The sequence below is a fragment of the Ruegeria sp. SATB027 genome (genome assembly GCF_059613825.1).
This window is the reverse complement of record NZ_JBXWTH010000093.1, coordinates 110,195-166,745: the sequence shown is the minus strand read 5'-3', so window position 1 is coordinate 166,745 and position 56,551 is coordinate 110,195. Positions and strand designations below refer to the sequence as shown.

At 57.4% G+C, this 56,551-nt stretch carries 55 protein-coding genes and 3 pseudogenes (2 of these 58 cut by a window edge); 31 read left to right on the top strand and 27 right to left on the bottom strand.

Annotated elements, in window-relative coordinates; all coding sequences use genetic code 11:
• From AC2FPW_RS21855 to AC2FPW_RS21840, 4 genes are all read right to left on the bottom strand, one after another.
• On the bottom strand, positions 1-334 hold the start of the coding sequence (locus AC2FPW_RS21855) for a xanthine dehydrogenase family protein molybdopterin-binding subunit (RefSeq protein WP_496815372.1). Its footprint begins 1,922 nt before the window's first position; 334 of the gene's 2,256 nt are visible here — the first part of the coding sequence; its start codon is at positions 332-334; its stop codon lies beyond the left edge, outside the window.
• Positions 334-813, bottom strand: coding sequence for a (2Fe-2S)-binding protein (locus AC2FPW_RS21850; protein WP_209597982.1), 480 nt, complete (start codon positions 811-813; stop codon positions 334-336). Before AC2FPW_RS21850 ends, AC2FPW_RS21855 begins: the two co-directional genes overlap by 1 nt.
• Positions 810-1,676 (bottom strand): FAD binding domain-containing protein, encoded by an 867-nt coding sequence (locus AC2FPW_RS21845; RefSeq protein ID WP_480482127.1) that lies wholly within the window; start codon positions 1,674-1,676, stop codon positions 810-812. Before AC2FPW_RS21845 ends, AC2FPW_RS21850 begins: the two co-directional genes overlap by 4 nt.
• 125 nt (positions 1,677-1,801) lie before the next feature.
• Positions 1,802-5,014: a 2Fe-2S iron-sulfur cluster-binding protein gene (locus AC2FPW_RS21840; RefSeq protein ID WP_496815371.1), complete on the bottom strand. Its 3,213-nt coding sequence runs from the start codon at positions 5,012-5,014 to the stop codon at positions 1,802-1,804.
• A 75-nt stretch (positions 5,015-5,089) separates the two neighbouring features.
• Between AC2FPW_RS21840 and AC2FPW_RS21835 the strand changes: the two genes are divergently transcribed.
• A complete protein-coding gene (locus AC2FPW_RS21835) occupies positions 5,090-5,992 on the top strand; it encodes a LysR family transcriptional regulator (protein WP_496815370.1) in 903 nt (300 codons plus the stop codon).
• Positions 5,993-6,123: 131 nt separating this feature from the next.
• Complete coding sequence (locus AC2FPW_RS21830; protein ID WP_480482134.1) at positions 6,124-6,825, top strand: SDR family oxidoreductase; 702 nt, start codon at positions 6,124-6,126, stop codon at positions 6,823-6,825.
• A gap of 2 nt (positions 6,826-6,827) precedes the next feature.
• Here the strand turns inward: AC2FPW_RS21830 and AC2FPW_RS21825 are convergent, their stop codons facing one another.
• From AC2FPW_RS21825 to AC2FPW_RS21815, 3 genes are all read right to left on the bottom strand, one after another.
• Positions 6,828-8,099, bottom strand: coding sequence for an NAD(P)/FAD-dependent oxidoreductase (locus tag AC2FPW_RS21825; RefSeq protein WP_496815369.1), 1,272 nt, complete (start codon positions 8,097-8,099; stop codon positions 6,828-6,830).
• Between the two features lie 176 nt (positions 8,100-8,275).
• Positions 8,276-9,433, bottom strand: a complete 1,158-nt coding sequence (locus AC2FPW_RS21820) for an acyl-CoA dehydrogenase family protein (RefSeq protein ID WP_496815368.1) — start codon at positions 9,431-9,433, stop codon at positions 8,276-8,278.
• A gap of 142 nt (positions 9,434-9,575) precedes the next feature.
• A complete protein-coding gene (locus tag AC2FPW_RS21815) occupies positions 9,576-10,139 on the bottom strand; it encodes a TetR/AcrR family transcriptional regulator (RefSeq protein ID WP_496815367.1) in 564 nt (187 codons plus the stop codon).
• Positions 10,140-10,442: 303 nt separating this feature from the next.
• Between AC2FPW_RS21815 and AC2FPW_RS21810 the strand changes: the two genes are divergently transcribed.
• Positions 10,443-10,907, top strand: a complete 465-nt coding sequence (locus AC2FPW_RS21810; RefSeq protein ID WP_209504702.1) for a nuclear transport factor 2 family protein — start codon at positions 10,443-10,445, stop codon at positions 10,905-10,907.
• Between the two features lie 11 nt (positions 10,908-10,918).
• Positions 10,919-11,539, top strand: a complete 621-nt coding sequence (locus AC2FPW_RS21805) for a pyridoxamine 5'-phosphate oxidase family protein (RefSeq protein WP_496815365.1) — start codon at positions 10,919-10,921, stop codon at positions 11,537-11,539.
• Positions 11,540-11,759: 220 nt separating this feature from the next.
• On the opposite strand, the gene AC2FPW_RS21800 is transcribed toward AC2FPW_RS21805, so the two are convergent.
• Positions 11,760-12,422, bottom strand: coding sequence for a TetR/AcrR family transcriptional regulator (locus AC2FPW_RS21800; protein ID WP_496815364.1), 663 nt, complete (start codon positions 12,420-12,422; stop codon positions 11,760-11,762).
• A 65-nt stretch (positions 12,423-12,487) separates the two neighbouring features.
• Here AC2FPW_RS21800 and AC2FPW_RS21795 point away from each other — a divergent pair, with 65 nt between their 5' ends.
• The 8 genes and pseudogenes from AC2FPW_RS21795 (at position 12,488) to AC2FPW_RS21760 (ending at position 23,474) form a co-directional block, all read left to right on the top strand.
• Complete coding sequence (locus AC2FPW_RS21795; protein ID WP_496815363.1) at positions 12,488-13,804, top strand: flavin-containing monooxygenase; 1,317 nt, start codon at positions 12,488-12,490, stop codon at positions 13,802-13,804.
• The gene (locus tag AC2FPW_RS21790; protein ID WP_480899430.1) at positions 13,801-14,703 is read left to right on the top strand and encodes a bile acid:sodium symporter family protein; all 903 of its coding nucleotides are present in this window, start codon (positions 13,801-13,803) and stop codon (positions 14,701-14,703) included. Before AC2FPW_RS21795 ends, AC2FPW_RS21790 begins: the two co-directional genes overlap by 4 nt.
• Positions 14,640-15,632, top strand: a complete 993-nt coding sequence (locus AC2FPW_RS21785; RefSeq protein ID WP_496815361.1) for an SDR family oxidoreductase — start codon at positions 14,640-14,642, stop codon at positions 15,630-15,632. The genes AC2FPW_RS21790 and AC2FPW_RS21785 overlap by 64 nt, the downstream gene beginning before the upstream one ends.
• Positions 15,629-16,393: an SDR family NAD(P)-dependent oxidoreductase gene (locus AC2FPW_RS21780; RefSeq protein WP_496815360.1), complete on the top strand. Its 765-nt coding sequence runs from the start codon at positions 15,629-15,631 to the stop codon at positions 16,391-16,393. The genes AC2FPW_RS21785 and AC2FPW_RS21780 overlap by 4 nt, the downstream gene beginning before the upstream one ends.
• 79 nt (positions 16,394-16,472) lie before the next feature.
• Positions 16,473-18,941, top strand: coding sequence for a heavy metal translocating P-type ATPase (locus tag AC2FPW_RS21775; protein WP_496815359.1), 2,469 nt, complete (start codon positions 16,473-16,475; stop codon positions 18,939-18,941).
• A complete protein-coding gene (cueR, locus tag AC2FPW_RS21770; protein WP_480557736.1) occupies positions 18,938-19,327 on the top strand; it encodes a Cu(I)-responsive transcriptional regulator in 390 nt (129 codons plus the stop codon). Before AC2FPW_RS21775 ends, cueR begins: the two co-directional genes overlap by 4 nt.
• Positions 19,328-19,422: 95 nt before the next feature.
• Positions 19,423-20,301, top strand: a pseudogene (locus tag AC2FPW_RS21765) (NAD(P)-dependent oxidoreductase); the annotation flags it as partial.
• A gap of 107 nt (positions 20,302-20,408) precedes the next feature.
• Positions 20,409-23,474: an aminotransferase class III-fold pyridoxal phosphate-dependent enzyme gene (locus tag AC2FPW_RS21760; RefSeq protein ID WP_496815358.1), complete on the top strand. Its 3,066-nt coding sequence runs from the start codon at positions 20,409-20,411 to the stop codon at positions 23,472-23,474.
• A gap of 49 nt (positions 23,475-23,523) precedes the next feature.
• Here AC2FPW_RS21760 and AC2FPW_RS21755 read toward each other — a convergent pair whose 3' ends face one another.
• Both AC2FPW_RS21755 and hemP read right to left on the bottom strand, forming a co-directional pair.
• A complete protein-coding gene (locus AC2FPW_RS21755; protein WP_496815357.1) occupies positions 23,524-24,000 on the bottom strand; it encodes a hypothetical protein in 477 nt (158 codons plus the stop codon).
• Positions 23,997-24,164 (bottom strand): hemin uptake protein HemP, encoded by a 168-nt coding sequence (hemP, locus tag AC2FPW_RS21750; RefSeq protein WP_209504713.1) that lies wholly within the window; start codon positions 24,162-24,164, stop codon positions 23,997-23,999. Before hemP ends, AC2FPW_RS21755 begins: the two co-directional genes overlap by 4 nt.
• Positions 24,165-24,363: 199 nt before the next feature.
• On the opposite strand from hemP, the gene gph reads away from it, so the two are divergent.
• Entirely contained in the window at positions 24,364-25,041 is a 678-nt protein-coding gene (gene gph / locus AC2FPW_RS21745) for a phosphoglycolate phosphatase (protein ID WP_496815355.1), read from the top strand.
• A 327-nt stretch (positions 25,042-25,368) separates the two neighbouring features.
• Positions 25,369-27,072 (top strand): SulP family inorganic anion transporter, encoded by a 1,704-nt coding sequence (locus tag AC2FPW_RS21740; protein WP_496815354.1) that lies wholly within the window; start codon positions 25,369-25,371, stop codon positions 27,070-27,072.
• A 5-nt stretch (positions 27,073-27,077) separates the two neighbouring features.
• On the opposite strand, the pseudogene AC2FPW_RS21735 reads toward AC2FPW_RS21740, so the two are convergent.
• The 4 genes and pseudogenes from AC2FPW_RS21735 to AC2FPW_RS21720 all read right to left on the bottom strand — a co-directional run.
• Positions 27,078-27,248, bottom strand: a pseudogene (locus AC2FPW_RS21735) (hypothetical protein); the annotation flags it as partial.
• A 37-nt stretch (positions 27,249-27,285) separates the two neighbouring features.
• Positions 27,286-27,738 (bottom strand): annotated as a pseudogene (locus AC2FPW_RS21730) (integrase core domain-containing protein); the annotation flags it as partial.
• 113 nt (positions 27,739-27,851) lie between these two features.
• Entirely contained in the window at positions 27,852-28,418 is a 567-nt protein-coding gene (locus AC2FPW_RS21725) for a tetratricopeptide repeat protein (protein ID WP_496815353.1), read from the bottom strand.
• A 30-nt stretch (positions 28,419-28,448) separates the two neighbouring features.
• The gene (locus tag AC2FPW_RS21720; protein WP_480482166.1) at positions 28,449-28,931 is read right to left on the bottom strand and encodes an Lrp/AsnC family transcriptional regulator; all 483 of its coding nucleotides are present in this window, start codon (positions 28,929-28,931) and stop codon (positions 28,449-28,451) included.
• A 108-nt stretch (positions 28,932-29,039) separates the two neighbouring features.
• Here AC2FPW_RS21720 and putA point away from each other — a divergent pair, with 108 nt between their 5' ends.
• Entirely contained in the window at positions 29,040-32,438 is a 3,399-nt protein-coding gene (gene putA, locus AC2FPW_RS21715) for a bifunctional proline dehydrogenase/L-glutamate gamma-semialdehyde dehydrogenase PutA (protein ID WP_496815352.1), read from the top strand.
• Positions 32,439-32,480: 42 nt separating this feature from the next.
• Positions 32,481-33,224: a rhomboid family intramembrane serine protease gene (locus AC2FPW_RS21710; RefSeq protein WP_496815351.1), complete on the top strand. Its 744-nt coding sequence runs from the start codon at positions 32,481-32,483 to the stop codon at positions 33,222-33,224.
• Between the two features lie 410 nt (positions 33,225-33,634).
• On the opposite strand, the gene AC2FPW_RS21705 is transcribed toward AC2FPW_RS21710, so the two are convergent.
• The gene (locus AC2FPW_RS21705) at positions 33,635-34,246 is read right to left on the bottom strand and encodes a cupin domain-containing protein (RefSeq protein WP_496815350.1); all 612 of its coding nucleotides are present in this window, start codon (positions 34,244-34,246) and stop codon (positions 33,635-33,637) included.
• A 111-nt stretch (positions 34,247-34,357) separates the two neighbouring features.
• Between AC2FPW_RS21705 and AC2FPW_RS21700 the strand changes: the two genes are divergently transcribed.
• The 6 genes from AC2FPW_RS21700 (at position 34,358) to AC2FPW_RS21675 (ending at position 38,415) form a co-directional block, all read left to right on the top strand.
• A complete protein-coding gene (locus tag AC2FPW_RS21700) occupies positions 34,358-34,969 on the top strand; it encodes an ABC transporter substrate-binding protein (protein WP_496815349.1) in 612 nt (203 codons plus the stop codon).
• A gap of 349 nt (positions 34,970-35,318) precedes the next feature.
• Positions 35,319-35,975, top strand: a complete 657-nt coding sequence (locus AC2FPW_RS21695) for an amino acid ABC transporter permease (RefSeq protein ID WP_496815348.1) — start codon at positions 35,319-35,321, stop codon at positions 35,973-35,975.
• Entirely contained in the window at positions 35,972-36,709 is a 738-nt protein-coding gene (locus AC2FPW_RS21690) for an amino acid ABC transporter ATP-binding protein (RefSeq protein WP_480557754.1), read from the top strand. The genes AC2FPW_RS21695 and AC2FPW_RS21690 overlap by 4 nt, the downstream gene beginning before the upstream one ends.
• 54 nt (positions 36,710-36,763) lie before the next feature.
• Positions 36,764-37,126 (top strand): cupin domain-containing protein, encoded by a 363-nt coding sequence (locus tag AC2FPW_RS21685; RefSeq protein ID WP_496815347.1) that lies wholly within the window; start codon positions 36,764-36,766, stop codon positions 37,124-37,126.
• A gap of 33 nt (positions 37,127-37,159) precedes the next feature.
• Positions 37,160-38,101 carry an NAD(P)/FAD-dependent oxidoreductase gene (locus AC2FPW_RS21680; protein ID WP_496815345.1) on the top strand — a complete coding sequence of 314 codons (942 nt, stop codon included), beginning with the start codon at positions 37,160-37,162 and terminating at the stop codon, positions 38,099-38,101.
• Entirely contained in the window at positions 38,098-38,415 is a 318-nt protein-coding gene (locus AC2FPW_RS21675) for a hypothetical protein (RefSeq protein ID WP_496815343.1), read from the top strand. The genes AC2FPW_RS21680 and AC2FPW_RS21675 overlap by 4 nt, the downstream gene beginning before the upstream one ends.
• Positions 38,416-39,332: 917 nt before the next feature.
• On the opposite strand, the gene AC2FPW_RS21670 is transcribed toward AC2FPW_RS21675, so the two are convergent.
• Positions 39,333-40,118 (bottom strand): inositol monophosphatase family protein, encoded by a 786-nt coding sequence (locus AC2FPW_RS21670; RefSeq protein ID WP_480773747.1) that lies wholly within the window; start codon positions 40,116-40,118, stop codon positions 39,333-39,335.
• 98 nt (positions 40,119-40,216) lie between these two features.
• Complete coding sequence (locus AC2FPW_RS21665) at positions 40,217-41,122, bottom strand: LysR family transcriptional regulator (RefSeq protein ID WP_480482174.1); 906 nt, start codon at positions 41,120-41,122, stop codon at positions 40,217-40,219.
• Positions 41,123-41,216: 94 nt separating this feature from the next.
• Here AC2FPW_RS21665 and metF point away from each other — a divergent pair, with 94 nt between their 5' ends.
• Both metF and AC2FPW_RS21655 read left to right on the top strand, forming a co-directional pair.
• Positions 41,217-42,083 (top strand): methylenetetrahydrofolate reductase [NAD(P)H], encoded by an 867-nt coding sequence (gene metF / locus AC2FPW_RS21660; protein ID WP_480519088.1) that lies wholly within the window; start codon positions 41,217-41,219, stop codon positions 42,081-42,083.
• A 229-nt stretch (positions 42,084-42,312) separates the two neighbouring features.
• On the top strand, positions 42,313-42,978 hold the full coding sequence (locus tag AC2FPW_RS21655; RefSeq protein WP_267364348.1) for a DnaJ domain-containing protein: 666 nt from the start codon (positions 42,313-42,315) through the stop codon (positions 42,976-42,978).
• Positions 42,979-43,027: 49 nt separating this feature from the next.
• On the opposite strand, the gene AC2FPW_RS21650 is transcribed toward AC2FPW_RS21655, so the two are convergent.
• Complete coding sequence (locus AC2FPW_RS21650; protein WP_496815342.1) at positions 43,028-43,546, bottom strand: YHS domain-containing (seleno)protein; 519 nt, start codon at positions 43,544-43,546, stop codon at positions 43,028-43,030.
• 248 nt (positions 43,547-43,794) lie between these two features.
• On the opposite strand from AC2FPW_RS21650, the gene yghU reads away from it, so the two are divergent.
• Positions 43,795-44,673: a glutathione-dependent disulfide-bond oxidoreductase gene (gene yghU / locus AC2FPW_RS21645; protein WP_480505973.1), complete on the top strand. Its 879-nt coding sequence runs from the start codon at positions 43,795-43,797 to the stop codon at positions 44,671-44,673.
• A 59-nt stretch (positions 44,674-44,732) separates the two neighbouring features.
• Here the strand turns inward: yghU and AC2FPW_RS21640 are convergent, their stop codons facing one another.
• Both AC2FPW_RS21640 and AC2FPW_RS21635 read right to left on the bottom strand, forming a co-directional pair.
• Positions 44,733-45,521, bottom strand: coding sequence for an SseB family protein (locus tag AC2FPW_RS21640; protein WP_496753498.1), 789 nt, complete (start codon positions 45,519-45,521; stop codon positions 44,733-44,735).
• Positions 45,514-46,101, bottom strand: coding sequence for a uracil-DNA glycosylase family protein (locus AC2FPW_RS21635; RefSeq protein ID WP_267364354.1), 588 nt, complete (start codon positions 46,099-46,101; stop codon positions 45,514-45,516). The genes AC2FPW_RS21640 and AC2FPW_RS21635 overlap by 8 nt, the downstream gene beginning before the upstream one ends.
• 249 nt (positions 46,102-46,350) lie before the next feature.
• Between AC2FPW_RS21635 and AC2FPW_RS21630 the strand changes: the two genes are divergently transcribed.
• The 4 genes from AC2FPW_RS21630 to AC2FPW_RS21615 are packed head-to-tail and all read left to right on the top strand — an operon-like array spanning position 46,351 to position 50,922.
• Entirely contained in the window at positions 46,351-47,010 is a 660-nt protein-coding gene (locus AC2FPW_RS21630) for an ABC transporter ATP-binding protein (RefSeq protein ID WP_209504732.1), read from the top strand.
• A complete protein-coding gene (locus AC2FPW_RS21625; protein WP_496815340.1) occupies positions 46,988-48,571 on the top strand; it encodes a KpsE/RkpR family capsule polysaccharide export protein in 1,584 nt (527 codons plus the stop codon). The genes AC2FPW_RS21630 and AC2FPW_RS21625 overlap by 23 nt, the downstream gene beginning before the upstream one ends.
• Before the next feature lie 5 nt (positions 48,572-48,576).
• Positions 48,577-49,410 carry a 3-deoxy-8-phosphooctulonate synthase gene (kdsA, locus tag AC2FPW_RS21620; protein ID WP_267364357.1) on the top strand — a complete coding sequence of 278 codons (834 nt, stop codon included), beginning with the start codon at positions 48,577-48,579 and terminating at the stop codon, positions 49,408-49,410.
• Positions 49,411-49,425: 15 nt separating this feature from the next.
• Positions 49,426-50,922, top strand: a complete 1,497-nt coding sequence (locus tag AC2FPW_RS21615) for a phosphomannomutase/phosphoglucomutase (RefSeq protein WP_267364358.1) — start codon at positions 49,426-49,428, stop codon at positions 50,920-50,922.
• A gap of 47 nt (positions 50,923-50,969) precedes the next feature.
• On the opposite strand, the gene AC2FPW_RS21610 is transcribed toward AC2FPW_RS21615, so the two are convergent.
• Entirely contained in the window at positions 50,970-52,925 is a 1,956-nt protein-coding gene (locus AC2FPW_RS21610) for an AsmA family protein (RefSeq protein ID WP_496815338.1), read from the bottom strand.
• Positions 52,926-53,020: 95 nt separating this feature from the next.
• Here AC2FPW_RS21610 and rimO point away from each other — a divergent pair, with 95 nt between their 5' ends.
• On the top strand, positions 53,021-54,409 hold the full coding sequence (gene rimO / locus AC2FPW_RS21605; protein WP_496815336.1) for a 30S ribosomal protein S12 methylthiotransferase RimO: 1,389 nt from the start codon (positions 53,021-53,023) through the stop codon (positions 54,407-54,409).
• A gap of 137 nt (positions 54,410-54,546) precedes the next feature.
• Here the strand turns inward: rimO and AC2FPW_RS21600 are convergent, their stop codons facing one another.
• Positions 54,547-54,735: a hypothetical protein gene (locus AC2FPW_RS21600; protein WP_209504738.1), complete on the bottom strand. Its 189-nt coding sequence runs from the start codon at positions 54,733-54,735 to the stop codon at positions 54,547-54,549.
• A gap of 227 nt (positions 54,736-54,962) precedes the next feature.
• Between AC2FPW_RS21600 and AC2FPW_RS21595 the strand changes: the two genes are divergently transcribed.
• Complete coding sequence (locus AC2FPW_RS21595; RefSeq protein WP_480773753.1) at positions 54,963-55,205, top strand: CDGSH iron-sulfur domain-containing protein; 243 nt, start codon at positions 54,963-54,965, stop codon at positions 55,203-55,205.
• Here AC2FPW_RS21595 and AC2FPW_RS21590 read toward each other — a convergent pair whose 3' ends face one another.
• From AC2FPW_RS21590 to AC2FPW_RS21570, 5 genes are all read right to left on the bottom strand, one after another.
• Positions 55,206-55,466 carry a DUF6455 family protein gene (locus AC2FPW_RS21590; protein WP_480539282.1) on the bottom strand — a complete coding sequence of 87 codons (261 nt, stop codon included), beginning with the start codon at positions 55,464-55,466 and terminating at the stop codon, positions 55,206-55,208.
• Positions 55,466-55,735 (bottom strand): DUF6455 family protein, encoded by a 270-nt coding sequence (locus AC2FPW_RS21585; protein ID WP_496815333.1) that lies wholly within the window; start codon positions 55,733-55,735, stop codon positions 55,466-55,468. Before AC2FPW_RS21585 ends, AC2FPW_RS21590 begins: the two co-directional genes overlap by 1 nt.
• A 14-nt stretch (positions 55,736-55,749) precedes the next feature.
• Complete coding sequence (locus AC2FPW_RS21580; protein WP_267366457.1) at positions 55,750-56,001, bottom strand: DUF6455 family protein; 252 nt, start codon at positions 55,999-56,001, stop codon at positions 55,750-55,752.
• 68 nt (positions 56,002-56,069) lie between these two features.
• The gene (locus AC2FPW_RS21575; protein ID WP_267366455.1) at positions 56,070-56,438 is read right to left on the bottom strand and encodes a YigZ family protein; all 369 of its coding nucleotides are present in this window, start codon (positions 56,436-56,438) and stop codon (positions 56,070-56,072) included.
• Positions 56,435-56,551, bottom strand: the final stretch of a protein-coding gene (locus AC2FPW_RS21570; protein WP_496815331.1) for a M48 family metallopeptidase. Its footprint extends 591 nt past the window's final position; the window shows 117 of its 708 coding nt (coding positions 592-708); its start codon lies off the right edge, out of view; it ends in the stop codon at positions 56,435-56,437. Before AC2FPW_RS21570 ends, AC2FPW_RS21575 begins: the two co-directional genes overlap by 4 nt.

Sequence of the window (56,551 nt, the reverse complement as noted above, 5' to 3'; positions counted from 1 at the left end):
CCGCGTGCCCGTCATATAGCGCTTTCTCACCGGCCATAACGTTTTCCAGAACGTTGTAGAATTCACCTTCCAGACCGGGCTTGAACGGCACGTCAGCAAAGTCGGCGCGCGTCACAACAGCTTTGACATCCTTGTGCGCCTCGGCTTTCGACGTGTCGATTTTCACGATCCGCGCATGAGCATGAGGTGAGCGCAGGATCGCGCCATGCAGCATTCCCGGGGCGTAGGCATCCGCTCCGAATTTGGCGCGGCCGGTCACCTTGTCCAGACCGTCGGGACGGTTGGGGCGGGTGCCGACAAAAGTGAAGTCTGATTTACGATCGTCCAGAGCCATTACGACGCCTCCCGCATCTCAGCCGCCGTATCCATCACGGCGCGAATGATCTTGTCATACCCAGTACAGCGGCAGAGGTTGCCTGCCAGCCAATACCGCGTCTCTTCCTCGGTCGGGTTCGGGTTTTTCTCCAGCAAAGACTTGGCCGCCACCAGAATGCCCGGCGTGCAGATGCCGCATTGCAGGGCAGCGTATTCGATCATCTTCTTTTGCAGCGGATGCAGAATATCACCGTCGGCAATGCCTTCGACCGTTTCGATCTGCTTACCTTCGGCCTCGACACCCAGCATCAGACATGAACAGACCAGACGGCCATCAACGGTGACCGAGCACGCGCCGCAATCGCCGGTGCCACAGCCCTCTTTCGCGCCTGTCAGGTTCAGCTTGTCGCGCAGACAATCCAGCAGGGTTTCACGCGGATCACACAGGTATTCGACCGCATCGCCATTCACGGTGGTGGTTACGTGGAGCTTTTTCATGCGTTTTCTCCCTTCGCGCGGGCATAGGCAATTTTCGCGGCGCGCTTTGCCAGAACACCTGCGACCTCGGTACGGAACGCGATCGTGCCGCGCTTGTCGTCAATCGGGTTACAGGCGGCAGAGGCGGCGGCGGCCAACGCATCCAGGGCCGCATCATCCAGCGCGCTGCCGATAATGGCCTTGGCACAGTCTTCGACCAGCAGAACGGTCGGGGCCACGGCGCCCAGTGATACACGGGCCTCGGTGATGGTGTCGCCGTCAAGACGCAGGTTCACACCAACGCCAACCACAGCGATGTCCATTTCGGTGCGGGGGATGAACCGCAGATAGGCATCGCCGCCGTTTTCGCCACGTGCCGGGATATTGACCGCCGAGATCAGCTCGCCTTTGGCCAGCGAGGTTTTACCGGGGCCGGTCGGAATATCCTCGACCGCGACTTCGCGAGTGCCGTCCGGGCCGGTCACGGTAACAGTCACACCAGCTGCGACCATGGCGGGCACGGAATCAGCCGCAGGTGAGCCGTTACACAGGTTACCGGTCGGTGTTGCGCGCCCCTGCACCTGGGTTGATCCGATCAGGTCCATCGCCTCGACCACACCGGGCCAGTCACGACCCAACTCGGGGTGCTCGCTCATTTCGGCACCGGTTGCGGCAATTCCCAATGTCCAGCTTCCATCAGCATTACGGGTAATGTCGTGTACACCGTTGATTTTCTTGATGTCGATCAGCGTATCAGGCGTCACCAACTCCGAGCGCAGCTGCACCAAAACGTCGGTGCCGCCCGCCAGAAAGCGCGTGATGCCCGTCGCATTTGCGGCCAGAGCCGAAGCCTCGGCAAAGCTGGCGGGGCTGTGATAATCCATAATGCTACCTCGCACCTGTTGGTCAGGGATATCTGGGTTCGGGGCGACGTTAATTCACCACCCACCTGACGTCCATGGGCCGAGCGACCAAATTTAACCGTCCAAAGGTCGCTTTCTGACCATGCTTACAGATCGAGCTCGATCACACCATCCGGCTCCGCAGCGCGGCTTTGGCACAGAATCATCGCCCCTTGGCGCTGCTTTTTGGACAGTACGAAATCCCGATGCTCGACCTCGCCCGAAAGGACACCGCATTTGCACACACCACAGATACCATCGGCGCATTTCACATCCACGCGAAAACCCGCCTCGTTCAGAACCTGAGCGGCATCCTTGTCTGCGGGCACAGGCAACGTTTCACCTGAACGCGCGAGTTTCAGGGTAAATGGATGATTTTCGTAGTCCGGGGTTTCCGGGACCGAGAAATACTCAAGATGTCGGGCCTCTTCGGGGAAACCCTGATGTTCCGCGGCCTGCATGACCCCTTCCATGTACCGATCAGGCCCGCATGTATAGACGTGCCATCCCTGCTGATACCCCGACAGGATCGCATCCAGATCAGCGCGCGTGCCTTCATCCGAGAAATGGTAGTGGACGCGGTTCGCCCAGGGCATCCCCGCCAGATCATCCAGATACCCCGCCCCACCCCGCGTGCTGGCCGAGTAGTGCAACTCGAAATCCATGCCCAATGAATGCAGGCGATGAGCAAATGCGATCATCGGGGTTATACCGATACCACCCCCCATCAAAAAGGTTTTGGACGCCCCTTCGTTCAGTTCGAAATGGTTGATCGGTTTCGAGATGAAAACCTTGCGCCCTTCGTTGAAAATTCGGTGCAGCAAGGCCGAGCCACCCCGCCCTTCATCCTCGCGCAGAACACCGATCTGATAAGACCCGCGTTCCGACGGGTCGCCAGACATGGAGTATTGGCGCAGGAACTCTGGCGCGACAAGCACATCCAGATGCGCACCTGCGGACCATTCAGGAAGCGGCGCACCGTCAAGGGAGGAAAACTCATACTTGGTTACATCCGAGGTCATCTTGTCGACCTTGGTCACAGCGACCCGCATCACCGGCGCGTCACCTGCGACCTGATAACGATGAATGATCGACATATCCCCCGCAGCTTTACGCGCCTTGTACTCTTCGGCTGTCACCAAGGCCTCATAGGCGGCAATTCCTGCCTCGCGATCCATTGCAAACGGATAGGGCCAGGGGTGCGGGGCCAGATAGGCCGGGTAGACCGCCAATGTCTGATCCTCGTATCTAAGGTCCAGATCCTTTTGCAGATCGCGCCGGTTCAAAGGGTGTGTTGTTGGCCGATACGCCCCGTCGGGCTGCAACTCGATATCCCACCACCATTTCTTGGTGTCGTTCAAACCGCCATTGCCAACCGCGTCATCCAGCTTGGCCAATGCAGGCGCCGCCGAGGGGATGTTCATCGCGGCCCAGCGGAACGGGCGCTCCTTGAAGATACCCTCAAGGTTCCAGGGGCAGGTCTTCATGCACCGCCCGCACATCGCGCCTCCCGGAGTGGTCACGCGGTAGGTCGCGCATTTCTGGCTGTCGGATTTCCAGATTTCATAGCCGTTGAACATCAGCTTTGGCCCAGCCGTGATCGCGCCCGATGGGCATTCGCGCGCGCATTTGTTGCAAGATTCGCAAAAGCTTTGCAGACCGAAATCAATGGGCATGTCATGCGCGATCGGCATATCCGTGGTCACCACGCCTGATTTCAGTCGCGGCCCAAGATAGGGGTTCAGGATCACTTCGCCGATCCGGCTGACTTCGCCCAGACCGGACAGCAACAAAAGCGGAGGTTGCAGAACTTCGCCATCCATCACCGTATGCGCCTTGGCTTTGAAGCCCAGATTGCGGATTTGCTGTGCAATCACGCCACCCAGCAGCGAAAATCGCAGATAGGCGCGCATCGATTGGGCGACGCTGATCCAGTCGTCGCCGCTGGCACCCTCCATCGTTTCATAACCCTGATCGATGATCATGCTGACGGCCTGATCATGGGGCGGCACGATTTCTTCGCCCGTTGCGTCATGGGAATACCAGGCCCATTCCGGGCAGCGGCTGAGACCCACCGCATCGACCCCCAGAAAATAGGTCGCAGCCTTGATGTTTGCTGCGTTGCGTTGTGCGTCAGACGGCTTGGGCGCGTCAGCGCTTTCACCGTCCTGCAACAGTACAAACGCACCCAAAGCACGGCGTTGGGCAAAACTCGGTGCTGCCTTGCGGACGTAATACCCGCCTTTGGCCGCATCCTGTAGCGACTTGCCCATATCTCCGAACTGCGCCCGGGCAAACATATCTGCTCGCTTGGGCACACGAGCGACATTCTCTTCGTCAATAAAGGTCGTTGGTGTCTCGACCCGTTTGAGTTTCTCAAACGGATGCGCCCCGTCCACATAGCGCCGTTTGGCATATGGGTCACGGTTGAAGGCGTTCTTGGCAAAGCCCGTGCCCAACCACCATGCCGGCCCCTGCGTCCGGAACCAGGGCTGATCGGCCATAGGCTTCAGCGGTTTGTCATGGGCGATCGGCATGTCAGTCGTCACAGCGGCCAAACCAAAGCGCTGGCCCAGCCAGGGCACGACAACCTCTCCATCCTCGACCGAAGCCAACCCGGCGGTGACCGCCAGCTTGCCCAAATCAACGTCGGTCGACATCATGCTGTGCGCCCGCGCGTCAAAGCCCAAAAGGCGGATGTAATTGGCGATGACCACCGCATTCTCGGTCGCCAGCAGACAGGCGCGATGGTCCTGCGCGTCGACTATCCAGTCCGCACCGGGTTCGGACGGGTCGGGATCGCGGTTGTGTTCATAAAGAAAGACAATGCTGTGCCGATGGCTGTCGATCGGCTTGGGCGCGGCCTCCATACTGTCTTTCAGATCAGCCATGATGACGTCGATCCCGGATGCCAGCGTTTTGGTCTGACGGGTGCGCAACGCGTGGGCAAGCCGGTCAATATCGGGATTGCGGCGGGCCTCAAGCAACAGGGCGTCAGATGGCAGTGGACCGCACCCCATCATCGACGCATCGTTGAAGTAGCCGAACGCTTTTATGTGGTTGGCCCGTTCCTGCGGGTTAGATGGAATCTCGGACGCAACCGGGTTCACCATTCCGTCGCGGATAGCGTCCATCATCGCCTGAAACTCACCCATCGCATTGACGATGCTGTCAGTGTGTTCCGGTCGTTGGAAACTCAGCTCGGCCAAAGCGGGCACAAGCGACAGATCCGGCATGTCATCTTGCCGGGCCAAACGCTCCAGCGGGTAGCCGCCCATATGAACGGGCCGGTTTCTGTCCGAGAATAAACGGATCCCCATCGAATATCTCCTGTTGATGCCCGTCCCGTACCTCGCCATGGACAGCAAAACCATTCATGATTAATCATAAGTGGTATGAGCAAATTCGATTTCATTGACCTCGACGGCAAGGTTCTACGCACTTTTTTGACGATACTCGAAGAAAACTCGGTCTCGAAAGCCGCAGATCGGCTGGGGGTTACGCAATCTGCGATCAGTCATACTCTGGCCAAACTGCGGCAGGTCCTGGGCGACCCGCTGTTTGTTCGCTCAGGTCAGGGTCTGACACCAACCGAACGGGCCCTGTCCCTGAAAGAGCCTGCGCAAAAGGTACTGGACGGGATGCGCGCGCTGACCGACGGCCGGCCGTTCGATCCATTGTCGGAACAGATCAACATCCGCATCGCCACCAATGACATGCCACGAGAGCTGATCTTTCCACGGTTGCTGCGTGACACACGCGCCGAAGGCGCGCGCCTGCGGTTGGAATTCATCCCATCGGGTGTGCCCGACCCCGAATTGTTGCGCAGCGACCGGTGCCAGTTGATGCTGACCCCGCTGCCGCCCGACGGACCGGATATTTTCCAGAAAAGACTGATCGAAAGCCCGCTGATGGTGTTCTACGACGCCACGCAACGCACGCCCCCGGACAGTTGGGAAGACTATTGCCACAGCGACCATGTCGAGGTGCGATTTGCCGATGGCCGAAACGCCCGTGTCGTCATGCGCGGCGTTGATCAAAGCCAGATCAATCCTGCGGTTGTAACCCTGCCGCATTTCAACGCGATCCCGGCCTTTGTGCAGGGCAGCGACCTGATCTCGACAGATACGGCACTGATGAAACAGGGTCCGTTGGCCGCGCTGGATTGCGCACCTTTACCCTTCGCCTGTCCCCCTGTGTCCATCTACATGGTCTGGCATCAAAGATCGGCCAATGACCCCGCTCACCGCTGGTTACGCGACCGGATAGAAGCCATCGCAGCGTCCCTTCAGACTTGAGACAGCCGTCAGCTGCGCATAACCAAAGCCAGGTTCGGCTACGGGACACGGTCACGAGTACTCAACAAAACTGATTGGTCAAACCGCAAATCATTCGCCATCCTGAAACCAAATCAAAACGGAGATCGCAGATGGAGAAAGTAGCACTTATCACGGCAGGCGGCAGCGGCATGGGCGCGGATTCCGCGAGGCGGCTAGCCGCAGACGGTTTCAAGGTCGGGATTCTGTCATCCTCGGGCAAGGGCGAAGCGCTGGCGCATGAGTTGGGAGGCGTCGGTGTAACCGGCTCGAACCAGTCCACGGAGGACCTGCAAAAGCTTGTTGATGCGGCCATGGCCCATTGGGGGCGTATTGACGTTCTGGTCAATTCTGCTGGTCACGGCCCCCGTGCCCCGATCCTTGAGTTGACGGACGAAGATTGGCACACCGGTATGGATGTCTATTTTATGAATGCCGTCCGCCCCTCGCGGCTTGTGACGCCGATCATGCAAGCGCAGGGCGGTGGGTCGATCATCAATATCTCAACCTTCGCCGCGTTCGAACCTGACCCGGTTTTCCCGACCTCGGGCGTGTTTCGCGCCGGGCTGGCCGCCTTCACCAAGCTGTTCTCGGACAAATACGCTGCCGAAAACATCCGCATGAACAACATCCTGCCCGGTTTCATTGACAGTCTGCCCGAAAAAGAAGAATTCCGCGCACGCATTCCCATGGGGCGCTATGGGCGCAGTTATGACGAGGTCGCTTCGGTCGTGGCCCTGCTGGCATCCGAAGGAGGTGGCTACATCACCGGGCAGAATATCCGGGTTGATGGTGGCATCACCCGCTCGGTCTGAGTTCAGATCCGCGCCTTTATCAGATGTGTCAGTGCCGCGCCGGATTCAAAAAAGGCGCGGCGCACGCGCGTCCAGCTTTCGCGATGCTCACGCACCGCAGGAACGGGCAAAAGCGAGGGGTCACCTGCAAGAAGACTTTCGGCCATCATTCGACCGAACACCGTGCCGGGGCCGATACCACGGCCGGAATATCCGTGCGCGGCCAGAGCGTTGGGGCCAATCTGCGTGATTTTTGGGATATGGTCCGAGGTCATGGCAATCCGACCGTGCCAACCCTGTTCAAACGGCTGATCTGCAAGCTGAGGATAAAGGTTGGCCAGTTTGCGTCGAACCCAGCTGACATGCACACTGCGACCTGCATTCCCCAGATCGCCCATGCCGCCAATGATCATCCGCCCCGCCTGATCCAGCCGGAACGACGTCATGATCAGCCCGGTATCCCAGCACCCTTCTGCCTGCGGCAGGATGCTGGCGCGCAGATTATGTGAAAGCGGGGTTGTTGCGTATTGAAAGTAATAAACAGGAACATAGGCAGGCGCAGTATCTGGCAAGCCAAGGTGATAGGCGTTGGTTGCCTGAATGACGGACCTCGCCCTTACGTTCCCGCCCGGTGTCGTCAAAACCCATTGCCCACCTTCGTGCCGAAGGGTCTGTACCGGGCTTTGTTCATGGATCTGCGCCCCGGCCTGGGACGCGGCACGCGCCAATCCCATGACATAAGCCAAGGGTTGTATGGTTCCTGCGCGAGGATCGAACAACGCCCCATGGAAAGCATCGCTACCGGTCCGGTCACGGGCCTGATCCACCGACAGCAGCGCTACCGGCGCGCCGGACCCGCTTAGCTGCGCATGGCGCGTTTGCAGGTCCTTCAGCCCCGAGGCGGAATGCGCGCAATGCAGGGTTCCATTGCGAATGGGTTCGCATGTGATGCCGTGTTCTTCAATCAGGGAAAATACGTCCGACGGTGCCTTGCCCAGCAGATCGATCAGGCGATCGCCAGCCTCTGCACCGATATGCGCGCGGATGTCATCCGGTGGTAGCCACAGCCCGGCATTGACCAGACCGACATTGCGCCCCGACCCGCCAAACCCGATCTTCTGCGCTTCCAGCAAACAGACCGAAGCGCCGGACCGGGCTGCCGTCAAGGCAGCTGAACACCCGGTATATCCGCCACCTATGATGGCCAGATCAACGGTTGTGTCACTTCTCAGCGGGAGAGCTGTGACTACTTCGGTACATGTAGTCCGCCACAGGGCTTGTTCGGGATCGTTCACGTCAGACCTCTGAGTCTTTTCGGCGGATCATCATACCGCTGCACGTCCTTTGCAAGTGGGCAACTGCGGTCGGGTCAGCAACAAAAAAACCCCGCAAGCACGGGCTTGCAAGGTCCAACAGAAGCGAACATTCCGTCAGGAATGATGACATCTGGCAAGAGGCTGCCCGGATACCTTCAGACGTCGAGCGACCTTGCAATCACCTCTTTCATGACCTCGTTCGTGCCACCGTAAATCATCTGCACGCGCGCGTCTGCGTAGAGACGGGCAATTGGATATTCCATCATAAAACCATAGCCACCGAACAGTTGCAGACATTCGTGCATGATTTCGTTCTGCACCTCTGACCCCCAGTACTTGGCCATCGAGGCGGTTGCCGCGTCCAGTTCACCTGCCTCCAGCTTGCCGATACAGTCATTGACGAAACTGCGCAGAACCTCGGCCTTGGTCTTGCATTCCGCAAGCTTGAAACGTGTGTTCTGGAAATCCATCACCCGCTGACCGAACGCTTTGCGCTCCTGCACGTACTTTACCGTTTCGGCAATGGCAAAATCGATCGAACCCAGCGCCATGATCGCGATGTTCAGCCGTTCCCACGGCAGTTGCTTCATCAGCTGGTAAAACCCCTGCCCTTCCTCGGGGCCCAACAGGTTTGTCATCGGCACTTTGACATCTTCGAAGAACAGCTCGGCCGTGTCGTTGCCCTTCATCCCCAGTTTCTTGAGGTTGCGCCCCCTGCGAAACCCCTCGGCCCCTTCGGTTTCGACCACGATCAATGACACACCCCGCGCGCCCTCGGACTTGTCAGTCTTGGCGGCCACGATGATCAGATCCGCCGTCTGGCCATTCGTGATGAAGATTTTCGAGCCATTCAGCCGGTAGGAGTTTCCGTCCTTCTCAGCCGTTGTGCGCACAGCCTGAACATCCGAGCCGGTGCTGGGTTCCGTCATGGCAAGCGCGCCGACCATCTCACCCGAAGCCAGTTTGGGCAGCCATTTCCGTTTCTGATCTTCGCTGCCATAGGCGGTAAGATAGTGGGTCACGATCGACTGAATACCATAGCCCCAGCCAGCGTCGCCCCGTGCACCCTGTTCGTACGCGGTGATGGCGTCAAAGCCCATACCGCCGCCGACGCCGCCATATTCTTCGGGGATTGCACCAGCCATCAGGCCAGTTTCACCAGCCTTGCGCCAGAAGTCGCGATCAACGGCCCCGTTTTCAATCCAGGCTTCGATATTCGGTGACAGTTCATCATCCATGAATCGGCCAGCCATATCCGCAAACATGCGGTGTTCGTCAGTGATCCATGCCGCGGTCGAAGTGAAAAGTGACATCAAAGGCTCTCCAATCTGTCTTTCGCGAAAGCCTAGCGTTCAGCCCGATTCCCGCCAATCCACGTGACGTGGCGTTCCGACTTCGAACAACGCAACGTTTCTTTGCTAGGTAACTTTAAGAACCTGCTTGTTTAAAAGGAAATTAACTCAGCGCCAATGCCAGCAAATGCTGTGCCGCATCTCTGGCGTCTTCCGCGGGATCACAATTCTTGAGCAAAACCGCAGACACGATTGCCCCTTCCTGCAACAACACGATCTGGCTGGCGAGTTTCTGAGGATCACGCGCACCTGCCTGTTCGGCGACGGACGTGAAATGCTCCAGCAACAGCTGTTTATGTTCGGCTGCCTGCACATGGATCGGATGGTCTGTTTCCTGATATTCTGCCCCGGCCTTGATGAACATGCAGCCCCGGAACCCATCTTCCTCGAACCATTCCTTCAAGGCATCAAAACTGACGATGAGTTGCTCGGCCGGTGTATCCGACATCTCGTCAATGCGCTGAAAGAACCACTCCCGAAAATTCTCATCCCGCAGACGCAGAGCGGCTACAATCAGGTCTTCTTTAGTACGGAAATGTTTGTACATCGACGTTTTCGAAACGCCCGTTTCCGCCACCAGCTTATCCATGCCGGTCGCGTGAAACCCGTCGCGGTAAAAAACCTTCAGGGCTTTGCGGACAAGTTCATCCCGTTTGTTTGGACGCATGATTCGGCTCCATGGTGTACCGTTCTGTACATATTGCCCCGGAACATGAAGTACAACCGGCCCCACCCAAAGCATTGTTTTCATTATAATTCATGGCTCACCTTAAACTGCGAGGAAAATTTTCAGCTTTTCCTCTTGCAAAAGTTAACAGATCGGTACACCTTATTGCTAAGTTTACCGATCAGTACACCAGAGGATTTGACCGATGAAACGTCGCGCCAGCATATTCCCCCCTCAGTACGTTCCATTTCTTCTGACACTGGCCATTCTTGCCGCTTCTCTGACCTGAAAGCCCCCTGCACCATGTCTCGACCCCCTCTTCCCCCGTTCACGTTGGAAACTGCCACGCAAAAAGTGCGCATGGCAGAGAATGCCTGGAACAGCCGCGATCCCGACCGCGTCACCCCCGCATACACAGATGACAGTCAGTGGCGAAACCGGGCGGAATTTCTGTCAGGGCATGACGAAATTCACGCCTTCCTAAGCCGTAAATGGCACAAGGAGCTGGACTATCGGCTGATCAAGGAACTCTGGGCCTTTACCGGTAATCGCATCGCAGTGCGTTACGCTTACGAGTGGCACGACGATAGCGGTCAGTGGTTCCGGTCATATGGCAACGAGAATTGGGAATTTGCCGAAGACGGACGCATGTCGCATCGGCATGCCTCGCTGAATGATCACCCCATAGCCGAAAGCGACCGCTTGTTTCATTGGCCATTGGGTGAACGCCCAGATGACCATCCCGAGTTGTCTGATCTGGGTCTTTGAAAGGACATACTGTGCCGCGTGCGTTTTCAGAACTGACCTTCACCCCAACCGTCCGCGCCCATCAGGAGCGGATGGGATCGGCAAAAACCTATGCCAAATTCATTGAAGGTGGCCCGCAACAGGGCCATCTGATCGGCGAACCCGAAAAACAGTTCATTCAGGCGCGCGACGGGTTTTATCAATCCTCGGTGTCTGAAACAGGCTGGCCTTATGTGCAGTATCGCGGCGGGCCAGTCGGGTTTCTTAAGGTGCTGGGGCCGCAAACCATCGGATATGCCGATTTTTCGGGCAACAAACAGTATATCTCGCGTGGGAATCTGGATGGCAACGATCGGGTCGCGATGATCCTGATGGATTATGCAAACCAACACCGTTTGAAGATCCTGGGGCGTGTCGGATTCACGGAAGGTCAAGCAGCGGCAGCCAGCTTGTATCCGGAAGGGGCCGAAGCCCCCGCAGAGCGGGCCGCGATCATTCGAGTTGAGGCGCTTGACTGGAACTGCCCGCGCCACATCACGCCGCGTTTCACCGAAGCCGAACTGCGCCCGCATCTTAACTGTCTGGGCCAGCAAATGGCGCAGTTGCAGGCCGAAAATGAAAGGCTGAAACAAGAGCTGTCAAAGCTCTCGTGACGCGCAAGACACCGCAAACTTTGTTGAGTATTTACAGGGAATAAGCCAATGGTTCGTTCGGTCTTTCAGCTTTCTGCGGCGTGCCTTGCCGGAGCAGCCCTGATTCTTATGATCATGATGTTTGGTTTTTTTGCTTCGCCTAGCGCCGTCCGGACGTCACCACCTTCTGTGTTCAGCACCATCCTGTTCAACCATTTGCAGCAATAGCAATGCTGCGCGTTCAACCGCGACTGGTCTGAACCATCGCTTCGATACCGGCTGCACAAAAATCGATCAGGCGTTCCACCTCTGACTCTCCGCCGCCTTGCGACAAAGCCCCGACCCGCCAGCCACTGTTGAGATGCGCCAGCGTTGCCGACACGGAATAAACCTGGCCGCTGGCCAGCAGCGCAGGGTCAACATCCGGATAAAGCGCAGCGATTTCGTCGATAAAAAGCCGGGCGGTCGGGTCGAAACACTCAGCCGCTATATCGCGCCATCGGGGATCGACCGAGACATGCGCCACAAGGCGCCCATACGCCATCCATCCCGAACCGCCTGTTTCTGTCAGTTCCACATAAGGCCGGATAAAACTGTCCAGAATGCTGCGCAATGTTAGCGTACCTGCTTTTCTTGCCTTGGCCAGCGCATCGGTTCTGATTTGTGCCAGCTTGCCCGCACGGCGTTCGATCGCTCGAAAAAACAGCTCCTCCTTGCCGCCGCCATGGTGATGAACAAGGCCAACCTGAACGCCTGCAAGCGCAGCGATATCGCGGATCGACGCGCCTTCGAATCCGCGTTCGGCAAAGACTGTTTCGGCCGCGTCCATGATCCGCGCTTTGGTTTCCAAAGATCGCTTGGACGGTGCCCTTTGTCTTGGCTTTTCTGCGTTTTTCAGCGTCATAAAATTCACCTTGCCTTATTTTGGTCGTTCGTTCAATTTAAACCTCGCGAACTTTGGGAGGGTTCATGACAGAAACGCGCGACACATTCGCCCTGATTGGGGCGGGGCCAATGGGTTTGGCCGCGGCCAAGGTGCTGAAAGAACAGGGGATCGCATTTCAGGGGTTTGAGTTGCATTCGGATGTGGGCGGTCTGTGGGATATCGATGCCCCACGATCAACCATGTACGAGTCGGCGCACCTGATCTCATCCAAGCGTATGACCGAATTTGCGGATTTCCCCATGGATGACGCGGTTGCCGAGTACCCCTCGCACCGGGCGATGTGCGACTATTTCCGCGCATTTGCGGACCGTTTCAGGTTGCGAGAGGGTTACAGATTCAATGCAGAAGTCACTCAGGTCGCTCCGCTGGGCAATCCGGGTGACGGTTGGCGCGTGTGCTGGCGGGATCAGGATGGCACCCATCAGGCCGAATTCGCCGGCGTACTCATTGCGAACGGTACCCTGTCGGAACCTAATATACCCAGCTTTCCGGGTACATTTGACGGCGAGTTGATCCATGCCTCGCAATATCGGTACCCAAGCCAATTCGACGGCAAGCGTGTGCTGGTCGTGGGCGCAGGCAACTCCGGCTGTGACATCGCCGTCGACGCCATCCACCACGCGAAACGCTGCGATCTGTCGATGCGGCGCGGGTATTATTTCGTCCCGAAATACGTCTTTGGCAAACCCGCTGACACAATAGGTGGAAAGATCCGTCTGCCGATGTGGCTGAAGCGTAAGGTCGACAGCCTGATCCTTGGCTGGTTTGTCGGCGATCCACAGAAATACGGCTTTCCCAAACCGGATTACAAGCTGTACGAAAGCCACCCTGTGGTGAATTCGCTGGTTCTGTATCACGCAGGCCATGGCGATCTGAGCATCCGCCCGGATATTGCCCGGCTGGAGGGCCTCACCGTGCACTTCAAGGACGGCTCCTGCGACGACTATGACATGATCCTCGCCGCGACCGGATACAAACTGCATTACCCGTTCATCGACAAGGGCCTGCTGAACTGGCAGGGCGACGCCCCGCATCTGTATCTGAACACGATACATCCCGAACGGGACGATCTGTTCGTGCTGGGCATGGTCGAAGCCACGGGCCTGGGCTGGCAGGGCAGGCACGAGCAGGCCGAGATGGTGGCGCGCTACATCAAGGGGCTTCGACACGGCTGCCCCGTGGCAGCCGATCTGCACGCAGAAAAGCAAAAAGACTATGCCCGCGCCACCGGAGGCATGAACTATATCGATCTGCCCCGCATGGCCTATTACGTGGACAAGAATACCTACAGAAAGGCTGTCACCGGCTGGATCGACCGGCTGCGGAAGGCCGCCGCATGAGTGGTATTGACCAGATCACACTGAATTTCAGTCCGGCGTCTCTGACGCTGTTGAATGCTATTCTGGCGATCGTGATGTTCTCGATTGCCATCGACCTTACGCCTCGGGATTTTGACCGTTTAAGGCGCGCACCCAAACCAGTGGTTGTCGGATTGTTTTCACAACTCGTCGTCCTGCCTGCGCTGACCTTTGTGATGGTGTGGATTACCACACCGCAACCGTCAATTGCGCTTGGCTTGATCCTTGTCGCGGCCTGCCCAGGGGGCAATATCTCGAACTTCATCACCCACCGCGCGGGCGGGAATGCAGCGCTTTCGGTGTCGATGACAGCCTTCGCCACCATCTGTGCGATCTTCATGACACCTTTCAATATTGCGCTTTGGGGTGGGCTTTACCCACCGACCCGCGCAATCCTGCAACAGACCCAGATCGACCCAATGCAGATCGCAATCCTGGTCGGTCTGATGCTGATCCTGCCGCTGGTTCTGGGAATTACGCTGAATCAACGCCTCCCCGCCTTGACGGCACGGTTGCGCGCACCGCTGCAACTTCTGTCGATGGGTATCTTTGCTGGGTTTATCGTACTTGCTCTGGCTGCCAACTGGGGGTTTTTCCTTGGGTTTGCCGGGGCTGTTGCCGGGCTTGTAATCCTTCACAATGCCCTGGCGCTGGGGGGCGGTTGGGTTGTGGCCACTCTGACCGGGCTGTCCCCCTTCGATCGCCGCGCCATCACCATTGAGACCGGCATTCAGAACTCCGGGCTTGGGCTCGTCCTGATCTTTGCATTCTTCAACGGTCTTGGCGGCATGGCCGTGGTCGCTGCATTCTGGGGAGTATGGCACGCTATCTCGGGCCTGGCTTTGGCTTCGGTCATGGCACGAACCGAGGCCGCGCGATGACCCGCATCCTGATTACCGGCGCTGCCGGGATGGTCGGGCAAGCGCTGTTGCCCGAATTTGTTGGGCACGAGGTCTTTGCAACCGATCTGAAACGCCCGGTTAACCTGCCGGAAGACGCCTCATTTTTGTCCATGGATGTTACAACCGACGCTCCTGCACGTGTGATTGCCAAGGTGAATCCGGATGTGATTGTGCATTTGGCTTCTGTCGTAACGCCGCCGCCGAAGATGGGGCGCGCGACAGCCTATGCTGTCGATGTCGAAGGCACGCGAAATGTGGTGAATGCCGCCATCGCAAACGGGGTGCGCAGACTGGTCGTTACGTCTTCCGGTGCCGCTTATGGCTATCATGCAGACAATCCTGTGCCGTTGCGCGAAGGCGATCCATTGCGCGGCAACCCCGAGTTTCCTTATTCAGATCACAAGCGTCAGGTCGAAGAGATTTTGGCCGAAGCCCGCTGCACCGCCCCCGATCTTGAGCAGGTTGTTCTGCGTGTGGGTACAGTTCTGGGAGCCGGAACCGAGAACCAGATCACCGCCCTGTTTCGAAAGCCCCGGTTGCTGGCGGTGTCCGGCAGCGAAAGCCCGTTTGTCTTTATCTGGACCCGGGACCTGGCACGCATCCTTCAGCGCGCAGCAACCGACGGACCAGCCGGGATTTACAACGTCGCCGGTGACGGCACGATGGGTGTGAACGACTTGGCGCGCGCCATGGGAAAACCGGTTCTGCGCCTCCCCCCCTGGGTGCTGAAAGCGGCCCTAGCCTTGGCTCGCCCACTGGGTTTATCTCGCTATGGGCCGGAACAGGTACGGTTCCTTCAATATCGGCCAGTTCTGGATAATTCCGCCCTGAAATCTGAATTCGGCTATACGCCCGAAAAATCCAGCGCCGAGGTTTTTGCGCTGTGGCAACGGCAGGCCGGGTTATGAAAACCGCGGTCATCTCTGGCGGTGCGGGCGGTTTGGGACAGGCTCTAAGCCGTGCACTGCAAGCCCGTGGGTGGCGGGTGGTGCTGTTGGATCTTGATGTGTCCGGTCTGCAAACAGAACCGAACCAACTGCCAATTGCCTGTGATCTGACTGACCCCGAACAGCTTGCCAACGCAGCTCAAAGGGCGATCACGTCAAGCGACAGCATTGATCTGGTCATCTACAACGCCGGGGTTACGCAAATTCGGGGGTTTGACCAGTCCGACACGGCCAGTCACCGTGCACTGTTTGATATCAACTATTTTGCAGCCGTTGAGATGGCTCGCGTATTTTTGCAGCCTCTCCGCGCGTCAAAGGGAACACATCTGGCGATCTCGTCGGTGGCTGGTTTCGCTCCGCTCTGCCATCGCACGGCTTATGCAGCCTCAAAACACGCGCTTGAGGGTTTTTTCAAATCGCTTCGATCCGAAGAAAAGCCACATGGCGTTCAGGTTCAGATTGCAGCGCCGTCTTTTGTGGCCACCAACCCCGGCAACGCAATGGAGCAACCCGATGGAACCGCGCGTCCCGGATCGGCCAAGGACGGAATGGACGAAATGAGCCCCGAGAGTGCCGCCATGGCAATCCTGCGCGGACTGGACAAATCGCAGCCCATGATCCCGGTCGGACGCGTTGCACACTTATCGTGGTGGCTCAACCGTCTGTCCCCAAGCCTGTATCAGCGCTTAATGGAGCACAACATGCGCGGGCCGGGATCGTAGAATTTTGCCGTGAGCCCCTTGACCTTCCTGTCACTGGAACCCCCATCTGGAGGGCAGACAACCACGTGGGATGAGTCGCATGGCGCAAAAAGCACTGACAGAAGTGAAAATCACCGGCATGGGATGCGCATCCTGCGTGGGCCGTGTCGAGGCTGCACTGCGTGATGTGTCTGGTGTTGATGCGGCCTCGGTCAATTTCGCGACCAAAACGGCGCAGGTGGAATTTGACGGGCCGGTTTCGGCTCTGACAACGGCGCTGGATGCAGCTGGCTATCCGGCTGAAACAAGCCATGCAGATCTGAGTGTCGAGGGCATGAACTGCGCATCCTGCGTTGGCAAGATCGAGCGCGCGTTGGCTTCCACCGTTGGCGTGATCGAAGCGCAGGTCAATCTGGCAACTCGGACGGCTACGGTGACTTACGCCACAGCTGCAACTACGCCCGAGGCGCTGGCTCAGGTTGTTACCGGAATTGGATACCCCGCGCGTATCCAAGGCGTTGCGGAACCAGAAAGCCGGGAAGACGACGAAATTCAGCGGCTGGTCCGTTCCACAATACTGGCAGCGGCACTGGCCCTGCCCGTATTCATTCTTGAGATGGGCGGGCACATGATCCCCGCCTTCCACCATTGGATACAGGCGACCATTGGAACACAGACAAGCCACTTGATTCAATTTGCCCTGACCTCGGCTTTGCTGATCGGACCGGGCCGTGTGTTTTACCGCAAAGGAATCCCGTCGCTGTTGCAGGGCACGCCGGACATGAACGCGTTGGTAGCGCTTGGGACCGGCGCGGCTTATCTGTATTCGGTCACGGCCACATTCGCGCCCGGCCTGCTGCCGCAAGGTACAGCCAATGTCTATTTCGAAGCGGCCGCGGTGATCGTGGTTCTGATCCTTCTCGGCCGGTTGATGGAGGCGCGCGCCAAAGGCAAAACAGGTGCTGCGATCCGAAAACTGGTGGGTTTGCAACCAAAAACCGCGCGGGTTGAACTGGATGGACAGATACAGGACCGGCCAATCGCCGAAATTGTTGTCGGAGATATCCTGCACATCCGCCCCGGCGAGCGTGTACCGGTGGATGCCGAAGTGCTTGAAGGCACCTCTTACGTCGATGAAAGCATGATCACGGGCGAACCAGTGCCTGTTGGCAAGTCGGCAGGCGCGCCTGTTGTCGGCGGCACCGTGAATGGCACCGGCGCTTTACGGGTAAGCGCCACCCGCGTCGGCGGCGACACGGCTCTGGCACAGATCATTCGTATGGTGCAGCAGGCGCAGGGCGCGAAGCTGCCGATCCAGGGGTTGGTGGATCGGATCACCTATCGCTTTGTTCCTGCGGTCATCGCTGTTGCGGTGATCACTGTCGCGCTCTGGCTGATCTTCGGCCCCAGCCCGGCCCTTCCCCTGGCGCTTGTCGCAGGTGTTTCAGTTCTGATCATCGCCTGCCCCTGCGCTATGGGGTTGGCGACCCCAACCTCGATCATGGTGGGCACCGGGCGTGCGGCAGAACTCGGGGTTTTGTTCCGCAAGGGGGATGCGTTGCAACAGCTTCAACAGGCGCGCGTCATTGCGTTGGACAAGACCGGAACCCTGACGCTGGGGCGCCCAGAACTGGACAGCGTGACAACGGCGAAAGGATTTGACCGGGAGGAGGTTCTGCGGCTGTCCGCAGCCCTTGAGGCACGGTCGGAACACCCGATCGGATCCGCCATCACCCGCGCGGGGCCCGCGACACTGCCAGAGGTATCGGATGTCCGTTCGCTTACCGGGCTTGGCCTGCAAGGGTTGGTTGAAGGCCGCGACGTGTTGATCGGTTCGCACCGGTTGATGCAGCAGCGTGGGATCACCCTTGGAGCCCTGGCGGATGAGGCAGAAGCCCGTGCCGCACAGGGGGCAACCCCTCTGTTCGTCGCTCTGGATGGGCAGGCAGCGGCCACTTTGTCCGTTTCCGACCCGATCAAGCCCGGCACAGTGGAAGCGCTGGAACGGTTGCACCAGATGGGTTTGACCGTGGCCATGATCACGGGTGACAACGCACGCACGGCGCGGGCTCTGGCCGACCGGCTGGGGATTGATCATGTCACTGCCGAGGTACTGCCTGATGGCAAGGTAGACGCAATCACGGCCTTAAGGGACCGGTTCGGAGTGCTGGCCTTTGTCGGTGACGGGATCAACGACGCCCCCGCTCTGGCGGCGGCTGATATCGGCATCGCCATTGGAACCGGCACGGATGTGGCCATCGAAACAGCCGACGTTGTCCTCATGTCCGGTGATTTGCGGGGCGTCGCGAATGCGACCGAGATCAGCCGCCGGACAATGAGGAATATTCGCCAGAATTTGGGCTGGGCCTTCGGATACAATGTCCTTCTGATACCGGTGGCTGCCGGTGCGCTGTACCCGTTTGGCGGCTATCTGCTGTCCCCGGCGCTGGCAGCTGGTGCAATGGCACTGTCGAGCGTCTTTGTGGTCTCGAATGCGCTGCGCCTGCGCCGTATTCGCGCTAGCGTGCCGGAAGCCTCAGGTACGGCCACCAAAGAGGTGCGCGCATGAATATCGGAGATGTTTCCACGCGCACCGGCCTGCCCGCCAAGACGATCCGGTATTATGAGGACATCAACCTGATCAAACCAATGCGCGACGACAATGGCTATCGCCGGTTTCGCGACCAGGACGTGCACAAGCTGAACTTTCTGGGCCGCGCCCGGGCGCTTGGGTTCACCATCGAGGATTGCCGGACCCTGCTGGCACTCTACGAAGATGAAACCCGTGCCAGTGCCGACGTGAAACAGGTTGCACGCGATCATCTTGTTCAGATCGAAACCAAGATCGCTGACCTGAACGCCATGCGCGATACGCTGAGCCATCTGATCGAGGCCTGCGCGGGGGACGACCGGCCCGATTGCCCAATCCTGCGAGATCTGGGCGGGAAAGGCTGACTTGGGGTTGCCCTTTGGGCGCAGCTTTGCTTTGTCTTCGCCAGAGATTTCGGTCAGGCCTGTTTCGCTAAAGCCGACCGAACAGCGGAGAGGATCACAAAATGGCAAAAGTCGCGTTCCTTGGCCTTGGTGTCATGGGCTATCCCATGGCCGGACATCTGCAAGCCGCAGGCCATGACGTCACCGTTTACAACCGCACGACCACCAAGGCCGAGGCCTGGGTCGCGCAGCATGGCGGCGCAATGGCGACCACTCCGAAAGGCGCCGTCAAGGATGCTGAGTTTGTCATGGCCTGCGTCGGCAATGACGACGACCTTCGCGCGGTTTGCACCGGAGAGGATGGCGCGTTTCAGGGCATGTCCGACGGGGCCATTTTTGTAGACCACACGACAGTTTCAGCAAAGGTCACGCGCGAGCTTTACGCTGCTGGCCAATCTCAGGGTATCGCTTTTGTAGACGCCCCTGTTTCGGGAGGTCAGGCAGGTGCTGAAAACGGCGTTCTCTCGATAATGTGTGGCGGTGATCAGGCAGCTTATGATGCGGCTGAGCCGGTGATGAATGTCTATTCCAAAATCTGCCGTCGACTCGGAGCCAGCGGCGCGGGCCAGATGACCAAGATGTGCAACCAGATCGCGATTGCCGGTCTGGTTCAGGGTCTCAGCGAAGCCTTGCACTTTGCCGAAAAAGCGGGCCTGGACGGGAAGGCCGTTGTTGAGGTGATCAGCCAGGGTGCGGCTGGCAGCTGGCAGATGTCAAACCGGTATGAAACCATGCTGAATGATCAGTTCGAACATGGCTTTGCTGTGGACTGGATGCGCAAGGATCTGGGGATTTGTCTGGATACGGCCAATGAAACCGGCGCGTCTCTGCCGGTGACCGCTCTGGTCGATCAGTTCTACAAGGACGTGCAGAAACTGGGCGGCGGACGATGGGACACGTCATCGCTGTTCAAACGTTTGCGTGCCTTGGATTAAGGGGTCGGGGGGCTGTCTGCCCCCTCTTGTCCCTTTGGGCCAATTCACCCCCGAGGATATTTTCGGCCAGATGAAGAGGATCCCGGATGAGCGGGACGGAGAAAGACATGAGCGATTTGGTGAACTTCTGGGCAGACGCGCTGCGCCAAAACTGGGGACTGGACGCACGGTTGACTCGGCTGGATGGCGAATATGATCTGAACTTTCTGGCGCAAGCCACAAATGGCCAGGACTATGTGCTGAAGGTCATGCGCGCGGGGTGCGATGCGGGTCTGGTAGATCTTCAGATCGAAGCACTTGCGCATATCGCCTCGGAAGCTCCCGGGTTGCCGTTTCCAAAGGTGTTCTCGGCGTTGAACGGCGCAATGTTGCCGGAAATTTCCGATTCCGAAGGGAAGTCGCGGCTGGTGTGGTTACAGGAACGCCTGCCCGGGCTTTGCTATGCAAAAGCGAACCCGAAATCCGAAGAACTGATCCTGAAATTGGGTCGTGTTCTGGGCGCAACGGATCGCGCTCTGGAGGGGTTTCAGCATGAAGCTTTGCACCGCCCGGATTTCAAATGGGACCTGGCGCAAGCGGGTTGGATCAGTGACAAGCTGGGCGCTATCAGCGATCCCGCGCGTCGGGCGTTGCTTCGGGATATCTGCAACGAATTCACGGCGATCACGGATAGGCTGGGGCGCCTGCCGAAACAGGCCATTCACAACGATGCCAATGACTATAACATTCTTGTTGAAGGTGAATTGGGTGAGCGGAGGCAGGTTTCCGGCCTGATTGATCTGGGTGACATGTGTGCGGCACCGCGCGTCTGTGATCTTGCGATCGCCGGGGCCTATGTGGTGCTAGATCATGCCAGACCCGAGCGGGCATTGACTGCCCTTGTGCGGGGATACCATGCCGCAAACCGGCTGCAAGCCGAGGAGATCGACCTGATCTGGCCGCTGCTGCGGATGCGATTGGCAGTGTCTGTCCTCAACTCGACCCTGATGGCAGTCGAAAACCCGGACGACCCATATGTGACAATCTCTCAGGCACCTGCGTGGCGGTTTCTTGAGAATGCATCCGTCAATGGCGGGCTGATGTCTGCGCGTCTTCGGGCAGCGTGCGGGCTGCCGGTCGTGGACGGCGCAGAACGCATCCATGCGTATCTGCAAGGACATCGCGGCCGGTTTTCCCAGATGTTCGGTCAGGACCTAAGCGATACTCCGATGGGGTCGTTGTCAGTCGAGAATTGCGTGTGGCCCCAGAACCCTTTCCACATGCCATTGGCCGAGGCCGCACGTGTTGGCGAAGAATACGGCGAAGGGCTGTGGCTGGGCTATTACAACGAACCCCGCCTGATCTATGCCGAGCCAGGATTTCGCAAAGGGCCATGGAAAGCCTCGGACCGGCGAACAGTGCATCTGGCGGTGGATGTGTTTGCACCCGCAGGGACGGTGCTGCACGCGCCAATGAGCGGGCGGGTCGAGGTGGTCGAGAATCGAGATCAGCACCTCGATTACGGAGGGGTAATTATCCTGCACCATGAAACGCCCGAGGGCGATCCGTTCTATACACTCTATGGTCATCTGGACCCGGAATGCTGTGACCGGTTGAAACCCGGTGATCCGGTGGCACAAGGGGCAGCGTTTGCCCGATTGGGCGACGCCAGCCAGAATGGCGGATGGGCCCCGCATGTGCATTTCCAGCTGGCGCTGACAACCAATGGCATGGAAGCGGATTGGCCCGGTGTCGGCGACCCGGATGAGATGGAGCTATGGCACGCGGTTTGCCCGAACCCGGCGGCCTTGCTGAACCTGCCGGATGACAAGGTGTTCTACCAACCCACCGACAAGCAGGCGATCCTGCAGGGCCGCCGCGATCACTTTGGTGGCAACCTGTCGCTGACTTATGATGACCCTGTCATGCTGGTACGCGGGTGGAAACATCACCTGTTTGACGAATGGGGCCGCCCCTATCTGGACGCCTATAACAACGTCCCTCATGTGGGTCATGCGCATCCCCGTATTCAGGCAGTGGCTGCGGATCAGTTGAAGCGGATGAACTCAAATACCCGCTACCTGCATCCGGCACAGACAGCTTTTGCTGACAAGATCCTGTCCAAATTGCCCGATCACTTCGAGGTCTGCTTCTTCGTCAATTCCGGAACTGAAGCCAACGAACTGGCCCTGCGGCTTGCCCGTGCCCATACCGGGGCCAAGGGGATCGTGACGCCAGACCATGGCTATCACGGCAATACGAATGCGGCTGTGGCGATATCGGCCTACAAGTTCAACAAACCGGGCGGCATCGGGAAAGCCGACTGGGTTGAACTGGTTGAAGTTGCAGACGACTATCGCGGTTCGTTCAAGCGTGGCGATGCGGATCGGGCGCAGAAATTTGCTGATCTTGTGGACCCGGCCATTGCTGCCTTGCAGGACCGGGGTCAGGGTCTGGCCGGGTTCATCGCCGAAACTTTCCCGTCTGTCGGTGGACAAATCATTCCGCCCAAAGGTTACCTGCCAGCGGTTTATGAAAAAATCCGTGCCGCCGGGGGTGTCTGCATAGCAGATGAGGTGCAGACCGGTCTGGGTCGCCTGGGTGAGTATTACTTTGGATTTGAACATCAGGGCGCGCTTCCTGATATCGTGGTGATGGGTAAACCCATTGGTAACGGGCACCCTCTGGGTGTGCTGGTGACAACGCGGGCGATTGCCGACAGCTTCAATAACGGGATCGAATTCTTCTCGACCTTTGGCGGATCGACGCTGTCTTGCCGGATCGGTAAAGAGGTATTGGACATTGTCGATGACGAGGGCCTACAGGACAATGCACGTCAGATGGGTGAGCGCCTGATGGCGGGGCTGCGCCAGATCGAAGCCGACTTTGGTTGCGTTGGCGATGTACGGGGCATGGGACTGTTTCTGGGTGTTGAGCTGATCAATCCCGACGGAACCGAAGGAACCGAGATTTGCAGCTATGTCAAAAATCGGATGCGCGATCACCGAATTCTGATCGGCAGTGAGGGACCAAAGGACAACATCCTGAAAATCCGCCCACCGCTGACGATTGAGGCCGAGGATGTGGACATGATCCTGTGGGCGCTAAGGGACGTGCTGTCCGAGGTCGGTGACTTCTCCCCTGCTCCGGTTTGCGATCACGACCATCACCATGCGGGATGCGGGTGCTGCTGAAGGATTGACCCCGGCGCTTTGCCGGGGTTTGACCGTCCTGCAAGCACAGTCAATGCAAAACGGCAGTGGGGGTATCGTGACCTGTCGTCGGAATCGCATTTCCCGTTGTCATACGCCGGAGCGTCAGGCCCAGTTCCTCCGACAGGGATGCCAGAGCAGGCGCAAAATCCGGGCGCACGATCAGTGACGCCATCATCATCGCATCTTCGCGTGCCCCTTCAGATGCAGCCGCAACCATTTGGGCAAAACAATTCTCATCCGCGCCCAAACATGCACACCCCAGACCGTGCCTGATTAACGGACGTCGACAATGCGTTGCGCAAAGCGAACACAGACGATCCAGCGTCAGCATGGCGGCACGCCCATAATCTGATCCCAGCGCTATGCAAAAATCGCTCGCGACATCAGCGCGACCACTTTCACCCTGGCTCCACATCCGCAAATAAATCACCGCACCCGCTTCGACTGGCTCAAGATCCGCCAGACGGCCGACCGCGGCACCGCCGCGCATTGAATGCGCGCTCATTTCGTCAGGATCAGTTTACCTGCACGGGTGATGCGCAGGGTATACAATTGGTCGCCCAACTCGATATGGGCCAGGTGGCCACCTTTGGTCAAATCCTCGGCCTTGTGCGCAGGCAACATCGAGACAGCATAACCTTGGGTTGGGGTCGGGTTCTGTACGTTCATCGGGGCATCTCCAGAGCGAGTCGGCATGGTGCCATACCTGTTGCGTTTCGTTTTATCTGGCTGACCCGAGAGGGTTGGCTTTCCGTTCCTGTCATTAAATCTGATTATTTTAGTAAGGAATGTCAAGCGCTGTTTCAAATCAAGCATCATTGAGCCGATTGCGCCCCTGAAAACGACGGGTTAAGACTTGGGGCGGGTATTGAAAGGCAAGAAAAACGTGACCGCAGCAGTTGTTTTTGATCTGGATGGAACGTTGGTCGACAGCGTCGGGGACCTGGCAGCAGCGGCCAATAAAACGCTGAACGGTTTGGGTCACGATCCTGTGCCCGTTGATGTGATTAGAGGGTTTGTTGGCAATGGCCTTCCCAAACTGGTCGAGCGTCTGATCCGACACTGTGATTTGCCCATGGACCGCCACACGGAACTGACGCAACAGACACTGAAGCATTACAATGCGGCGGTCAGTGCAACGACAGTGCCTTATCCCGGAGTTCCCGAAGCCCTGGAAACACTGAAACAGATGGGTTGCGTTCTTGGTATCTGCACCAACAAACCCGAAGCACCCGCACGCCACGTGCTGGAGGCGCTCAACCTATCCCGGTTCTTCGACGTTGTTTTCGGCGGTGATACATTGCCAATTCGCAAACCGGATCCGGGCCACCTGCTGGAAAGCTTCAAAGCACTTGGGACCTCGGGTACACGCTTGTATGTCGGCGACAGCGAGGTCGACGCAGAAACAGCTGTAAACGCCAGGATACCGTTTCTGCTGTTCACGGAAGGGTACCGCAAAACCCCGGTGGCCAATATACCGCACACCGTTGCTTACAGTGCGTCGGAAACACTGCCGACACTCGTGACCAAATTGATCCAAAACTAAGTAAGTTCACTCGACACGAGTCATAAAACGAATGACTTGGGCCTTCGCGAACCCCTAAAAGTTAAGAGGGGCCGGCCGAGGGGGTGTGACCAGCCCCTCATCGGGGAAAGTAAATACCGTGTTTGTGTGTGGTAAGTACGGTAAGTCATGTTTACCCCTGATCGGCAGTTTGCGAAATTGGGGGATTCCCGTAGTTCGGCGAAAATAACTGAAAAACTGGAAAAAGCGGCACGTCAGACCACCCAATTTACCTGTGATAATTTGCCTATAAGATAGCCTGACGGTTCGAACATTCGGTTCGCTGGTTGAATGGGTATAGGGTAACCCATGGAAAAACAGGACAGAAATCAGAGAGCGGCGCGTCTGCAAATCCTGCAGGGCATTCTGCCTGTTGACCGCGCGCGCCTTCCGGCGGAAATGCTGGCTGGTCTGAGTTTTGCGTGCCTCGCGATCCCCGAAGTCATGGGTTACACCAAAATCGCCGGCACTCCGGTCATGTCCGGGCTGTATACGATCCTGATTCCCATGGCTCTGTTTGCGCTGTTCGGATCGTCCCGACACCTTGTTGTCGGCGCCGATTCGGCGACAGCAGCCATCACCGCCTCGGGACTGGCGGGCTTGGCGATGTCCGGAACGTCTGAGTATCTGGCACTGGCGTCCTTGCTGGCGCTTATGGCTGCTATGCTTTTGATTGCCGCGCGTGTCATCGGGCTGGGGTTTCTGGCTGATTTTCTGTCCAGAACGGTATTGGTCGGCTTTCTGACCGGCGTGGGCATTCAGGTTGCAACGGGCCAAATCCCCGGATTGTTGGGCATCGAATCCGCTGGGCACGGAACACTTGCAAGGTTGAAGGACGTTTACTTCAACATATCCAAACTCAACTGGCCAACCGTGATCGTCACATCAGCCGTGTTGGGCATTATCCTGGGATGCACAAGACTGTCGCGCAAAATCCCGGGGCCGTTGGTTGCCATTGTCGGGGTGATCCTGTGCAGTTGGGCCTTTTCATTCAACACTTCCGGAATCTCGGTGTTGGGAGAGGTTGCCGGCGGTTTGCCCTCGTTCTCGATCCCGGACGTGCAGTGGAGCTGGACCTTGTTCAAACAATTGCTCCCCACGGCCTTGTCCATCTTCGTTGTTATTCTGGCACAAAGCGCCGCCACATCGCGGGCATACGCCTCGAGATATGATGAGACTTTCAACGAAAACACGGACCTGATCGGACTGGGTCTTGCGAATTTCGGAGCCGCATTTACGGGGACATTCGTGGTCAATGGCAGCCCCACAAAGACCGAGATGGTCGCCAGCGCCGGAGGGCGCAGCCAGGTGGCGCAACTGACAACAGTGGTAATAGTCCTGTTGGTTATCCTGTTTCTGACCAAGCCTTTAGCCTATCTTCCCACAGCAGCACTTTCGGCCATCGTTTTCCTGATCGGTCTCAAGCTGATCGACCTGCACGGAATGGCAACAATTTACAGGCAGGCCCGGTCCGAGTTCTGGGTTGCCACGGCAACCGCCACCGTGGTTGTTCTGGTTGGTGTCGAGCAAGGCGTCATTTTTGCCATGGTCCTGTCTCTGGTCGACCACACGCGCCGGGGATACCACCCAAAGAATTCGGTAGTATTGCGCACCGAGTCTGGTGGCTGGCGTTCAAAGGGATTGGAAGCACCAAACCAATTCGAGCCAGGTCTGGTAATCTACCGGTTTTCCCACGGTATGTACTACGCGAACATGCAGATATTCACCGAAGAAGTCACAACAATCGTTCAGAACGCAGACGGAAAACTGACATGGTTCTGCATCGACGCCTCGGCAATTGACGTTGTCGATTTCACAGCCGGGTTCACGTTGCGCAGTATCGCCAATTTCCTGCAATCCAAGGGGATACGGCTGGTTTTCACGCTGGTCGAGCCAGACGTGAAAGCCGAGTTGGATCGCTACGGTGTAACAGAACTGGTTGGCGAAACTGCGTTCTATGAAAACGGCAAAGCTCTGCTGGATGCCTATCACACGCGCCCAAATCCCATCTGACATAGTCACCGGTAGGTTCGCGCCTTGGACATATTCCCGACCCTCGGATTGAAAGAGTTGGTCGGATCACGGCATTTGCAATGCGCCGCCAAATCGGGTTTGGCTTTGTACAAGTGGCCCACATTGTGTTCGGCAGGATATTCAAAAAGGGTCAGCATTCCCGCCTTCAGCGCCTTCGGCGGCGTGCCCCTATCGGGTGGTCCGGTTTGTTTGTTACTGCACCTTGGGCCTCTGGTCTATCGGGACGATGCTTTCGGGCGCAGGCCAGCGGTAGCCTAACGCGCTGTGCGGCCTGACGGAGTGATAGTGGACACGACATTGCTCAATCAGGATTTGCGCCTTTCTTAGGCTGTAGAAGATTTCACCGTTGAGCAGCTCATCCCGGAACCGGGCGTTGAAGCTTATGCAATGGCCGTTCTCCTAGGGTGATCCCGGCTCGATCTAAGCCGTCTTCGCCCCGACAGCTGTGATCCACCCTCGCAGCTTCTGGGCGATATATCCCGGCCCATTGTCGGATCTTATGTATTCCGGCGGGCCGCGGAGGATGAACAGGTCAGCCAATGCATTCAGCGCATCGGTTGAGTTGAACTTGCGATCGACACGGATCATCAGCGCCTCACTGGTGTATTCGCCAATGATGCTCAGCGTTCGATAGACGCGCCCATCAGCCAGAAGTCATGCCATTGGATAGCCAGTGAACAACTCGGGTGGGTCCAACACGACCAGTTTGCTTGCAAATAGGTTCGGTTTCCCATTGCGGTTCTTTCGAAAACCCGGAGTCAGATATCTTGACCGGGCGGTTCCAAAAGACCGCCGGGTTCCAACAATGCCCGCTCTGACAGCCATGGGTTAAGTTCTAGCGCTTCGGCAAGTGCCGCGCGCGCGTCGTCAAGGCGCTTCAGACCCAACAGTGACAAGGCGCGCCCGCTCAGCGCACCTATATGGTTCGGCGACAACTCGATCGTGACATTCAGATCCTGCAAGGCAGCAGCGAAGTCTTGTCGGAGATAGTTCACAAACGCACGCTGATTGTAGCCTTCGGCGTAGTTCGGGCAGTATTCGACAAGCTGGTCAAGCTCGTCCAACGCGCCCGGTAAATCCCAGGCCTCCCGCCGCGCCATTCCTCGGTCCAGCAAGCCTTGTGCACGCGCATCTGGCGCATCGGTCCAAAGCTCCCACATCCGGTTGGAAATAGCGCGCGCATCACTTTGCGATTCTGCCTTCTGAACCTGATTGATTAGCGCATCCACACCTTCTGAATGATCCGGAGCATCAGGGCAGGACTGGGCGTGCGCCGCGCAGGACAAGGCAACAACAGCTAGAGCAGCGAGGAAAGCGTGTGTCATGTACCAAGGATGGCTCGTAATCCCGATACGTCAAGCCTGATGCTCGAACCCACCCAAACTGCCGGTTTCCTTAACCGCCTCCATCGCCACAAAGGTCGAGGTGCTGGCGACATGCGGCAAGGATGAAATCTTTTCGGCCAGAACACGACGATACTCTGACATCGTGGCTGTGCGGACCTTCAACAAATAGTCGAAATTCGAAGCGATCATATGGGCTTGCTCGACCTCGGCAGTTTTTCGGACAGCCGCGTTGAACTCGGCCAGTGCCTTTTCGCGGGTATCGGTCAGACGCACCTCGACAAAGGCAACGTGGTCCAACCCCAGTCTGATCGGATCCAGCATCGCCCGGTATCCCTTGATCACCCCGCTTGCTTCAAGCCGTTTCAGGCGCGCCTGTGTCGGTGATTTCGACAGACCGATTTCGCGTGCAAGATCGGCGACCGAAATGCGCCCATCCTCGGCCAGAATTCTCAGAATCGACCGGTCAAACCGGTCCAGGTCGGGAAAGTTCATTTGCGCTGCCTTCTGGCGAAATTTCAGGTGTTCCACCTTCAGTTATCGCAAACTCAGGCGATTGTCCTGAGTTTTCGCAAGTATATTGGCACAAAGACCGGAGGACCCATGTCTCATACCCTGCGTACATTAATCGACACCTCAACCTATGCTGACCAGTCGGCGATCCTTGAAACCCTGATCTCTCAGGCCAGCCTGAGCGCCACAGACCGCGGCGCCATCTGCGCCGCTGCCGCGCAGCTTGTGCGCGACATCCGATCCAGCACGTCTCCGGGGTTGATGGAGGTGTTTTTGGCCGAATACGGCCTGTCCACCGACGAAGGCGTCGCCCTGATGTGCCTGGCCGAGGCGCTGTTGCGCGTGCCGGATGCCGACACGATTGACGCGTTGATTGAAGACAAAATCGCCCCTTCGGATTGGGGTAAGCATCTTGGGCACTCGTCTTCATCCTTGGTGAACGCCTCAACCTGGGCACTGATGCTGACGGGCAAGGTTCTGGACGAAGGCAAGACCTCGCCTGTTGGCGCCCTGCGCGGGGCCATCAAGCGATTGGGGGAACCCGTGATCCGTACCGCCGTGTCGCGGGCGATGAAGGAAATGGGGCGGCAATTCGTGTTGGGTGAATCCATTCACGCTGCGATGGAACGCGCGCGCGGGATGGAAAGCAAGGGTTATACCTACTCTTACGACATGCTGGGAGAGGCCGCGCGAACCGAGGCGGACGCCGCGCGTTATCACCTGTCGTATTCACGCGCCATCTCGGCCATCGCCGAAGCCTGCACCCATGATGATATCCGCGCAAACCCCGGCATTTCGGTCAAGTTGTCGGCCCTGCACCCCCGCTATGAACTGGCACAAGAAAAGCGGGTGATGGATGAACTGGTCCCGCGCCTGCGGGCGCTGGCCCTTTTGGCCAAGGCCGCTGGCATGGGGCTAAACGTCGACGCCGAAGAGGCGGATCGCCTGTCTTTGTCATTGCAGGTGATTGAGGCGGTGATGTCCGATCCGGCTCTGGCCGGCTGGGAGGGGTTCGGCATCGTGGTTCAGGCCTATGGGCCACGCGCTTCGCTGGTTCTGGACACGCTTTATGACATGGCTGAACGCCACGATCGCAAGCTGATGGTGCGTCTGGTCAAAGGCGCCTATTGGGACACCGAGATCAAACGCGCGCAGGTCGAAGGCGTGGATGGCTTTCCCGTCTTCACGCACAAGGCGGTCACGGACGTGTCCTATATCGCCAATGCGCGCAAATTGCTGGGCATGACAAACCGGATCTATCCGCAATTCGCCACCCACAACGCCCATACAGTCAGCGCCATCCTGCACATGGCCGAAGGTCAGCCTTTTGAGTTCCAGCGCCTGCATGGCATGGGCGAGACATTGCATCAGCTTGTGATGAACAGGCAGAAAACGCGCTGTCGCATCTACGCACCGGTTGGTGCGCATCGTGACTTGCTGGCCTACCTTGTGCGGCGTCTGCTGGAAAACGGGGCAAACTCATCCTTCGTCAACCAGATTGTCGACGAAAACGTCCCGCCGGAAGTGGTTGCCGCAGATCCGTTTGTTACTGTTCAAACGCCCCCACCCCCTTTGCCCACCGGCCCCGAACTGTTCCAGCCGGATCGTCCCAATTCCATGGGATTCGATCTTCACCACACTCCGACGCTGGACAAGGTTGATGCAGCGCGGGACCAGTTCCGTGCGTATCACTGGTATGCACAGCCCTTGCTGGCTGACGCTGCAAAACCCCGGGCGGATGAGCCGGTAGTCAACCCGGCAAATCCTGCCGACAAACCAGGTGCGGTCGCCTCGGCAAGTGACGCAGATGTGGAACTGGCGCTGGCTTCGGCAAAGCCATGGCAGGCCCCGGCAGCCGAACGTGCCCGCATCCTGAACTCCGCAGCCGATCTTTATGAAACACACTACGGCGAATTGTTCGCCCTGCTGGCGCGCGAGGCTGGCAAATCGCTGCCTGACGCCGTGGCGGAACTGCGTGAGGCGGTGGATTTCCTGCGCTACTACGCCGCCAACATACCTGATGCCGAGCCCGCGGGCGTATTCACCTGCATCAGCCCTTGGAACTTCCCGCTGGCGATTTTCTCTGGTCAGATATCAGCTGCTTTGGCGACCGGGAACGCCGTTTTGGCCAAGCCTGCGCCGCAAACACCCCTGATTGCGCACCGCGCCATTCAATTGCTGCATGAGGCTGGTGTGCCGCGCGACGCGCTGCAATTGCTGCCGGGTGGCCCTGCCGTAGGTGCGGCGCTGACATCGGATGCGCGCGTCTCGGGCGTGGCCTTCACCGGCTCGACAACGACCGCTCTCAGAATCCGGTCGGCAATGGCTGCGTCCATGCGCCCCGGCACGCCGCTGATCGCAGAAACTGGCGGCCTGAACGCCATGATCGTTGACAGCACCGCACTTCCCGAACAGGCCGTGCAATCGATCATTGAAAGTGCCTTTCAATCCGCAGGCCAGCGGTGTTCCGCACTGCGATGCCTGTACCTGCAAGAGGATATCGCAAATGACGTCCTAACCATGCTCAAAGGGGCAATGGATGCCCTGCGCATCGGTGATCCGTGGCTGATCTCTACCGATTGCGGCCCGGTGATCGACGCGCAGGCCCGGCAGGTCATCGCCGATCACGTCGCTATTGCACGGGCCGAAGGGCGCGTTCTGAAAGAGCTGCCTCCGCCGACAGAAGGCATCTTTGTTGCCCCCACGCTGATCGAAATCTCGGGCATCGCCGCGCTGGAGCGCGAGATTTTCGGCCCCGTGTTGCACGTGGCACGGTTCAAAGCGCAGGAAATCGACAAGGTCATCGCGGATATCAACGCAACCGGATACGGGCTGACCTTTGGCCTGCAAACCCGGATCGACGACCGGGTGCAGCATGTGACCGAAGCAATCCATGCCGGAAACATCTATGTAAACCGCAACCAGATCGGTGCCATCGTTGGCTCCCAACCTTTTGGCGGTGAAGGGCTGTCAGGCACCGGCCCGAAGGCGGGCGGCCCGAATTACATGGCCCGGTTTTGTGCACCGGATCGGCAAATCACGACAGAAACCTGGGAGCATTTGGCAGACCTACCTGCCCCTCAAGGCCAACCTGCCCCAATCCGGACCCGTTCTCTGCCCGGCCCAACCGGAGAATCGAACCGGCTAAGCGAATATCCCCGCGCGCCTATTCTGTGCATGGGGCCGGGAGAAGCAGCAGCCCGCGCGCAGGCTGACGCCGTACAGGCGCTAGGCGGAACGGCTATTCAGGCAACCGGAATGCTTGACCTTCATCGGTTGGAGAACCTGACCGGTATCTCTGGTGTCCTTTGGTGGGGCGACGCTGAAACCGCGCACCAGATCGAACAGCATCTGGCCCGCCGGGACGGCCCCATTTTGCCCCTGATTCCCGGCAGACCCGACCGCGCGCGTGTGTTGGGTGAGCGCCATGTGTGTGTCGATACGACCGCAGCTGGCGGAAACGCTGCGTTGTTGGGAGGTGCGGCGTAAGCTTGCCTTGACGCTGGGCGCGCAAAAGCCCAGCGTCACCTCATGTTTCCGATCCGCGACCATAACCCCTCGGGGCGCACGCCTTATGTTGTCTACGCCTTATTGGCGGCCAACATCCTGATCTTCCTCAGCTATGTGGGGATCATGAATGATGCGCCACTTATTAACCGGCTGTTCTTCGACTATGCGATCATCCCGGCGCGGGTCAGCGACGGGGTTGGTCTGGAAACCCTTGTGACATCCATGTTCCTGCATGGGGGATGGATGCATCTGGCCGGGAACATGCTGTTCTTATGGATATTCGGCGACAATCTGGAAGACGAAATGGGCCATCTGCCCTTTTTGCTTTTCTACTTGGTCGCAGGTATCGGCGCAGGTCTGATCCATGTGGTTACAGGGCCGGACTCTCAGGTGCCTACCGTCGGCGCCTCGGGCGCGATTGCGGGTGTCATGGGGGGATACCTGCTGCTGTTTCCCAAAGCGCGTGTGGATATTCTGCTGATCCTGGTTGTCTATTTCAGGGTCTTTACCATCCCCGCCTTCATCATGCTGGGCGTATGGTTAGCGATACAGTTCTTTGGCAGCGTCACCAGCAACCCGGACGAAGGCGGTATCGCCTACTGGGCCCATACCGGCGGATTTGCAGTAGGGCTGATCCTATGTGTGCCGCTACGGCTGCGACGCGGTGGCGTGCAATTCTGGAACCGCACGCACGGGCACCCGCCCCACCCTGAGGCAAAGTACAAGCTGTCGCAGTCACGTATACCGCGCGTTCCGCGTCGATAAAGCTGAAATGAGGGGCGATCAGCCCATCGGCGCTATCTTACCAGATCGAATACCAAAATTGGGTAGCCTACGCATCCTGTGAGCGGTTGTTGCCGTTCGTGCAGCACGCGGCGAAGGTGCCAAGAGAACTCGGGGTCAGCATGCCAGTTTTAGTGCGCGTGTTCGCAGCATGGGAACCGCCGCGGCTGCTTCATTCTCAACGCCGCCGCGCGGGTTAAAACCAGCCATTCAAGCTTGGCCCTGCGAGATTAGATTCCAAAATCAGGGTTGCAAGGCACGCTCGCCGTTCACCGGCACGGTAATTGTTCGCACCTGAGGTGTCAGATCTTGCTCCGAGCAGCCAGGTGCGTTGCCTAAGCTCCGAAAAATTTGACGTTGAGCGGTTCATTGCTGAACCCCCTGCCTCAACACTACCAGATTGGAGGAGTCGTTGCCCAGATAACCCTGCATTTTCCCTCGCCAAGGTTTCGATACCGATGAGGGAGGCTACTTTCAAAATGAAATGAATCCCCTTGGTTCAGGATATGCGGCCTGCCATCAATCGATATTTCCAGACATCCTTCAATCACGACCCCGCATTCCTCACCGGCATGAGAATACGGTTCATCACCTGATCCGCCACCCGGCTCAAGATCTAGATCCATGACCTGTAGTTCACCTTCGTCGTGCGCTGTCAAAAAGGACTTGAGCACCCCTTTACTGCTGAGATCAATTGACCTGCGGTGATTGGCCCGAACGATATAGCTCTCATCATCTGCCGCCTCGTTTTCATCTACACTGAACAGCTGTAGTACCGACAACCGCAACGCGCCACTGATCGAGCGCAAGACCCGAACCGACGGCGACGATAACCCCCTTTCGATTTGGCTAAGTAGGCCCACCGATATCCCTGCCTCGTCAGAGATATAAGTCAGTGTAAGTCCCAATTCTTTACGCCGATCGCGTATCGCGCGACCAAGTCGCACGTCTTCGCTTACTCCATCCGTTGCAGCCGCTGCTGAGTGATTTGAGTTGTTTGGCATAATGATAAAGACACGCTCTCTTCGTTACTTGAATACGAAGAATACCTTCCACCACTCTTCATGTCCATGAAATACACCCAACTTTTCACATTGACCGTGGAAGAAGCCCGAATGAGCATGATATTTCATTTTAATGAAAACCTGTGGAATATTTTTCAATCTCATCTACACTCGGGGGATGTTGACCTGTCAGGTGGGTCCGCAGGGCCTCAGAATAGTGAAGAACCAATAAGGAGAAGTTTCATTAACATGAAAATACTTACCGCACTCGCTGCAGCGACCTGGCTGTCTGTTGCGAACGGCACTTTCGCGGAAACTCTTAATGTCGGGGTAACGACCACGGGTGTGCCGTTTACGTTTGTTGATATCCAAACCGGACAACCGACAGGAGCCATGGTTGACATTGCAAATGCGATTGGTGCGGAAATCGGAATGGAGATGCAGTTTGAAGTTACTGTGTTTTCGGCACTCATTCCCGCGCTGACCAAAGGAAAGATTGATCTTATCTCTGCGGGCATGCTGATCACCGACAAACGCGCAGAGGTCGTTGACTTCTCAGACAGTCCCTACAGCTATGGGGACGCAATGTTCGTCGCTTCGGACAACCCTGAAAACTATACGCGAGACGATCTAGCGGGCGAGGTGATTGGAGCGCAGGTTGGAACTGTGTACGCGGATTCCCTGGCGGAGATTGGGGGGATTCGGCGAGATCAAGTTGTATGACTCGATCGTAGATATCATGCGCGACGTTCAACTTGGTCGGATCAAAACGGGTTTCGGCGACGGTCCCATTGTCGGATACCAGATTTCACAAAATCCCAATCTGGGTGTTCGTTTGGTTGAAGGCTATGAACCAATGAAACCGGGCAGAGTCGGGTTGGCTGTAGACAAAGGAAATGCCGAGCTGCTCTGCTGAAACAGGTGAACGAGGCGTTAGCAAAGTTGCAGAATTCGGGTGAGCTGAAGGCCATCTTCAACAAATACGGCCTTTGAGAAACTTCCCTAACCAGCAAGAGGGCGCTGGCAGCTCACCAAGTGATGTGCCAGCGCTACGACCGTAGGAACAGCGCCAATGTCAACCTTTCTTGAACGCTCGATCGAGTATCTACCTCTGCTTTGGAGTGGATTGAAGCTTACAATTGCCGTCACAGTGCTTGCACTGCTTTTATCAACCTTGTTGGGATTATTGTGGGCTCTGCTCAGAACTTCAGGAATCCCAGTCCTTGCTCAAGGTATTCGGTATCTGACAGAATTCATACGCGGCATCCCGATCCTCGTGGTTTTGTTCTATATCTATTTTGTGATGCCCGAAATCGGCATCGACCTTACCGCGTTTCAGGCTGGCATCATCGGGTTGGCGCTGACCTATTCCTGCTATATCGGCGAAACCTTTCGTGCGGGGATAGAGGCGGTAGACCGCGGCCAGGTAGAGGCGGCAAAAGCCATCGGAATGAAGCACGGTATGATGATGCGTCGAGTGGTACTGCCGCAGGCGTTTAGAATTGTCCTGCCACCCTATGGCAACAATACGATCATGCTACTCAAAGACAGTTCACAGGTCTCTGTTATTTCAGTTGCCGAGTTGACCATGCGGGGAAAAACACTGGCTTCTTCAACCTTCGACAACATGACAATTTTCACTTTGGTTGCGCTGCTTTACCTGAGCTTGACCATCCCCCTGAACATCGCGATCCGGCAAATGGAAAACAAAATGGGCGACGCAAAATGATCGAATTCAAGGAGGTTCATAAATCCTTCGGCTCACTGAACGTGTTGCAAGGTATCAACGCCAATGTCGAAGTGGGCGAAGTTGTTTGCCTTATCGGGCCTTCGGGCTCTGGTAAATCAACGATGCTCCGGTGCGTAAACGGTCTGGAATCTTACCAGGCAGGTGACATTCTGATCGATGGGAAGCGTGTCGATGTCGCATCACCGACAATTCACCAACTTAGAGCGCAAGTGGCTATGGTGTTCCAACGTTTCAACCTTTTCCCCCACCGAACGGCTTTGGAGAATGTCATGGAGGGGCCGCTTTATGTTCTGAAACAGGACAAGTCCGAGGTGCGGGATCGCGCAATCGGATATCTGGAGCGGGTCGGATTAGCCGAAAAAATCAACGCCTACCCTGCCTCGCTGTCCGGAGGGCAACAGCAAAGGGTCGCTATTGCCCGGGCCTTGGCTATGCAACCCAGAGCCATTTTGCTCGACGAACCAACATCGGCACTTGATCCGGAAATGGTCGGCGAGGTGTTACAGGTTATGCGCGCCCTCGCTGAGGAGCACATGACCATGTTTGTGGTGACCCATGAGATTCAATTTGCCCGGGAAGTCGCTGACCGCGTGCTGTTCCTGGATAAGGGTCAAATCGCTGAGCAGGGTAAGGCGCAGGAAGTTTTGCGAAATCCAACACATCCGCGCACCCAGGAATTCCTAAGGCGGGTCACACACCCTGAACAAGGGTGAAATGATGCTGGTTAAATCCAGCCGCTGTCCCAATGACATTTACGGAGAACAACAATGTTCAATCTTGTTGGCCTGAAAGATCTCGATGCGATCCAAGTTGGCGACTACAGACCCAAACCGACAACCCTGACGCCGGGGCAACAGGAAGCTACTGCGCACGTTTACACATCGCCAACCGGAGATACGAAGATCGGTATCTGGGAATGCACTCCGGGCGAGTTCACTGCAGACCGTAGTGGCATGGCAGAATACTGTCACATTCTGTCCGGTTCGGCGACGATCACTGATGCCGATGGTGGCCATTCCGTAACCCTTGGCGCGAATGATTTTCTTGCCCTGCCCAAAGGTTGGAAAGGCACCTGGGCAATCCACTCCCACGTCCGCAAGCTCTATTTCCTGGTAGAGAATGCAAATTGACGACCGTATTTTGAGTTTCGGAGTTTGACCGCAATGCTAGACTCTATCTGGTCCGCCACGGCAAATAGCACCCCAAAATTCCCCGCTTTGGCCGGCAACTGCAAGGCTGATGTCGCGATCGTAGGCGCAGGTTACACTGGCCTCTCCTGTGCTCTTTCTCTTGCTGAAGCGGGTGCAAACGTCATCGTCGTTGAAGCTGAGCAACCTGGATTTGGTGCCAGTGGGAGAAATGGTGGTCAGGTCATTCCTGGCCTCAAGTACGATCCTGACAAGCTGGACCGCATGTATGGCGAGGCAACCACCGAATTTGTCGGCGGTGCTGCGCAACATGTGTTTGATATTATCGATAGACATAACATCCAATGTGACCACCGCCAGGACGGCTGGATTCAGACAACTGTAAAAACCTCGCATATCCCAACTTTGCAAAGCCGGATGCAGCAATGGGAAAAGCGGGGGGCCTCCGTCGAATGGCTGGATGCTGCGCAGGTCGCCCGTCAGACGGGTTCAAGCAGGTTTGTTGCAGGTTGGAAAGACCGGAGGGCTGGCTGTGTGCACCCGCTGAATTATGCCACCGGGCTTGCAAAAGCGGCTTCGGATGCCGGGTGTAAGATTTTCGGCAAGAGCCCTGTTTCCCGGATACAATCAGATGGAGCGGGATGGAAACTGTCGGTAGGCGAACAAGGGCAGATCAAAGCAGATCAGGTGGTGCTGGCGACCAACGGCTATACAAGCCACCTGTGGCCCGGATTGCGCCAGACAATGGTGCCCGCCAACAGTTTTCAGGTGGCCACAAAGCCTCTGCCCGAAAGCATTAGCCAATCAATCTTGCCCGAAGGCTGCGTTGTATCGGACACTCGGCGTATCGCTAATTATTTTCGGATTGGCCCGGGGAACCGTCTCATGGTGGGGGGCGAGGACATTTTGCAGAACCACGCGGGCCGAACTCTTTCAAACGTATCCATGCTGACTTGAAGGCGCTTTTCCCTTCTCTGGAAAATCAAGAGTTGGAATTTATGTGGTCTGGACGCGCTGCAATGAATTTGGACCACCTGCCTCATATCTATCAACCGGCTGCCGGAGTCACGGCCGCACTGGGATATAATGGCAGAGGTCTGGCGCTTGGCAGTGCATTGGGGGCGGCAATTGGTGCCCATCTGGCGAACTCTTCCATCCCTCTGCCGTTGCCGGCGGACCGGATGAAGCAGCTCCCCTTTCATCGCTTGCACCCATATTACGGCACCGCCGCGATCTGGTACTTTCGTCTGCGGGACTTACTGGAGAGGTGATCTGAGAATCGACCTTGCCGCATCAGCAAGCACCTGGAAGGATAGCAGCGGCCCCATAGCACGGCTGTCATGTCCGACGTGGTGCTCGAGATCGGCTGGCAGCGTGAAGACAAAGTGTGGAAGTACTCTATGGGAAGCAGGTTCTCCTTCCGCGTGGCCTTCCACTCGCGCTTCGCCGGTCTCTGGCTTTCGCGGCAAAGCCAGTTTTAGCCGAACTTGTACACGTCATGCTGAACACATCGCCGTTTGGTGACGATTGTTGATACGCGGGCCATCCCGAGCGGACAATGAAATCGGCACCGCTCTCCAGAATATACTCCAGCCGCGACGGCCTCTCATTGGCGCGGGCACCAATGGCAATATCCCCGGTATGAACCGGAAAGTGCTTGTGGCTTTCACCACTATGCCCGCCGGTAACCTCAATGGTTTGGAATATGTCCGTACCCCGCAACGATAGTGCAATCGCCACGCCTGACCGAACTTTCCGGGTCCCATGACCGCTATTCCGTTGACCAATGAGGCAACCGAACGGTCATGTGACCAGATCTTGATCTTATCCGCCAAAAGCATCTGGCATGTTGTTTCCAGCCAGCTTGCACTCCCGCGGGGCCGCTTCAATACACCAACGTCATACAAACCGTGATCCCGGCAAACGCTGCGCAGGCCGAAGCGGACGACAGTGAATGGCCTCAGGACCTAAAATGCTGGCAAGCCGCAAAAATGACTGGGAGACCGCGACCTTCCGGCTGCGTTGGCAGGCACCGGCTTCCCGTGCGGCCACCCAAATGTCAACTACATCACCATGAACGGAAACAAGCCCGCTCCGGCCCTTTAACTCGGGATTGAAACCAGTCTTACGCCTTCCAAAACAGAGCAAGACTGATTTATGGATCGCTTAAGTTAGCGCCTGTGGGCGATCAGCCCCGGATCACTTTGGCGAATTGATCAAAGATCGGTTCATTCGAGCAGATCACTTCACCATCTTCCAGCGCGTTACCCTCGGGGTTCAGGGCCTGCACAAAGCCGCCAGCCTCTTTCACGATGATGATACCGGCGGCGACATCCCACGCGTTCAGGCGGCGTTCCCAGAAGCCTTCGTACCGGCCCGCAGCCACATATGCCATGTCAAGCGCCGCAGCACCCCAACGGCGCACACCGGCGCAAGCGGGCATCAGACGCGCCAGATCCTGCAGGGTTGCAGGCAGGTCAGAACGACCCCCAAAGGGCAGGCCGGTTGCAAAGATCGATTCTATCATGCGGTGACGCCCCGACACTCGAATTCGGGTGTCGTTCATCCACGCGCCCTCGCCTTTTTCGGCAAAGAACATCTCATCCTTGGCGGCGTCATAGATCACGCCGGCTACGATCTTGCCTTTGTGCTCCAGCGCGATGGAAATCGCCCAGTGCGGCAGGCCATGCAGAAAATTGGTGGTGCCGTCCAACGGGTCAACGATCCAGCGGCGGGTCGGGTCTTCGCCGTCAATGGAGCCACCCTCTTCAGCCAGCCAGCCATAGGTTGGGCGTGCGCCCAGCAACTCGTCCTTCAGGATGGCTTCGGCCGCGATATCGGCCTTCGACACAAAGTCACCAGCGCCCTTCATCGACACCTGCAGATTCTCGACTTCACGAAAGTCCTTGACCAAAGAACGCCCCGCCTTGCGCGCGGCCTTGATCATGATGTTGAGATTTGCACTGCCAACCATTGTAAAAAGGCTCCTGTCCGGTCAAACCGCGCGTATACTGCCGCAAGGCTTCCTTGCCAAGAGGAATGATGTGCATAACAGACCCGCAGAAAACGCCTCTACCGGGATTGCAGCTTGCGCGCCTCTTCGCGGGCCAGTTTTACCAGTTCCTGCACATAAGGCTTGTCCAGATCTTCTGATCGGACCGCTGCATAAAGGCGACGCGTAATCCCCTCTTTGGTCAGGGGGCGGGTCACATAGTCCGAGTTGTATTTGACCTCGCGCACGACCCAATCCGGCAGAACCGAGATGCCTCGGTTTGAGGCCACCAGAAGCAGGATGACAGCTGTCAGTTCCACCTGCCTGATCGAGGCGGGTTCGACCCGTGCAGGGATCAACAATTGGCTGAACACATCCAGACGTGTGCGTTCCACCGGGTAGGTGATCAGGGTCTGGCCTCGGAAATCCTCAGCCTCGACATAGGCTTTTTCCGCCAGTGGATGGGCTGATGCAGCGACAAAGACGGGGTTGTAGTCAAACAGCTCCACAAACTCGACACCCGGCAGGTCTTCGGGATCGGATGAGACCACCAGATCAACCTCTTCCTTCTGCAAGGCTGGCAGGGCGTCGAAGGCCAGACCGGGTCGGATATCGACATCCACGTCGCCCCAGGATTTCCTGAAGGATTCAAGAACCGGAAACAGCCATTCGAAACACGCGTGGCATTCGATGGCGATATGCATCCGCCCGGTACGCCCGTCCCGCAGCGATGAAAACTCATTCTGTGCCGCCTCGACCTGCGGCAGGATCTGCTCGGCCAACCGCAGCAGACGCAAACCGGCGGCTGACAGCTTCATCGGCTTTGAACGTCGCAGAAACAGCTCGACCCCGGCCTGATCCTCCAACCCTTTGATCTGATGACTCAATGCGGATTGAGTGATGTTCAACTGGTCGGCAGCGCGCGCCAACCCACCGCATTCATGGATCGCCTTGATGGTACGCAGGTGGCGGAATTCAATGTGCATCTCAAGTATCGTTCATGTTGTTGTTGAATAATATGAGTTTGTCTCACAATGCCCGTCATGGCACAAGATAGTCAGTTGATCCAGTGAGGCAGCCATGTCCAAACCCGAAATTTCATTCGAGTTCTTTCCGCCCAAAACTCTGGAGGCTTCTTTCCGCCTTTGGGATACGGTCCAGACATTGGCACCGCTGGAGCCCCGTTTTGTTTCCGTCACCTACGGTGCTGGCGGTACGACCCGGGAACTGACGCGCGACGCGGTCGCAACCCTGCATAAATCCTCTGGTTTGAACGTCGCTGCGCATCTGACCTGTGTTGACGCTTCGCGGCAGGAAACGCTGGAAATCGCCGACACATTCGCACGTGCGGGCGTGCAGGACATCGTGGCCCTGCGGGGCGACCCGCCAAAAGGGCATGATCGGTTCGTACCGCACCCCGAAGGCTTTAACAGTTCGATTGAGTTGATTGAGGCGCTGGCTGAAACCGAAATGTTCAGCATCCGTGTCGGGGCTTATCCTGACAAGCACCCTGAAGCCGCCGACATGTCAGCAGACGTGGACTGGCTGAAGGCCAAACTTGACGCGGGCGCTGACGAAGCGCTGACGCAATTCTTTTTCGAGGCCGAAACCTTCTTCCGTTTCCGTGATGCCTGCGCCAAGGCTGGTATCGACAAACCGATCGTTCCGGGCATTCTGCCGATAGAAAACTGGGCAGGTGCGCGCAAGTTCGCCAAAAGCTGTGGCACACATATTCCCGATTGGGTCGAACAAGCCTTTGAAAAGGCCGTGCGCGACGGGCGAGAGGATCTGCTGGCAACTGCGATCTGCACCGAGTTGTGCTCGGACCTGATCGAAGGTGGTGTGGACAAGCTGCATTTCTATACCCTCAACCGCCCGGAATTGACGCGCGATGTGTGCTTTGCCCTTGGAATTACGCCACAAGTCGATCTTCAAAACGTCGCCTGACAACTGAAAAATCCAATGATTCGCCCGGGTTACGAATTTTCCCGGGCGTTTTCCTTTTCTTATGCGTGACCTGTTTCACAGTCGTATCCGCGAATTCACACCTTTGCGGAACAATGGAATCTTCGCATCGCGATTGTTGTCAGCTTCCCTCTCAATCAACCATGAAATTTGACAAAACCATGCCCTCGGCAACACTAGGGCTGTGTAGTTTTTAATGAGTGTTTTGAGTATGGAACCTGTCGATAAGGTTAGGGCACGCACGGATGCCCTGGCAGATCTGGGCCTAAACCCGTCTGCCAATTCCAGTGAAATACGAGAGGCCTGGCGTCACATCGCCTTTCACACGCATCCTGATCACAAGGAAGGCGACAGTTCCGGGTTTTCGCGCGCCAAGGCAGCCTATGATTTTCTGCGCAAAGAAGGGCTGGCGACAAAGGGCGGTGCCGCTGCTGGCCCGCCGCAACCACGTCGGGCACGGTTGAAAAAACGTATCATCGAGCTTCCGCAAGAGGATATTGCCGCCTGTGAGGCAATGCTGAATCCGGGGCAAGTGCTGTCGCATATGAACAGTCAGCCTGGTATTCAACCCAAATGTGGCAGCGGTGTTGCTGACCATGTCCCCGACGCGGTCGGATGCTTTGGGCGACACCTGACCTACTTCGTCACGACACCGGTTAATCAGGGCGCAAATCGTGTGGCTTTGCCAACGACCGTTCTGACCAGTGCGCGGCACACCACAGCGGAAATCCTGAGCTTTCAATCCAGCGACACGGGCGCTGGGGAAGTCGTCATTCCCGATACGATCCGAGAACGCAAATTTCCGGGTGCCAAGAGCGTCAGGATCCGGTTTGACGCCGACCAGACGATACGGGATCAGTTCTGGCTTGCTGGCTGAACGAAAAAGCCCGGCTGGGTAAGCCGGGCTTTGTGCAATTTTGGCCGGGTCAGTTTGTCACCGGACCTTCCGAGGTAAATTTCGGGATCACGCTGGTCGAGGCGTCAGACGGCTCGATACCCGGCCAGTTGCCTTCAGCAAGGTTGATGTTGCCCGGAATGTCTTCTTCGAAGAACCCGACGACCACATCCGTGATGTTGAGATACAGCTTGTCGTCAACGATCCGCCACAAGTTCGGGTTTGCCGGAACCTTGCCACCGCGCGACACGCCATAGGCGCAGTGTCCATCATATTGCGGGGCATAATAGGCCGGGTTTTCCAGAAATTTGTCGCGGTTTTCCTCGGACGAGAATGCCCAGGTTGCACCATTGTATTCGGCAGTAATGCTGGCATTGCCACGCACGCCTTCGTGCTGTGGCTGACCTACCGGTACCTGATCCAGGTTGCGATAGGCGACAACATCATACCCCGAAACGGCAAACCCTGTGCCGTCAATATATTGCGGCCCGGCAAATGCCGGAACGGCCAGGGCCATGGCCGCAGCAAAGGTCAAAGCAAAGCGTTTCATGTAGTTTATCCTTTTCGTTCCAGCGGTATCGGTGACGCCGTGATGGCAGGTCTGGCAAAACAATATGCGATTCCCATTCTGTTCGTAGCCCTCCTCGCGCCGCTGTGACCCCTCTCGAGCAAACGTGAGAGTTTGGTCGCGGATTATTACAAATTATGCCGGAAAAGCTGGGTTGGACTCGGCGGATTGCAACACTACCTGTAAGACTGCATCGAACGCGGCCCGGATAAAGGCATGAAAGGCAAGAAATGAGCGACCAATCTTCGTATACCCCACCAGCAGTCTGGACATGGGACAGTGAAAGCGGCGGACAGTTCGCCAATATTAACCGACCTATTGCCGGCGCAACCCATGACAAGGACTTGCCGGTTGGACGTCACCCATTGCAGTTGTATTCCCTTGCCACGCCCAACGGTGTCAAAGTCACCGTTATGCTGGAAGAGTTGCTGGCATTGGGTCACGAAGGCGCTGAATACAACGCCTGGCTGATCAACATCGGCGAGGGCGACCAGTTCGGTTCAGGGTTTGTCGAGGTCAACCCAAACTCGAAAATCCCCGCCCTTTGGGATCGCTCTGGCGACAAGCCGGTTCGGGTGTTTGAAAGTGCCTCGATCCTGTTTCATCTGGCTGAGAAGTTCGGAGAGTTTCTGCCCGCGTCCGGGCCGGAACGGACCGAAGTCATGAACTGGCTATTCTGGCAAATGGGCAGCGCCCCTTATCTGGGCGGCGGGTTTGGCCATTTCTACGCCTACGCGCCCGAAAAGTGGGAATACCCGATCAACCGCTTTGCGATGGAGGCAAAACGCCAGCTGGACGTTCTGGACAGGGAACTGGCGAACAAGACCTATATCGCGGGCGAGGAATATACCATTGCCGACATGGCGATCTGGCCGTGGTACGGTCAACTGGTTCTGGGCCGACTGTACAGCGCGGCAGAGTTCCTTGACGCGGAATCCTACAAGAACGTGGTGCGCTGGGCCAAAGCGATTGACGCACGACCTGCGGTTCAGCGTGGCCGTATGGTCAACCGCGCCTTTGGCGAGCCGCACACGCAGCTTCACGAGCGTCACGACGCCAGTGATTTCGAAACACGCACGCAGGACAAACTGGAAGCTGCTGCGGAATAGCAGTGTCCCATCCTAGTGACACGCGGTGCATTGTGCGCCGCGTGTTTGCGTTTTGGCCGTTACTTCAGAATTGGCGGTTTCGCGGGATTGCTGCCCGGAACCTCGCGCACCAGATCTGCAACCTGCGGTTCGGGCAGGTCAAAGCGAAGTCCCGTCTTCGCCAGCAGCGCGGCAGCGGCGTCATCTGTGGCAAAGAACCCGACATCCATCGCCCCCGCTTCGATCCCCGAAAACGTCAACGCCTCAGAAGCAGCCTTGGCCAGCGCGGGCTCGGCCCCTTCGACCGCACCGACAAACCCCAGCAAATGACCCTGAGCGCCCGCTTCGGATTTCGTGGCGACCAGATAGGCCGCACTGGCAAGCCCGCCAGCAGTTGCCAGCTTTGCATCGAGGGCGGTCAACAGGCTGTCCGGCAGACCGGAGGGCGGCATGAACTCGGCTAGTTTTTCCTCGACCTCTTCGGGGCCATGCTGCAACGTTTCGGCCAGCCAGCCCAAGGCCTCGGCAGGCACCAGCATGGATGATGGCGCAGTTTCCAGGTTCAGGCCCAGCCCGATACCCTGCCCTGCCAGCATCCCCGACAACACACGCCCCGACAGCGCAACATAAGGCACAGGCCTCCCGGCAAACTGCGCCAATCGTTCCTCGCGGTCGAACGCCAACACAAAGCGCCCGTCGGCCACATCGAACACCTCGGGCGAGATGTTTTCGCCCATCGCTTCCTCGGTCAGCATCAAAAACAGCTCACTATCTGCAAGCCGTTCAAAAAACCGCAGACGGGCAGCATCGTTCTGCGGATCTGCCAGCATCGCGGCATGCGCCGTGTCCAACGCTGTGGTTTCAGTCATTCAGCACCTCTTGGACCCGCGCGCGCAGAACCGGCAGCAGTTCTGCCTCGAACCACGGGTTTTTCTTTACCCATGCCGTATTCCGCCAGGACGGATGAGGCAAGGCAAAGACCCGCGGCGCATGGTCCTGCCAGTTCCGAACGGTATCCGTCACCGACCCTCGCGCGCCCAGATGATATTTATGCGCATGACCACCGACCAACACCGTCAACGGCACCTGCCCCAGTTCCTGCATCACCCTGTCATGCCAGGTTTTGCCGCATATTGCGGGCGGAGGAAGGTCCGCGCCGCGGGCATCATAGCCGGGGAAACAGAATGCCATGGGCACAATCGACACAAGGTCACGATCATAAAAAACAGGTTCATCGACCCCAAGCCAGTGGCGCAGCCTGTCGCCGGACGGGTCAGTAAAGGGCTGCCCCGACTCGTGCACGCGCGCACCCGGTGCCTGCCCTGCGATCAGGATGGGTGTTCCGCGCCGAAACCAGACCACCGGGCGGGGTTCATGGGCAGTTTTGGTTTGCGCAAAGGACGCGGCGCACAGGCGGCACGCGCGGATTTCGCCATCTAAATCTTTCATCTTGTTGCAAAACCTCCCAAAGCTGTTTTGCAAGGATCAGGTGTGAAACCACATAATAAAGGTGCGGCAGATTACCAGAAGTGCAGCGGAATTGCCGACAATCGATCAGTTGTTTGAGGGGTCGGCAGCAACGCATTGAACATTTGTTTCATAATTCGACATAATGTAGCCAACATGGAACGGTAAAAACCATCCTTTCTGACCGCCTGAAAGCGCGGCGACACAACGGAAACGAGCAGCAGGCCCCGAATGCTAGAGTTCGACAATGTCAGCAAGTCCTTCTGGACCGGGACGCGCCGCAAGGTAATCCTGGACAGGGTCTCGTTCCGTGTCGAACTGGGCACGTCGCTGGGCGTTCTGGCCCCGAATGGTACTGGCAAAACCACGCTGATCAACATGATGGCCGGTCTGGAAAAACCCGACGAGGGTGTGATCCGCCGCGAATGCCGGGTCTCGTTCCCCATGGGTTTCACCGGGGGTGTAACCGGCAAGTTGTCGGCGCTTGAGAACGCGCGATACATCGCCAAGATTTACGGCATGGACCCGGACTATGTTGAGGCGTATTGCAAATGGCTCTGCGGTTTGGGTGAATATTTCGAACAGCCGCTGTCCACCTATTCTTCGGGGATGCGGTCACGATTCACGTTTTCTTTGATGCTGGCGCTGGATTTCGACATGTATCTTGTCGATGAAGGGATGCCAGCGTCTACAGATGTTGAATTCAACGAGAAGGCAGGGGCGATCCTGAAGGAAAGGTTGCGCACCACGACATTGGTGATCGTGTCGCACAGCCCGACTGTATTGGAAAAATTCGCTCAGCAGGCCGCCGTTCTGCTGGACGGGCAATTGTACATGTTTGACTCCTTGGAAGAGGCAAAGCAGCTATATGACTACGAAACCCAAGGTTAGAAAGTACAACTGGCGCAGCAATCGACAGGTGGACGATTCGGCCGAGGCGCGAGCGGATGCAATCTCGCGCATACGGGGCGCGACGCAAGGTCAGGCACCGGCGGCCGAGGCCCAGCCAGGCACGCAAATTGACGACATCAAGCGCGAAGGCCTGACAGGCCGCCAGTTGCGTATTGCGCGTAAACTCGCGCAGAAACACGGACTGGCAGCAACATCGGACTATGATGCGGTACGCTTGCTGCGCAAGAAAGGCATTGATCCGTTTCAGCGCACGAACCTTCTTGATCTTGCCGCGGCAAAGCCCTCGGGACAGGGCGACAGTTCAAAGGTCAAAGACAAGATCAGCATTCAGTTGCCGCAATCGGTAGGTGCAAGCACGCCAAACCTTCCGGGACCCGAGCTCAGCCCGGCTGAGCGGCGGAACCTTGAAATCGGTCAGATTCAGAAGGACATCGCGCGCCGACGCAGGCGTAAACTGTTTGGCCTGTTCGCGCGTCTGGCCGCCTTTGTGTTCCTTCCGACCTTTGTTGTGGGGTTCTATTTCTATCGCATCGCCACCCCGATGTATGCCAGCGATTCCGAGTTTCTGATCCTGCAAGCCGATGGCGGGCCGGGTTCCATCGGCGGGCTGCTCGCCGGGACGCAATTCGCCACCACGCAGGATTCAATCTCGGTTCAATCTTTCCTGGAATCGAAAGAGGCTTTGTTGCTGCTGGATCGGGACGCCGGTTTTTCTGATGTCTTCAAGCAGGAAGTGATTGATCCGATTCAAAGGCTATCACCCGACGCCACGCTGGAAGACGCATACAAGCTGTTCAAACGCATGATCACAATCGGGTATGATCCAACCGAAGGGGTCATTCGGATGGAGGTTGTTGCACCAGACGCACAGACCTCAACCGAGTTCTCGGAGCGTTTGATCTCTTACGCCGAAGATCGGGTGAATGCCCTGTCCGGCAAGAAGCGCGAAGACCAGATGCGCGACGCATTGGAAAGCTTTGAAGCGGCGCAGGAGGCGCGGCGGCAGGCGCAGGAGGAATTGATCGAGCTTCAGCTTCAAGGGGCGGTGCTGGACCCCGAGAATGTCATTGCCAGCCTGCGCGCCCGCATCAACGAGATCGAGATATTGGTGCAGGACAAAGAGCTTGAACTTGCCGCCCTGCAAGACAACCTGCGTCCGAACAAAGCCAAGGTCGACGGCGTCAAGGCTGACATTGCCCGGCTTGAAAAGGTGCTGGAACAACTAAATGCCGAGATGCAGGATGCTTCCGATGGCGAAAATTCGCTGGCGCGGTTGAGCGTGCGCATCCAGATCGCTCAGGCGGATCTGGCGGCACGGGACATGATGCTGCAAACGGCAATGCAGCAAATGGAATCGACCCGATCCGAAGCTAACCGGCAGGTGCGTTACCTGACCGTCTCGGTGAACCCGATCCCAAGTCAGGAACCCAGCTATCCGCGCAAGTTCGAAAATACGATTTTGGCATTCCTGTTGTTTGCTGGTATCTACCTCATGATCTCGCTTACCGCGTCGGTCCTTCGTGAACAGGTATCCTCATAAGACTCATGAAACATGTAAAAATCTCCGACCTGACAGTCGGCAACGACCTTCCGCTGACCATCATTGCAGGCCCTTGCCAGCTTGAAACGGCAGACCACGCACAGATGATTGCTGGCAAGATGAAAGAGGCCTGCGATGCAGCCGGCGCGCAATATGTCTTCAAGGCATCTTATGACAAGGCGAACCGGACCTCGCTGTCCGGCAAGCGCGGCATGGGCATTGATGCGGGGTTGCAGGTTCTGGACAGTATCCGCAAGACAATGGGCATACCGGTCCTGACCGATGTTCATACCGAAGCGCAGTGCGCCATAGCTGCCGAGGCAGTAGATGTCCTGCAAATCCCGGCGTTTTTGTGCCGCCAGACGGATATGCTGCTGGCTGCGGGCAATACGGGCGCAGTGGTTAATGTGAAAAAGGGTCAGTTTCTTGCGCCGTGGGAGATGCCCAATATCGTGTCCAAGATCGAAAGCACAGGCAACACGAATATCCTGCTGACCGAACGTGGCACTTCGTTCGGCTATAACACGCTGGTGGCTGATATGCGGTCCCTGCCGCAAATGGCCCAAACCGGATACCCGGTGGTGATGGATGCGACCCATTCCGTGCAGCAACCGGGTGGAAAAGGTGGCTCCTCGGGCGGGCAACGCGAATTTGCACCGGTCATGGCACGCGCCGCCGTGTCGCTGGGTATTGGCGCGGTGTTCATTGAAACACACCAGGATCCGGACAATGCCCCTTCGGATGGGCCCAACATGATTCCGTTGGATCAGATGCCCCAACTCATTGACACTTTGATGCGCTTCGATGCGCTGGCCAAAGCTGATCCTATTCAGATTTAACGACTGAGACTTGTTATGACCAAACCAATTCCCGAGGTAACACCAAACACCTGGAGTTTTCTGCGCGACGCGATGATCAAACCCACCGGGTTTCGCGAATATGACGCCCGCTGGAAATATCCGGAAGAGATCAACCTGCCAGGCATGACGGCGCTTGGCCTTGGACTGGGTACCCAAATGCGCAGGCGCGGGATCGAGCCCGTGATCGCAGTAGGAAACGATTATCGTGACTATTCACTGGCGATCAAAAACGCCCTGATCCTGGGATTGATGCAGGCCGGTATCCGCGTGAAAGACATTGGCCCTGCGCTTAGTCCAATGGCCTATTTCGCACAGTTTCATCTGGATGTACCGGCCGTGGCGATGGTTACGGCCAGCCACAATCCAAACGGCTGGACTGGGGTCAAAATGGGCTTTGACCGCCCTTTGACACACGGCCCCGACGAGATGTCTGAATTGCGCGACATCGTTCTAAACGGCGAAGGTCAGACGCATGAGGGTGGATCTTGGGAATTCGTCGAGGGCGTGAAGGAAGCGTATATCGACGACCTCGTCGGTGATTTCAAAGTGTCCCGCCCGCTAAAGATTGTCTGCGCAACCGGAAACGGCACCGCTTCGGCCTTTGCGCCCGAAATCTTCGAACGGATGGGGGTTGAGGTCGTCCCCAGCCATAACCGGCTGGATTACACTTTCCCGAATTACAACCCGAACCCCGAAGCGATGGAAATGCTGCATGACATGGCGGCAACGGTAAAATCCAGCGGTGCCGATCTGGCACTTGGGTTTGACGGTGACGGTGATCGTTGCGGCGTCGTCGATGATGAAGGTGAAGAAATCTTTGCCGACAAGGTGGGTGTGATCATGGCCCGCGATCTGGCCAAGCTGCACCCCGGATCGACCTTTGTCGCAGATGTGAAATCTACCGGCCTGTTTGCAAGCGATCCCGAGTTGCAAGCCCTTGGCGTCAAGGCAGATTACTGGAAAACCGGCCACAGCCACATGAAACGGCGCGTCAAGGAAATCGGTGCGCTGGCTGGGTTCGAAAAGTCGGGCCACTACTTTCTGGCCGAACCGGTCGGGCGCGGTTACGACTGCGGAATGCGCGTCGCGGTCGAGATCTGCAAGCTGATGGACCGCAACCCGGATCAAAGCATGTCCGACCTGCGCAAGGCGCTGCCCAAGACCTGGTCGACGCCCACGATGTCACCTTATGCTGCAGATACCGAAAAATACGATATCCTGCAGCGTCTGGTCGACAAGCTCGTTGCCAAGGGAGATGCGGGCGAAACACTCGCAGGCCGTGCGATCAAAGAGGTCGTTACGGTGAACGGCGCACGTGTCATTCTGGACAATGGCAGCTGGGGGCTGGTGCGGGCTTCATCCAACACACCCAATCTGGTGGTCGTCTGTGAAAGCAGCGAAAGCGAGGCTGAGATGCGGGCGATCTTTGCCGATATCGATGCGGTGATCAGAACCGAACCCGGTGTTGGCGATTACGACCAGACCATCTGAAGAAAACTGCTTGGGGCATATCTGATTGCCCCAAGCGCAACACTTGCTCAGTTGCCGCCAAACAGTTTGAGCAGCCCTTTCTTCGCCTCTTCTTCAAGCTTGTTCTTAAGCGCATCTTCGATCTGATCGCTGTCCGTGATGGTAGTATCCAGCTCGTTTCCAACCTTTTCGAAAACTTTCTGTTTCGCGTCGTTTTCCAGCTCCTTGACCTTCACATCTGCCGCTGCTTCGATGACCTTGGTCAGATCCGGCTTGATTGACGGGTTGCTCCACGGGCCAACGATACGCACAGGCACCGATATGCCCTGCCCCGAATTGGCCCGCAAAGCTACGGGCGTGAACAGATAATCGATATTGCGCGCACCCAGACCCACGATCCCCTGACCATCGGCACGGAAATTCTTGAGCGACATAAGCAGATCGTTATTCGTCAACACACCCTGATCGATGGTGAAGCTGGCCGACAGGCTGTTGAACACAGTCGTCCCGCCTGATCCGGTCCCCTGCCCCATAAGTCGATCCAGATCGAAACCGGATATTACCCCCGTCCCGACATCCAGATTTCCCTTACCGCTGAGAGAATGCATAATCTGATCCTCAGACTGACCTACACCCAGAAACTCAACGGTTCCTGCCGCGCTTCCCGACAGGCGTTCGACCCCGGCCAGTGTCGACAACGCCTGTTTCAGATCAATCTCACTTGCCGTCACCTTGCCGCCCACGGACAGGCCATTGCGATTGTTGGCAACCACCTGCCCATTCAACTGACCCGAAAACAACGTCGCGGGATGCATGGCAAGAACCGCCCGCGCGCGATCCAGTGTCAGTGTCAGGTCACTTTTCCCAAACGTCATGCCGGGAACGGCGATTGAGTTGGCCGTCAGGCGAATATTGCCATTTGCCAAAGCCAGAGCGGATGCGTCGATTGGGTCTTTTGACCAGCCTTCTTGCACTGGTGAGGCAGGTTGAGACGCGCCACCCGGCCCGGAGCTGGTTTCGGCTATCTTCGACAGGTCCAGATCGCCCGCATCCAGGCGTGCGACGATCTGAGGAGGATCAGAAATGGTGATATCCGCCTCTCCGACAAACCGGTTGCCATCCAACTGCGCTGTCATGTTCCGCAGGGAAATCCGACCGTCCCGCGTATAGGTCATTCGCGCAGAGATATCGGCAACGTTACCCAATCCCGACGGCACAACCACACCAGCCTGACCGAAGGCCGCCAGCATCTTTTCCGTATCTCGGGTGATGATCTTTGTGGTCCCGTCCATTTCTCCGGCCAGATTGACTTGGCCGTCAAATCCGATCTTGCCGCCCGGCGCAGCCAGAGCCAGTTCAAGCGCGGTTACGGATCCCGCGGCAAAAGCTGGCAAGTCCGGGATCTTCAGATCGACCTGAACAGCACCTCCGGGTACAGGCATTGATGCCTCCATTACCATCGGTGCAGTGACCTGCGGCCAACTGGCCGACAAGGTTACATCCGGAAAATCCATCTGCGTGGCGCCATCTTCCACATAAATCAACCGCGCGTTCGTAAGCTGCAACTCTTCCAAAGTTACGACCGACGATGCGCCGCCCGGAACCGTCCCCGCAGACGGTGTGGCAGTGGCGGTGGTCACAGGCGCGCTCAGCTCCCAGTTTCCACGCCCTTGCGAACGCTCCAGCCGCAGCACCGGGTTTTCCGCGAAAACGCGTTTGATCCGCAGATCCCCATTCAAAAGCGCAGCAGCATCCACGCCCACGGCAAGGCTATCAGCGCTCAGCATCGGCTCTGGCCCGGCCCAGCTGACGTTCCCAAAACGCACCGGCCCGGTTTCCATACCAAGTACCGGCCAGAACGACAGGCGCACATCGCCGCTCAATGTCAGTTCGCGCCCTGTCTGGGCTTTGACCTGCTCGGCCAGAATCGTGCCAAGCTTGTCGCCGGGCATCAGCAATAGCGCGCCAATGACCAGCCCAACCACCGCCACAACAATAAACAGGATGCGTATCAGCCATTTCATGATCTGCTCTCCGCCATTTGGCTTGTCTTTACCGCGATCATTCAAATCGCACGTCACATTTGCAAGGGGAAGCTTTCCCCACTATATGCCGCGCCATGACGACAAACCCGCCAAACCTCCGCCCCGACCTTGCTCCGGCCGCCCGGATCACCGAGACACCCCGTTCAAACCAGCCGACGATCGGCATGGTGTCGCTGGGCTGTCCAAAAGCTTTGGTCGACAGCGAACGCATTTTGACCCGGCTTCGTGCCGAAGGATACGGCATTTCGCCCGATTATGCCGGAGCCGATGCCGTCATTGTGAACACTTGCGGGTTCCTCGACAGCGCCAAGGCGGAATCGCTGGACGCGATCGGAGAGGCACTGGTTGAAAACGGCAAGGTCATCGTAACCGGCTGTCTGGGCGCAGAACCGGATTACATTCGCGAACACCACCCCCGCATCATGGCGGTCACCGGTCCGCATCAGTACGAACAGGTACTGGATGCGGTTCACGCCGCCGTTCCCCCTGACCCTGACCCGTTCGTCGATCTGCTGCCCGCCAGCAGCGTTCGACTGACCCCCCGCCACTACAGTTATCTGAAAATCTCCGAGGGCTGTAACCACAAATGCAAGTTCTGCATCATCCCCGACATGCGGGGAAAACTGGCCAGCCGTCCGGCCCATGCGGTTCTGCGCGAGGCGGAAAAGCTGGTCGAAAATGGCGTGCGTGAACTGTTGGTGATCTCGCAGGATACTTCGGCCTATGGGCTGGATCGGAAATACGATGTGAACCCGTGGAAAGACCGCGAGGTGCGCAGCCACATCACCGATCTGGCCCGAGAACTGGGTCAGATGGATGCCTGGGTACGGCTGCACTATGTCTATCCCTATCCGCATGTGCGCGAGTTGATCCCGCTGATGGCGGACGCCGGGTCCAACATACTGCCCTATCTGGATATCCCGTTCCAGCACGCCCACCCGGATGTTCTGAAACGGATGGCCCGCCCCGCCGCAGCGGCCAAAACTCTGGACGAAATTCAGGCCTGGCGCGTAATCTGCCCCGATATCACCCTGCGTTCGACCTTTATCGTTGGCTATCCCGGTGAGACCGAGGCCGAATTCCAAACCCTGCTGGACTGGATGGACGAGGCGCAACTGGATCGTGTCGGCTGTTTTCAATACGAAAACGTGGATGGTGCGCGCTCAAACGACCTGCCTGATCATGTTCCGGCCGAAATCAAGCAAGAGCGGTGGGATCGCTTCATGGAAAAGGCTCAGGCCATTTCAGAAGCCAAGTTGCAAGCTAAAGTCGGACAAACGCTTCAAGTAATCGTTGACGAAGTGGATGACGAAGCCGCCACCTGCCGCACCAAATCGGACGCGCCCGAGATCGACGGTAACCTGTTCATTGACGAGGGCTTCGAAGGCCTCAAACCCGGCGATATCGTCACGGTCGAAGTGGACGACGCGGGGGAATACGATCTGTGGGGGAAACCCGTTTGACGCCAGTAACCTGCCCATAATGCCCTCGGGTGAATAGTTACCCCGTACAGCGCAGGTAGAAAAAAACCGCCATGAATGGCGGCGATAATTCCTGAAAATGGTGCAGGCGGTCCGCAATCAGACCGCCTGCGATAAGCTTACTGAGAAACCGGGTTGCAGACAGTCTGACCTGCTTCGGTTGTTGCCAGTTCATAGCCTGCCGAGCAGCTGGCCGAGCCATACTTGTCGTAGTCGGGTTGTACGTAAACAGGGGTCGGTTCTTCCTGCTGCGCACAAGCAGTCAGGACCAGGGCAAATGCGCCAACGGCTGCAAGTTTCAGTTTCATGTCCGTCAATCCTCTATTACTTTTCTGATATTGCCCAGCTTTTCGGGGCCGCCATCAGAATAAGGGTTGAACGGCAATCTGGCAACAGCATCAATCACATCATTGTGAGACAGAGCGATTACATGCCAGTTGGAAGCCCAAATAACGATCCTCGCGGCAAATTAGCTACCTTTTTGTCTGCATCGTCCTAAACTGTGCGACGTTTCAGCCAAAGACGGAGAAGCCACATGTCAGACACACCCGTTATTGCCCAGAAAACCCCTTTTTCAGTCGAGGTTGTCGAAGGGAAAACCTATTTCTGGTGCGCGTGTGGAAAATCGAACCGCCAACCCTTTTGCGATGGCTCACATAAAGGCAGTGGGTTCGAACCGGTGAAATACACGGCCGAGACCAGCAAAAAGGTCTTCTTTTGCGGGTGCAAACACAGTGCAAACGCGCCGCTATGCGATGGAACGCACAAAGACCTTTGATCAACCTTTTAATCTGTTCAGTGTCTCTGAATTTGCACAGAAATCCGGGGCCGTGTCCGCTGGATGCTGCCGCTGAGCCAGCCAGCTGGTGCATTGCGCATCACAACCCGATGCGCGACAGCGCGTGACCAGTTCGGCGTATTCTTCGGGCGACAGCCGCCCTTCGGCCATGGCTTCGCTCAGTGAAATTCCCATGCTTCGCGAGACAGAGCGCGTCAACCAAAAGTGCTTTTCGACCTCACCCAGAATATCACGAGGCATCACGCGTCCTCCGCTTGCAAAGCTTTGATGGCCTTGAAACGCTCACGGTTCGGGCATGTGCATGGGGCATGATCAATCTGTTCGCGCCGTTCCAGCCACTCTGGGCAGGTTCTGGCCCAGGCACAGCCTCGGCATTGCTGCACGATCTCGGCCCAATCCTCATGTGTCAGGTGACCGTCCCGATAGGCTGCGGCCAGGTCGGTTCCTGTGACCTCGCCCATCCGCAGTACCAGGCGCAGGTGGGCCATGATTTCACCGAGACGTGGCATGGCGAACCTGACAGTTAAGGCATCAATTTGTGCAGTAACTCCTGGTTACGGCAATATTCAGGTGTCCGCCCAGCGGTCGCCATTTTCTTAAGCAGATCCTGACAATGATCCGGGTTCGGACAATCGGTACATCGCAGAACTGCGTCAGAAATCTGGTCGACAGATAGCTTGCCGCCAATGGCTGCTTCCTCAAGATCGATGTCCAGCATTCTGGCCATATCGTCCACCAATCCGGCATGAAGCCGCAAGGACTCTCGGGTGGGCATGCTATATCCTTTCCCTTTCGCGCTTTACGAAATCCTAGCGCATCCGGAAGGTCAGACTTTGATACAGGTCAAGATTGGACGCCGATGTGGTCCAGATAGGCCCGGGTTGCATCCTGAACGCGGCGAAAGCGGTCCCCACCCAGCTTTTTGCCTCCGTACCAGCGGGTGACGATGATCACGTGATTGTCCAGCCCTGCACGCTCGATCATCCGCAGGATTACCATACCGGCCCCGCTTTCCCCATCATCGGCCTTCAGCGCGCCGGTCGGCAAGGAGGCGGCCCACGTGTTATGTGTGGCCTTGGCATAAGATTTATCGGACTTCAGTTGGTCCAAAACCGCGTCAACTTCCGCGCGTGATACCACGCGCGCCCCGGAAACCGCATATTTCGACCCGCGATCCGTCAAAATCACGCCAAGGCGCACAAGATCGGTCATTGCGTCAGTCCCAGTTGCGTCGCGGTTTCAAGCACGATGTGAACGCGCTGCGCATTTGGCGGGTGGGTGCCCAGAAACCTGTCGCCGGGATCCGGAATCCGGTCAAAGAACTT

Coding starts and splice junctions, on each gene's coding strand:
- AC2FPW_RS21840 (WP_496815371.1), bottom strand. CDS start 5,014: ATGGGGATCCGTTTATTCTCGGACAGAAACCGGCCCGTTCATATGGGC.
- yghU (WP_480505973.1), top strand. CDS start 43,795: ATGAGCGACCAATCTTCGTATACCCCACCAGCAGTCTGGACATGGGAC.
- AC2FPW_RS21780 (WP_496815360.1), top strand. CDS start 15,629: ATGAAAACCGCGGTCATCTCTGGCGGTGCGGGCGGTTTGGGACAGGCT.
- AC2FPW_RS21845 (WP_480482127.1), bottom strand. CDS start 1,676: ATGGATTATCACAGCCCCGCCAGCTTTGCCGAGGCTTCGGCTCTGGCC.
- AC2FPW_RS21775 (WP_496815359.1), top strand. CDS start 16,473: ATGGCGCAAAAAGCACTGACAGAAGTGAAAATCACCGGCATGGGATGC.
- AC2FPW_RS21685 (WP_496815347.1), top strand. CDS start 36,764: ATGTTCAATCTTGTTGGCCTGAAAGATCTCGATGCGATCCAAGTTGGC.
- AC2FPW_RS21595 (WP_480773753.1), top strand. CDS start 54,963: ATGTCAGACACACCCGTTATTGCCCAGAAAACCCCTTTTTCAGTCGAG.
- AC2FPW_RS21640 (WP_496753498.1), bottom strand. CDS start 45,521: ATGACTGAAACCACAGCGTTGGACACGGCGCATGCCGCGATGCTGGCA.
- AC2FPW_RS21850 (WP_209597982.1), bottom strand. CDS start 813: ATGAAAAAGCTCCACGTAACCACCACCGTGAATGGCGATGCGGTCGAA.
- AC2FPW_RS21835 (WP_496815370.1), top strand. CDS start 5,090: ATGAGCAAATTCGATTTCATTGACCTCGACGGCAAGGTTCTACGCACT.
- putA (WP_496815352.1), top strand. CDS start 29,040: ATGTCTCATACCCTGCGTACATTAATCGACACCTCAACCTATGCTGAC.
- AC2FPW_RS21695 (WP_496815348.1), top strand. CDS start 35,319: ATGTCAACCTTTCTTGAACGCTCGATCGAGTATCTACCTCTGCTTTGG.
- AC2FPW_RS21650 (WP_496815342.1), bottom strand. CDS start 43,546: ATGAAACGCTTTGCTTTGACCTTTGCTGCGGCCATGGCCCTGGCCGTT.
- AC2FPW_RS21790 (WP_480899430.1), top strand. CDS start 13,801: ATGAGTGGTATTGACCAGATCACACTGAATTTCAGTCCGGCGTCTCTG.
- AC2FPW_RS21760 (WP_496815358.1), top strand. CDS start 20,409: ATGAGCGATTTGGTGAACTTCTGGGCAGACGCGCTGCGCCAAAACTGG.
- AC2FPW_RS21615 (WP_267364358.1), top strand. CDS start 49,426: ATGACCAAACCAATTCCCGAGGTAACACCAAACACCTGGAGTTTTCTG.
- AC2FPW_RS21635 (WP_267364354.1), bottom strand. CDS start 46,101: ATGAAAGATTTAGATGGCGAAATCCGCGCGTGCCGCCTGTGCGCCGCG.
- AC2FPW_RS21755 (WP_496815357.1), bottom strand. CDS start 24,000: ATGAGCGCGCATTCAATGCGCGGCGGTGCCGCGGTCGGCCGTCTGGCG.
- metF (WP_480519088.1), top strand. CDS start 41,217: ATGTCCAAACCCGAAATTTCATTCGAGTTCTTTCCGCCCAAAACTCTG.
- AC2FPW_RS21670 (WP_480773747.1), bottom strand. CDS start 40,118: ATGGTTGGCAGTGCAAATCTCAACATCATGATCAAGGCCGCGCGCAAG.
- AC2FPW_RS21575 (WP_267366455.1), bottom strand. CDS start 56,438: ATGACCGATCTTGTGCGCCTTGGCGTGATTTTGACGGATCGCGGGTCG.
- AC2FPW_RS21795 (WP_496815363.1), top strand. CDS start 12,488: ATGACAGAAACGCGCGACACATTCGCCCTGATTGGGGCGGGGCCAATG.
- AC2FPW_RS21815 (WP_496815367.1), bottom strand. CDS start 10,139: ATGCGTCCAAACAAACGGGATGAACTTGTCCGCAAAGCCCTGAAGGTT.
- cueR (WP_480557736.1), top strand. CDS start 18,938: ATGAATATCGGAGATGTTTCCACGCGCACCGGCCTGCCCGCCAAGACG.
- AC2FPW_RS21800 (WP_496815364.1), bottom strand. CDS start 12,422: ATGACGCTGAAAAACGCAGAAAAGCCAAGACAAAGGGCACCGTCCAAG.
- AC2FPW_RS21710 (WP_496815351.1), top strand. CDS start 32,481: ATGTTTCCGATCCGCGACCATAACCCCTCGGGGCGCACGCCTTATGTT.
- AC2FPW_RS21590 (WP_480539282.1), bottom strand. CDS start 55,466: ATGCCTCGTGATATTCTGGGTGAGGTCGAAAAGCACTTTTGGTTGACG.
- AC2FPW_RS21740 (WP_496815354.1), top strand. CDS start 25,369: ATGGAAAAACAGGACAGAAATCAGAGAGCGGCGCGTCTGCAAATCCTG.
- kdsA (WP_267364357.1), top strand. CDS start 48,577: ATGAAACATGTAAAAATCTCCGACCTGACAGTCGGCAACGACCTTCCG.
- AC2FPW_RS21785 (WP_496815361.1), top strand. CDS start 14,640: ATGGCACGCTATCTCGGGCCTGGCTTTGGCTTCGGTCATGGCACGAAC.
- AC2FPW_RS21625 (WP_496815340.1), top strand. CDS start 46,988: ATGACTACGAAACCCAAGGTTAGAAAGTACAACTGGCGCAGCAATCGA.
- AC2FPW_RS21610 (WP_496815338.1), bottom strand. CDS start 52,925: ATGAAATGGCTGATACGCATCCTGTTTATTGTTGTGGCGGTGGTTGGG.
- AC2FPW_RS21720 (WP_480482166.1), bottom strand. CDS start 28,931: ATGAACTTTCCCGACCTGGACCGGTTTGACCGGTCGATTCTGAGAATT.
- AC2FPW_RS21705 (WP_496815350.1), bottom strand. CDS start 34,246: ATGCCAAACAACTCAAATCACTCAGCAGCGGCTGCAACGGATGGAGTA.
- AC2FPW_RS21725 (WP_496815353.1), bottom strand. CDS start 28,418: ATGACACACGCTTTCCTCGCTGCTCTAGCTGTTGTTGCCTTGTCCTGC.
- AC2FPW_RS21700 (WP_496815349.1), top strand. CDS start 34,358: ATGAGCATGATATTTCATTTTAATGAAAACCTGTGGAATATTTTTCAA.
- AC2FPW_RS21680 (WP_496815345.1), top strand. CDS start 37,160: ATGCTAGACTCTATCTGGTCCGCCACGGCAAATAGCACCCCAAAATTC.
- hemP (WP_209504713.1), bottom strand. CDS start 24,164: ATGAACGTACAGAACCCGACCCCAACCCAAGGTTATGCTGTCTCGATG.
- AC2FPW_RS21830 (WP_480482134.1), top strand. CDS start 6,124: ATGGAGAAAGTAGCACTTATCACGGCAGGCGGCAGCGGCATGGGCGCG.
- rimO (WP_496815336.1), top strand. CDS start 53,021: ATGACGACAAACCCGCCAAACCTCCGCCCCGACCTTGCTCCGGCCGCC.
- AC2FPW_RS21630 (WP_209504732.1), top strand. CDS start 46,351: ATGCTAGAGTTCGACAATGTCAGCAAGTCCTTCTGGACCGGGACGCGC.
- AC2FPW_RS21655 (WP_267364348.1), top strand. CDS start 42,313: ATGGAACCTGTCGATAAGGTTAGGGCACGCACGGATGCCCTGGCAGAT.
- AC2FPW_RS21820 (WP_496815368.1), bottom strand. CDS start 9,433: ATGTCACTTTTCACTTCGACCGCGGCATGGATCACTGACGAACACCGC.
- AC2FPW_RS21600 (WP_209504738.1), bottom strand. CDS start 54,735: ATGAAACTGAAACTTGCAGCCGTTGGCGCATTTGCCCTGGTCCTGACT.
- AC2FPW_RS21585 (WP_496815333.1), bottom strand. CDS start 55,735: ATGCCACGTCTCGGTGAAATCATGGCCCACCTGCGCCTGGTACTGCGG.
- AC2FPW_RS21580 (WP_267366457.1), bottom strand. CDS start 56,001: ATGCCCACCCGAGAGTCCTTGCGGCTTCATGCCGGATTGGTGGACGAT.
- AC2FPW_RS21810 (WP_209504702.1), top strand. CDS start 10,443: ATGTCTCGACCCCCTCTTCCCCCGTTCACGTTGGAAACTGCCACGCAA.
- AC2FPW_RS21665 (WP_480482174.1), bottom strand. CDS start 41,122: ATGCACATTGAATTCCGCCACCTGCGTACCATCAAGGCGATCCATGAA.
- AC2FPW_RS21690 (WP_480557754.1), top strand. CDS start 35,972: ATGATCGAATTCAAGGAGGTTCATAAATCCTTCGGCTCACTGAACGTG.